This is a genomic window from Advenella alkanexedens (genome assembly GCF_019132845.1).
GTDB classification, from domain to species: domain Bacteria; phylum Pseudomonadota; class Gammaproteobacteria; order Burkholderiales; family Burkholderiaceae_B; genus Advenella; species Advenella alkanexedens.
The window spans coordinates 1-56878 of sequence record NZ_JAHSPR010000012.1 but is presented as its reverse complement, the minus strand read 5'-3'; the positions used below and the strand labels follow the sequence as shown (position 1 = coordinate 56878).

Below are 56878 nucleotides of genomic sequence, written 5' to 3'. Positions count from 1 at the left end.
GGCCATTGCCCTGGAAGGTGGGTTCGTCGTGTCTTTGGCACGTACAGGCAAAGAGCTGGTGATTCCCGAAGGCTCTAGTATTTTAAATGTGCTCTTGGATCAGGGCATTTCCATTGATTACTCCTGCCAGGAAGGAATTTGTGGTTGTTGTGAAGTCGCTGTATTGGAAGGTGACGTAGATCACCGGGATGCCATCTTGAGTGAAAGCGAACGGGCGCAGAACAAAACCATGATGGTATGTTGTTCTGGTTCCAGAAGCCAACGCTTGGTATTGGATCTTTAACAGGCGTCCGTTCAACTTCACCCTGCTGATAATCAACATGCAACTTGTATTCGCTGCCGTTAGTTCTATGTGCTATATAGCTGAGCCTCTGCTAGGACATAGAACTAGCTGGTAGCAGCCTGACTGAAAGCCTACGTAATCAATGCAATTGCAGGGAGCCTTAACCAAATGAGGGTTTAACGTGATGTGGCCATTAGGTGAACAGCTCCCCCATTGTGTTTGCATGGTTAGAATACGAATTGGTGGTCGTTCCTTTAACCACAGAGCTTGCTCTAGTAGCACATCCAGCCGTCTGGCAAACACTTTTCTGGCTCGTAATTTGTACCAGTCTGCCGGTGGACTTCTTACCTTGACGGCATCCCTTGCTCGCACTGAGATTTCTAGTTTGCCACGCAGTAGTTTAACGCCTTGAACTTTTTTCGGATGATCGAATAGTTTTTCAGCTTCTTCGATAGCCTGGCAGGGCCGGTTGACGGTGGACTGGTCTAACCCTTTTTCAATCGCTGCACGGGATATGCTGCCTGCGTGTACAACTGCAGCGAATAGTGCCAAATTATCGGAGTTCATGGAGGAATTTTAGCAGGTGCATATCCCAGCGCCCAGCGCTTACTGCTGCAGGCTTAAAGCCGAATTCTCCAAATGGGTTTTCAGGCTTTGTTCCAGACCCAGCTGGCGTGCCAGTTCGTCCAAATAGGCCCGCTCCATGAAGCTGTCGGCGCCGTTCACCAGCACGCTGGCCATATAGGCCTCGGCCGCCTGTTCGGGTGTTTGCACCAGTTTGGCAACGGCAGCCGGGTCGGCAGGGCCGTTAAGCTGGGCACGAATCCAGGCGTGCTCATCGGGGGATGCATCCAGGCGGTCAAACTCGGCTTCCAGCAAGCGTTGTTCCTCTGCATTGATATGGCCATCAGCCTTGGCAGCGGAAATCATTGCGATCAGAACCAGCTTGCTATGTTGTTCCAGTTCGGGAGCAGGTAGCTGGTTGAACGCCTGGGTTTGATGGGCGATTTGTGCAGGTGCTGGGGTGGCAGGCGGCTGGCTGGATGCTTGCGGTGCCTGGGTTTTGTTTTCTTTCCACTGGCCATAAGCATGGTAGGCGGCAGCCCCTAAAGCGGCCACGCCACCATAGGTGGCCACCTTGCCACCGATTTTTCTGAATTTCTTGTTGCCCATTAATAAGGCCAGTGCTCCGCCTGTAAGCGCACCACCGGCAAAACCCTTAAGGCCGGACGAGCCGTTTGAAGTAGAGGCAGGATTGGCCGGGGATGTGTTTTGGCCAGAAACCAGGCCCTGCGCAGATTGCATTAATTGCTGTAAAACGTTTTGTATGGACATCTATTACTCTTTATTGAAAATATGCATTCCCACGCGGAGCGTGGGAACGAGGAAATAGTCAGGGTTAGATGCTAACCAGCACAATTGGTTCATGAAATGTCACCGGCAATGTGAAAATGACCTCCATGCCGGTGTCCTAATGATTTGCCTTCTACTCTACCGTCACGCTCTTGGCCAGGTTCCGGGGTTTGTCCACATCGGTTCCCCGTGCACAGGCCGTATGATACGACAGCAATTGAAGCGGTATGGTATGCAAAATGGGTGACAGTTTGCCATAATGTTCCGGCATGCGAATCACATGCATGCCTTCACTGTTTGCAATTTTTGAATCATTATCGGCAAACACATACAGTTCACCACCCCGGGCGCGTACTTCCTGCATGTTGGACTTGAGTTTTTCAAGCAGTTCGTCTTTGGGGGCAATGGTTACCACTGGCATGTGCTCGGTAACCAGGGCCAGCGGGCCGTGTTTCAGTTCACCGGCCGGGTAAGCTTCGGCATGAATATAGCTGATTTCCTTTAATTTTAAAGCACCTTCAAGGGCGATGGGGTAGTGCATGCCCCGGCCCAGGAACAGGGCGTTTTCCTTGCTGGCGAAGCGGTCGGCCCAGGCCATGATTTGCGGTTCCAGTGCCAGCACGGCACTGATGGCGGTGGGCAGGTGACGCAGCTGCCTCAGGTAGTCGGCTTCCTGTTCTTCGCTAATGCGGCCTTTTACCTGGGCCAGGGCCAGGGTCAGCAGGAACAGGCCCACCAGCTGGGTGGTAAAGGCTTTGGTGGATGCCACGCCAATTTCAACGCCGGCGCGGGTAATGAAGCTTAGCTTGCATTCGCGTACCATGGCGCTGGTTTGCACGTTGCAGATGGTTAAGGTATTTTCCATGCCCAGGGAACGGGCGTGTTTCAGGGCGGCCAGCGTGTCGGCGGTTTCGCCTGATTGGGAAATGGTCACAACCAGGGTTTTGGGGTTGGGCACGCTGTCGCGGTAGCGGTATTCGCTGGCAATTTCCACATTGACCGGAATTTTGGCAATGGATTCGATCCAGTATTTTGCCGTCATGCCGGCGTAGGAACTGGTGCCACAGGCCAATATCAGGACATTGTCAATGTCATTGAAAATCCGGTAGGCTTCATTGCCGAACAGTTCGGGTGTGATGCTGTCAATATCCTGCAGGGTATCGCCCACAGCACGGGGCTGTTCAAAAATTTCTTTTTGCATATAGTGGCGGTAAGGACCCAGTTCAGCGGCGCCGGTATGGGCATGAACCGTGTGCACCTTGCGTTCAACGGGTTTGCCGCTGGCATCGACAATCCACACCTTGGACAGTTGCAGGTCGATGACATCACCGTCTTCCAGGTAAATGATCTGGTCGGTGGTGCCAGCCAGTGCCAGGGCATCCGAGGCCAGGAAATTCTCATTGTTGCCAATGCCCACGATAAGGGGTGAACCCTGGCGGGCGCCCACGATGCGATGCGGTTCATCACGGCAGAAAATGGCCAGTGCATAGGCACCGGTCAGGCGCTGCACGGCCTGCTGCAGCGTTTCAAAAAGATCGCCGTTATACAGGTGGTTGACCAGGTGGGCAATGACCTCGGTATCGGTCTGGCTTTCAAAAGTGTAGCCCAGGGCCTTCAGTTCTTCACGCAGTTCGTCGTGGTTTTCAATAATGCCGTTGTGCACCAGGGCAATGCGGGGCTCGCCTTTGTCCTGCCCTGAAAAATGCGGGTGAGCATTGTGGGTCGCAGGGGCGCCGTGGGTGGCCCAGCGGGTGTGGGCAATGCCGGTAAAACCGCTTAAATGGTCTTCCCTGATTTGCATTTCCAGCTCTGCAACACGTTGGGTGCTGCGGGTGCGCCGTAATTGGCCATCAATATGCAGGGCCACACCGCATGAGTCGTAGCCACGGTATTCCAGGCGTTTCAGGCCTTCAACAAGAACAGGGGTAATATCTCTTTGCGCAACAGCACCAACGATTCCACACATGTGAAAACTCCGTTAGGATAAGTAAAAATGCTATTCTGCACTGTATTGGAAGAAATTAAATTTCTAAATTGATGTATTAATAACTGAATATTTCATTTTTGGCATTCATATTAATATAATTTCATTTATTTAATAAACATGAAATTTAATTTCAAATAAGGAAGACCCATGTTTGAATTGGATGAATTGGATAAACGTATATTGCAACAGTTGCAACGAGACAGTTCTTTAACTAACCAGGAACTGGCGGAAAAAGTGCATGCCTCTGCCCCAACCTGTTTGCGACGGGTGCGCAACTTGCAGGAAAACGGGGTCATCCAGAAGCAGGTGGCCATTGTTGATCCGCAAAAAACAGGCAGTACCCTGACGGCCATTGTTGAAGTGATCCTGGACGTCCAAACGGCAGAAGCCAATACGGCTTTTGAGAAAGAGGTGAATGGGGAAAATGCTGTTTTACAATGTTACCGCGTTTCAACAGGGCCGGATTTTATCCTGGTCATTCAGGTGGCTGATATGCCGGCCTATCATGAGCTGGTGCATCGCTTATTCACGGCCAGGAAAAACGTACGTAATGTTCGCACGTTTTTTTCGGTCAATCGCAGCAAGTTTGAAACGTATATTAACGACCTTTAGCCAGCAGCTTTTCATAGGCATGCAGGTAGCGCTGGCCCATTTTTTCCACATTATGTTCGTCAATAACATAGGCGTAGGCTTTTGCAGCCATGCTGGTGGCATCTTCCGGGTGCTCCAGAATGGTATGCATGCCTTCGGCCAGGGCCTGGCTGTCACCCACTTCGCATAGAATGCCCCGGCCATCGGCCAGGACTTCTTTCAGGCCACCCGCATTGGTGGAGACAACCGGTACGTGCTGCAGGAAGGCATCAAATACACTGCCGCCCACACCTTCAAATTTGCTGCTCATGACAAAGACATCAAGGGCACTGTAATAGTCCTCCACTTGCTTGCGAAAACCGGTTAATACATAAACGTTTTCAAGAGATAATTCTTTGATGAGGGCTTTACAGGCTTCTGACTGGTCTCCGTCGGCACCAAAATGCAGGAAAACAAAGTCTTGTCTGAGACGGTGCAAATGGCCAATAGCCCGTATCAGGGTTAAGGGGTCCTTTTCCGAGGTGAGTGCGGCTGCGGTTGCCAGGATTTTTTTATCTTTAAGGTTGAATTCCTGTATGAGTGCCTCGGCCCTTTCTTGGTTGGCAGTGTAGGTGGATGGGATGGCGCTGGGAATCACGATGGAGTCTACGCCCAGTCGTTTGGGTTCTTCTGTAGATGCCTTACAAACCGATACGAACAGGTCAACCCGTTTCCATTTCAGGGCGGTGATACGTTCTTTATTGGGTGCAATATCAAAAGCGGTGCGACGGGTATAGACTGTTTTGGTATGGTGAAACAGCTTGCTAAGCACCAGCCAGGTAAGGGTATTGGCTGTTTGCGAATGAATAATATCGAAATTTTTTGCTTCTCGGATTAAAAAGGGCAATTGTTGCCAGGCTTTTTGTAGTGTGTAGACGGTAAAACCTTCGGCTATTGCCTGTTTGGATAGCGTATTGTTTGCACGGGTCAGCAGGGCTACCTCATGCCCGGCCTTGCGAAATTCCTGCATGCTGAATAGGGTCTGTCGCTCACCGCCACGCCAGCCTTTTTCAAAATTCATTTGTAATATTTTCATAAGAACTCCGGAGTAAAGCGGTGGGGTAAAGCCCCTGATGTGTTGAGCTGCATGAAGGCTACACAGGTTTGATAGTCAGGGTGAGAACAGGGATTTCAGGGAGATGACAGTAAAAGCGGATGACGTGGTTATGGCGTGTCTTCCTTTTGCTTTTCCCGGTTTTTCAGCCATAAAATGGCATGCTTGTTAAAGACGGACTGTACTGACAGTACGGCCAGCAGCAGGCCGGCCTTGCCATCCAGAAAACCGCGTTTGATAAAGTAAGTCCTGAAAAAACGGGCAATCGAATGCATCATGACCGAAGCCAGGCTGTTTTTCTTGCCTTTGCGAAAACGCTGTTCGGCCCAGGCTTCGGCATAGTTGGCTGACTTCACCAGGTATTCGTGTAGATTATTGTAGGTGTAATGCAGCATGTCGCCTTTGAGCGGTTTTACTTTTGTACCGGCCGGAATGATGACGTTTTCATGAACCAGGGCATCATCAAAGCGGGTCAGGGCAGTGGGGTAAAAACGTTCGACATAGCCAGGATACCAGCCACTGTGATGAATGAACTGCCCAAAGGCCCAGCTGAGCCGGGCTACTTCAAAAATGGTGTTTTCGGGTGGGTTGGCCAGGACTTCCCGGATGCTGGCGGCCAGTTCCGGTGTGAGCTGTTCATCGGCATCAATCCACAGTACCCAGTCGGCCGTTACGTACTGCTGGGCCAGCTGGCGTTGGCGTCCAAAGCCAGGCCATTCGGTATTTATATAAAATTTGTCAGTGTAACGGCGGGCAATGGCTTCGGTGTCATCGGTACTGCCTGAGTCAAGAATGATGATTTCATCGGCAATCTCCTTGACCGAGTCCAGACAGGCAGCCAGCATGCGTGCTTCGTTCTTGACAATCAAGGCAACCGCCAGGGTGGTTTTTTGAGTGGTCATAGTTGAATTCAAATAACAGCGGTGTCCATCTTTTTGAAATAACGGATCAGGTTGATGAGAACCGCGATGATGGTAACGATAGCCGATGTGGCCAGCGCATAAATGGCTCCTTCATTCTGGCTGATGGAAAAACATAAAGCCACGATTGCCGCACCAACGCCCTGGCCAAAGAGGCGGGTGGTTGCCTGGGTACCACCGGTGGCACTACTGCGGTGGATGGGTGTGGAGAGCAGTATGGCTTTGTTGTTGGGGGTTTGGAAAAAGCCAAAACCCATGCCAGTCAGGAACATGTACAGGCTGATAAGGGTCAGCGGGCTTGGATTGGGCAGTAACAGCAGGCCGCCAATACCTATAAACATGATGGCGGCTCCGATGCCAGATAACAATGACGCAGGGAAGCGGGCGGAAAGACGTGCCGCCAGAGGCGCAATAACAATGCTGCCAATGGGCCATGTGCTGAACAAAATACCTACTGTGCCCAGAGGTAGCCCCAAGATATTCTGAAAATAAAATGGCAGGGCCAGCATGGCAGAAGTGGCTGCCATGAACGTCAGGGCCGATACCATAATGGCATAGCGGAACGTATGAATGCGGAACAGATCAATGGGGACCAGTGGCGCGGTTTGGGGTGTCGATCGGCGAATAAGTAAAATGGCACAGAGCAGGGACAGCAGCAAGACAATGCCGGCTACTAAGGGTTCGTTTCCCGATTCATCAAGTGCCCAAAGAAACATGCCAAAAGTAAGCATGTTCAGGACAGCGCTGATATAGTCGAAAGGTGCGGTGACTTTAGGGATGAGCGGTAAAAAACGTGCTGCGTACAATGCCACGAGGCAAAATGGAATGGTAAAAATGAAAATCCACTTCCAGGGCGCGATGGTGATGATAAAGGCCCCGATTGAGGGACTTAACACGGCCATTAAACCAACCGTCATGGCATTCAGGCTGATACCGGCCGCCAGCTTATGGGGTGGGTAAATATTACGCACCATGCCGCCAAACAGGCACATGACAGAAGAAGACCCCAGCCCTTGTATGATTCGGCCAAGTACTAACAGGGCAAGAGAATCGGCCATTGAGCAAATAAAGGCACCGGCAATGAACACGGAGATGCCGATCCGGTACATCAAGGTAAAACCAATGCGCTCGGCGACGGCTGAAAAGGGTAATAGCGTGGCAATGATGGAAATGGTGTAGGCATTGACAATCCAGATGGAGGTGGATGGCAGAATACCCAAATCATCGGCGATGGTTGGCAGGGCGATATTGGCAATACCTGCGTCAAGTACGGTAATGCTGATCGCAAGCAATACGCCCAGCGCAGCCCAGTAACGGGCTGGCGCAGGCAGACCGCAAGGTTTTGGCGCCGGGGAGGGAGGGGCCGGTGTTACCGGCTCGTTGGCATTCATGCTTTTTTATCGGGACGTTTCCAGTTTTGCCGGCTTTCCTGTTTCTTGGTGGTTAATGTCAGGGTATTGGCGGGCGCCTCCTTGACCAGGGTGGTGCCCGCGGCCAGTGTTGCGCCTTGATGGACAGTTACCGGGGCCACCAATTGCGTGTCTGAACCAATGAAAGCGTCATCCTCAATGATGGTCTGGAATTTGTTGATTCCATCGTAGTTGCAGGTAATGGTACCTGCACCAATATTAACGCGCTGACCGATCTGGGCATCGCCCAGATAGCTGAGGTGATTGGCCTTGCTGTTGGCACCCAGGGTGGTTTTTTTCAGTTCAACAAAGTTGCCGACATGCGAGTGTGCACCCAGCCGGGTGCCGGGGCGCAGGCGGGCATAAGGACCGATGACGGCGTGTTCCGCGGCTTCGGCTTCCTGCAGGTGGCTGAATGCCTCAACCCGGGTACCCGCACCCAGTTTGACATCACGTAAAACGCAATGTGGGCCAATGTGTACACCGTCGGCCAGTTCAACATGACCCTCAAAGATGCATCCTGCGTCAATGAAAACATCCCGGCCGCATTTCAGGCTGCCGCGCAAATCGAAGCGGGCCGGATCGGCCAGGGTGACACCGGCTTCCAGCTGACGCCTTGCCTGTTCGGCCTGCCATGCACGTTCCAGCTGAGCCTGCTGGATACGGCTGTTGACGCCCAGTGTTTCCCAGGGGAAGTCGGGTTGGGCGGCGCTTACGGTAATGCCATCCTGTACGGCAAGGGCAATGATGTCGGTCAGATAGTATTCGCCCTGGGCATTATTGTTGCTAATGCGGCCCAGCCAGTTTTTGAGCAAACCGGTGGGAGCGGCAAGAATACCGGTATTGACCTCAGTGACCGCGCGCTCTGCCTCGTTGGCATCCTTGTGTTCAACAATACGGATAACATTGCCGGCATCGTTACGAATGATGCGACCATAGCCGCTGGGGTCGGACAGGGTTTCGGTCAACACCGCTACCCCTTGGCCACGGGCCTGCAGCAGGCGTTGCAGGGTTTGTGCCTGAACCAGAGGTACATCGCCATATAACACCAGCGTGGTGTCTTCCGGTGCCTGGCCACCCGTCAGGAAGGGTACGGCCTGCTGGACGGCGTGACCGGTGCCTTGCTGGGGTTGCTGAAGCGCAAACTCGATACCTGGCATATGGGCAAAGCCGGCTTTGACGGTTTCGGCGCCATGACCCACCACAACGGTAATGCGGGTGGGATTCAGCTGCCTGGCACTCTCTATGACATGCGCAAGCATGGGTTTGCCGGCCAGTGTATGTAAAACCTTGGGTAAGTCCGACTGCATGCGTTTGCCCATGCCGGCGGCAAGAATGACGATATTGAGTGACATAATATTTTGTAGTGATGCGTTGTAAATAATGATTACCGAATTATTGCTTACTTTAACCGGAAACCGTTGCCCTTAAGTGTGGTTTCCGGTAGGTCGGATCATTTTTTTGCGGGTGTTGTCGTTTTTCTGGTGGTGGTTTTTCTGGTGCTGGTCTTGGCAGGGGCGGCAGCGGGCCCGGTACCGGTTTCAGGCCTGTTGTCGGTGTTGTCTTCGGGACTTGGCTGCAAGGTGGCAGCGGTTGCCTGGGCCAGTTGGTTGAACTGGTTTTGCAGCATATTCCACCAGGCACTGGCGGCCGAGCTTAAGGCATCACTGCCGCTGGCAGTGCTTGCCGTCTGGTTGTCTGTTGCCTCATCAGTGGTTTTGGGTTTCAGGCCGAGCACTTCATCGAGTGTGGCCTGGCCTTTATGTTGTTCGGCAACGGCGCTGACAAATGAGTGCATGGTGGCAATGCTGGCACGCTGGATTTCCATGCCCTGAATGGTGCTGGAAAGCATTGAAAGGTTAAGCTTCAACCAGTTCTCAACGGTTTTCAATTCCTGGATGCGTTTGTCCAGTTCTTCGGGGTTAAGCGTGGTGCCGGCCATGGGAAACGTGGCGGGTGTGCCGGTTTGGGCAAAGGCCTGCCATGCCTTGCCCATCATTTCCATACTGCTGATAAGGGGATTGCCTGCCGTGATGCCATCCTGCCCAAAACCGGGAAGAACAAAAGGGTTGGTGTTTTGTGAACTCATGAGTGATCTCCTTTGTGAATTAAGGCAGCTGATGCAACAGTCGTTTGGCGGGCTGGTTGATCAGTCCGTCAAGAAGGACAATGGCGGCTTCAACTGTGATTACCCGGCGGGTAATCATGTCAAGAACTTCTTCCTGTTCAAATATCCTGATTTCAGACACTTCACCGTCACGGTTGGCGGGTTGGGTATGTGGCAGGATAATGCAGTCACTTACTATGATATCCTCAACCTGATAGCCCTCGGGCAAGCGACGGTGCATTTGCAAAATAGTACGCAAGGGTGTGCGGATTTGCAAATCGGGCTCTTCCAGTCCGGCCTCTTCATCACTTTCGCGCAAAAGCGCCTGTTCCAGGTCTTCAATTCCGTTGGCCAGGCCGCCGACCAGGGTGTCCCACATGCCGGGGTCGGTGGCTTTGGTGGATGCACGTTTTGCCAGGTAAATTTTCAGGTCGGGGGTCCAGGCATTCAAGTGTACGGCACGGGTTAACAGGCCAAGCGGACGCATGGCTGCCCGCTCGATGACACCAATGGCCTGTCCTTCGGCATATACATTAAGCAGTTCATCGCGCCAGGCTCGGGTGCAATTGGCCCGGTGAAGACAAGTGGCGATACTGGCCAGAAGGCGATCCAATTCAGTTCTGGAGATGTCCGGACTGGCAATATGAAATCCGCTGGCGCTCTGGTAAACCTGCGGGTGATTACGCAAGGCGGTTTGTGCCTCGGCCGTAATAAAACCGGCTGATTTTCCGGCAATAAGCAAAGGAAGGGAATGTCTATGAGGGAATTCCTGTATTTCTTGCTGTAGCCCTTGATAAAGTTCAGTTAATTGCTTCAAATTACTATGAGTTACGTATCAAACATGCAACGATTGTAGCCTTTATGCTGTATATGCAGTAACTTTAATCTGTGTTTGTATGGTTAAATGAATGCACTATGATGTAAATCAATACGTTGTAGAAAAAATTTGTGCCACTAAATAATAAATCTGTACCTGAATATTCAGTGTAGTAGATAGTAATAAAAAATGATATTTGGGTGCAACAGCAAGAGGTCAACATGAAAAAGTTGAGAGGGTTGCTAGGCATTACCGTATTCATTGGCAGCACAACGGTATTCGCCCAAACAGGAGACATGCCAGGGGGTCCCAAGGTTGCACAGATTAATCTGACGCCAGGGGTAACAGAAATTGCCGCTGATATTTATTGGCTGCACTGGATGATGCTGATTATTTGCACGATTATTTTTATCGGCGTATTCGGGGTCATGTTCTATTCCATCTGGGCCCATCGAAAATCAAAGGGTCATAAGGCGTCCGTTTTTCACGAGCATTTAGGCGTTGAAGTGGCCTGGACGGTCATTCCCTTCATTATTGTGATCGCCATGGCATTGCCCGCCACCAAAACGGTGGTTGCCATGAAAGACACATCCAGTGCCGACCTGACGGTCAAGGCAACGGGTTATCAGTGGAAATGGGGTTATGAGTATCTTGACGGTCCTGCCAAAGGGGTCAGTTTTCTATCGAATCTGTCTACGCCTGTTGCTGAAATTATGGGTGATGCCAAAAAATCAAATACTTACCTGATGGAAGTGGATCAGGAAATGGTCGTGCCAGTTGGCAAGAAGATACGTGTGGTCGTTACTGCTTCCGACGTCATTCATTCCTGGTATGTACCCGAACTGGGGGTCAAGCAGGATGCCATTCCGGGCTTTTTGCGCGATACCTGGTTCCGGGCTGATCAGATCGGAACGTTTCGTGGACAGTGTGCTGAATTGTGCGGTCAGAACCACGCCTTTATGCCGATTGTCGTGCGCGTTGTGTCCGAAGATGATTTCGCATCCTGGTCAAAAGAGCGCAAAGCGCTGGCATCAAAATAAAAGCCCCGGATTTATTCAGATACTTATTTAACCGGTCAACACTATAGGCCGGGACTATGCAGGTAAGGAGGACAATATGACTAGCGTAGCAGTCGGTCACGCCCAGGATCTCGTTCACGACGATCACGATGCCAAGCCCAAGGGTTGGCGACGGTGGCTTTTTGCCACCAACCATAAAGATATTGGCCTGATGTACCTGATCTTTTCGTTCATTTCCCTGATGGAAGGCGGCACCCTGGCGCTATTGATACGGATTGAGCTATTTGAGCCAGGCGTGCAGTTCTTTCAGCCGGACCTGTTTAACCAGTTCACCACCATGCATGGCCTGATCATGATTTTCGGGGCGATCATGCCCGCGTTGGTGGGTTTTGCCAACTACATGATTCCCTTGCAGATTGGTGCATCGGATATGGCTTTTGCCCGCATGAACAACTTCAGCTTCTGGCTGTTGCCGGTGGGGGGCATTTTGTTGACCGCCTCATTCTTTGTTCCCGGTGGTGCCACTGCCGCGGGTTGGACGATGTATGCGCCTTTGTCCCTGCAAATGGGGCCGGGTATGGATATGGCCATTTTCGCCATTCATATTCTGGGTGCCTCTTCCATTATGGGGGCGATCAATATTATTGTCACGGTGCTGAATATGCGTGCACCAGGCATGACCCTGATGAAAATGCCCTTGTTTTGCTGGACCTGGCTGATTACCGCTTATCTGCTGATTGCCGTGATGCCCGTGCTGGCGGCGGCAGTGACCATGCTGCTGACAGACCGTCATTTTGGAACCGGGTTTTTCAATGCGGCAGCCGGGGGCGATCCGGTGTTGTATCAACATGTGTTCTGGTTCTTCGGGCATCCTGAAGTTTACATCATGATTCTGCCGGCCTTTGGTATTGTGTCAGCCGTCATCCCCACTTTTTCGCGTAAAAAACTGTTTGGCTATGCTTCCATGGTGTATGCCACCTCGGCGATTGCTATTCTCTCATTTATTGTGTGGGCACACCATATGTTTGCAACAGGTATGCCGGTCACCGGACAGTTGTATTTCATGTATGCCACCATGCTGATTTCCATTCCAACCGGGGTGAAAGTGTTTAATTGGGTGGCCACCATGTGGCGCGGTTCATTAAGTTTTGAAACGCCCATGCTGTTTTCAATCGGTTTTATTTTCGTATTTACCATTGGCGGCTTTACCGGCCTGATTTTGGCGGTAGCCCCCATTGATATTGCCGTGCACGACACTTATTATGTGGTGGCACATTTCCATTATGTGCTGGTGGCCGGATCCCTGTTCGCACTGTTTTCAGGCACCTATTACTGGCTGCCTAAATGGACGGGATATATGTATGACGAAAAACTGGGCAGGATTCATTTCTGGTCAACCATCGTGTCTTTTAACCTGACCTTTTTCCCGATGCATTTTTTGGGTCTGGCCGGTATGCCGCGCCGTTACGTGGACTATGCAACGCAGTTTACCGACTTCCATCAGATTGCCACCATTGGGGCTTTCTGGTTCGGACTCTCGCAGTTGCTGTTCCTGTATATCGTGATTAAAGCGTTCCGTGGAGAAGGGCAGAAAGCAACCGCGCAGGTATGGGAAGGCGCCGAGGGGCTCGAATGGACCTTGCCATCTCCCTTGCCCTACCATACTTTCGAGACTCCACCGGAAATCAAGTAAACCGATTTTTTTATTGACAGGCATAAAGACAATGACACCCGAGCAACGTAGCAAGAACATAAGAACAGGTCTTATATTGGCAGTTGTGGTGCTGCTGCTGTTCTTCTGGACAATAGGCAAAGGCCTGAAGATCGTTTGAGCAAAGGGCACATGAATGAGTGACGATATTAAAGAGCTGGCACAGCGGAAATTGAATTTTTTCCAGACCCTGAAGGCCATCTTGTGGGCTTTTCTGGGTATTCGAAAAGGAGCCAGTTATCAGGAGGATATTTCAAGGCTCAATCCGGTGCATATCATTCTTGCAGGCATTATCGGGGTTCTTATATTTATTTTTATATTGGTGATGGTTGCTCGCTGGGCCATTTCAGGATTGGCCTGATTCCAAATAAAACGTATTTGTACCAAAGGAGAAAGCTATGGGTGCAAGTCACTCCGTTAATGGCAAAGAGGTACCGTATTATTATGTGCCTTCATCTTCGGCACATCCGGCCAGAACCAGTTTTGCCATTTTGATTATGCTGATTGGGGCGGTCGCCTGGATTAACCATGTTTCTTACGGGAACTGGGTTTTTCTGGCGGGGTTGCTGTTATTGTTTGTCATGCTGTTTTTCTGGTTTTCCGATGCCATCCGGGAGTCCGAGAGCGGGCTTAACAGCAAGCGCATTGATGATTCCTATCGTTGGGGGATGGGCTGGTTTATTTTTTCCGAGGTCATGTTCTTTGCGGCTTTTTTTGGTGCGCTTTGGTATGCCCGTGAAATAACCACACCCTGGCTGAGTAATCTGGATCACCAGTTAATGCTGTGGCCGGGTTTTTCAGGTCAATGGCCCAATTTCGGCCCGGCCGGAATTGTTCCGCCTTTTGAAATAATAGGGCCTTTCTGGCTGCCCACCATCAATACGATTTTACTGTTAACGTCGGGGCTGACGCTAACCCTTTCGCACCATGCCTTGCGGGCCAGCAAGCGGGGCAGCAGTATTTTCTGGTTGTTGCTTACCGTGATCCTGGGTTTTACTTTCCTGTATTTTCAGGCCGTTGAATATGGCCATGCTTACTCAGACCTGAACCTGCGTTTTGATTCCGGTATTTATGGCTCGCTGTTTTACATGTTAACCGGATTTCACGGTTTTCACGTATTGTTGGGTGCCACTATCCTGAGCATTATTTTGTTGCGCCTGGTCAGGGGACATTTTACGGCCGATCACCACTTTGGTTTTGAAGGGGCGGCCTGGTACTGGCACTTTGTTGATGTGGTCTGGCTGGGGCTTTATTTGTTTGTATATTGGTTTTGAGCAACCGGTAAGCCTGCAAAAAAGGCCGGTCTGATCCGGCCTTTTGACGTCAAGGTGAAGGGGTGTTGGCTATGGCCTGATGCCTGTGCTGTGGATCCAGCCCATGTAGTTGGCAAACAGCACAAAGGCCAGCAGGGCAATCGAAAGACCCACGCGCAGGGTCAGGGCGTTGACGGTTTTGTTGTTGGTACCTTTGTCCCGCATTAAATAGAAAAAAGCAAGTGCCAGACTGACGATAATGGACAGGAAAACCACCCCGATGAATACATGCATGATTGATGCTCCCGATGGGAAAAATCGAATGAAAGACAGTCAAGCCGTAAAGATAAAGCACTGGCTTGCCTTGGTGTTTTTGGCAATGCTGCTGGTGATTTTTATTTTACTGGGTCAATGGCAATTGCAGCGTGCCAGTGAACGACAGGCCCTTCAGGCCGAGATCGAACATGGGCAACAGCTTTCCACCCTGTTACTTCAAAATGATACACCTGAAAATGAATGGCGGGAATGGCGAACGGTTAGTGTGACCGGTGTGTGGCAACCACAGTTCAGTGTGTTGTTAAATCGCAATCATCAGGGCAGGCCGGGTTATTGGCTGGCAACACCCTTGTTGTTGGGACAGGCACCTCATCATAAAGCCGTTCTGGTTTTGCGGGGCTGGTTTGAGCGACGCATTGCACCGGCACCCCTTCCCGATTTTCCGTTAACGGCGGGCACCGTGACGATCCAGGGGCAGCTGTTGGATCATGTGCCAAGGTTGCTTGAGCTTTGGTCGTTATCGGGTGAGAAACAGGCACAATTGCCTGCCCGTCTGCCTTTGTCAGGGTCGGAGTTGCCCCAGGTTCAAAATCTTGAATTGAAAAACATGGCGCAGGCAAGCGGCCTGGTTTTTTTGCCGATGGTAATCCAGCAGATGGGGACAATAGAGGACGGACTGATCCGTGATTGGGCAACACCGCCTGTTGACCATCACAAAAATACGGCTTATGCCATGCAATGGTTTGGGTTTGCCCTGATAGCGCTGCTGGCCATGCTGTTTGTAGGATACAGGATGGGTAGACACTGGAAATCAAGGAGTCAGAATGAATAGTGGGGTATTGGAGATGAAAAAACGGTCCCTGGTGCCTTTGTACCTGATTCTGCTCAGTTGCATTATTCCGTTGGTGGCAGCCGCATTGCTTTATTATGTGCCGGCCTTAAGACCTGCCGGTGCCACCAATTATGGTTCATTCGTGACGCCACAACGGACGATGCCAGCGTCGGCCCAGTTGCCGTTAACGATGCTTGATGGCAAGCCGTTTGATCTGGGGTCACTGAAAGGGCGCTGGGTATTGGTTAGTGCTGATGGTGGTGCCTGTCCGGATTCTTGCGCCACCAAGTTGCATTACACCCGCAATGCCCATGCCAGCCAGGGCAAGAATGTGGAGCGTTTGATGCGCGTCTGGTTTGTGACCGATAACGAGCCCATACCGCAGAAGGTGCTCGATGCGTATAAAGGTACCTTGATGTTACGGGCCGATCCGGTGGCGTTGAGTGCTTTTTTATTGGGCCCGGATGTGCAGGCAGATGCGGTTGAGCTTGAGCGGGAAATGGATAAATACCTGTGGATCATTGATCCGCTTGGCAATTTGATCATGTATTACCCCGGCCAGGACACCGATCCCGTCCGGTTTCGTAACGATATTGCCAAACTACTGCATGTTTCCGTGATTGGGTAATACCATGGCAGCCCGGGTTCGTTCCATTTATCGCCAGCTTGTATTCCTGACCTGGTTTTTTACGCTGGATCTGATTATGTTTGGCGCTTTCGTGCGTCTTACCGATTCAGGTCTGGGTTGCCCTGACTGGCCAGGCTGTTATGGCAAACTCACGCCGTTTGGCGCATCGGGGCAAATTGCCGAGGCGCTGACGCAGCAGCCCTATGGGCCAGTGTCCATGTCAAAGGCGTGGATCGAAATGATTCACCGGTATTGGGGTAGCGTGCTGGGCATGCTGATCATTGCCATTGTAGTCATGGCATGGCGTTATCGAAAGCAGATTGGCCGCCCGGCGGGACTGGCCACTTTTTGTCTGGTGGCGGTCTGTCTGCAGGGTGCGTTTGGTGCCTGGACCGTGACGCATAAACTAATGCCGGTAATCGTGACTGCCCATTTGTTGGGCGGCATGCTGTTGCTGGCTCTTATGAGCTGGCTTGCCGCCCGTGAAAAAGCACATGCGCCGATTCCTGCCGGTATGGTTGTTTATCGGCCCTGGATGTGGTTTGGGCTGCTTATCTTGTTTGTGCAGATTGTGTTCGGGGGGTGGGTCAGTACCAATTATGCCGCCCTGGCATGTATGGATTTTCCCACCTGTCATGGGCAGTGGATTCCCGAGATGGATTTTGTTGGCGGCTATTCGGTTTTTCGTGGTCTGGGCGAATTATCCAGCGGGGAAATGATTTCACAGCAGGCATTGACAGCGATTCACTGGGTGCACCGCAATTTCGCCATCTTTGTCTTCGTGTTCTTGTTTGCCATTGCCTTGCGTCTGCGAAAAGAGCAGGGTTTACGCGCTCCCGCGCAGTGGCTGGTTTTGTTATTATTGATGCAGGTCTTAACCGGATTGAGCACGATATTTTTCCAGTGGCCATTACTCATTGCCGTTTTGCATAATGGTGGCGCCGCAGGTTTGGTGATTGCGGCGGTAACGATACTTGTGCGATTGAGTCGCGCAGGAACTGACTATAAGGTATTGCCATGACGATTGCCTTGACACCGCAAACAGGTTTTTTCCAACAATATTGGGTACTGACCAAACCCCGGGTAACCCAGTTGGCCGTTTTCTGTGCCGTCATCGGTATGTTTTTGGCCTCCAACGGGTTGCCACCGGCCAGTGTGGTGGTGGCGGGAACCTTCGGGATCTGGCTGCTGGCCGCGGCCGCTTTTGCCATTAATTGTCTGATCGAACAGGAAATTGATGCCCGCATGTTAAGAACCCGGCGCCGGGCAACGGCACAAGGTACCATTACTTCACTGCAGGTGGTGCTTATGTCGGGCATGGTGGGTGGTCTGGGCATGCTGGTGCTGTACTGGTTCGTCAATCCGTTGACCATGTGGCTGACATTTGCGACATTTATTGGCTATGCCTTGATCTATACTATTGTATTAAAACCGCGTACCCCCCAGAATATCGTTATTGGCGGCTTATCAGGTGCAATGCCGCCAGCGTTGGGCTGGGCAGCTGTGGCGGGCTCGGTTCCGGCAGAGGCGTGGTTGCTGGTGCTTATTATTTTTGCCTGGACCCCTCCGCATTTCTGGGCGCTGGCGCTGTATCGCAGCCATGATTACCAAAAATCAGGTTTGCCGATGTTACCCATCACGCATGGCAATGCGTTTACCCGCTTGCATATTCTTTTATATACTTTCATGCTTGTGGTGGTCACACTCATGCCTTTTATTATCCGCATGAGTGGTGTGTTTTATCTGGCATCGGCCCTGTTTTTGGGTGGCTGGTTCATCCGGTATGCATTAAGACTGTATAAGGTTTACAGTGATGAGCTGGCCCGAAAAACGTTCCGGTTTTCGATTCTCTATCTGGCGCTGTTGTTTGGCGCTTTGCTGGTGGATCACTGGATGATGATTCTGATGCGATTGTAGGTGTTAAGTAATGAAAAAATCATATAAGGCCAGGAAGCTGGCAGTCAGTCTGGGATTGGCGTTTTCCATGGCATTTGGCTTATCCGCCTGCAAGCAGGAGGTGTTCGAAGCGGCAACCACCCGGTCAATTTCATTTATTGGTTCGGATATTACCGGTACCGGTTTTGGTAAAAACGTCGGTGGTATTAATCAGGATGGCAAACCGGTTTCTTTCGAGGATTACAAGGATAAGGTGGTGGTGGTTTTCTTTGGGTTTACCCAATGCCCCGATGTCTGTCCTACCGCCATGGCGGAGCTGTCGCAGCTCATGACAAAATTCACCCCTGAAGAAGCGGCGCAGGTGCAGGTGGTGATGGTGAGTATAGACCCCGAACGTGATACACCGGAAATGCTCAAGGCTTATGTGTCCGCTTTTGATGAACGTTTCAATGCGATTACCGGCACGCCCGAGCAAATTGCCCGGTTGGCCAAATCCTTCAAGGCCTTTTACAAGAAAGTGGCCCATACCAATGGCACATACTCCATGGAGCACAGCTCCAGCTTATATGTGCTGGATAAAAAAGGTGAGTCCCGTATTCTTTTCAAGCCGGGCACACCTGTTGAAGATATGGAAAAGGATATAAAAAGCCTGTTTTGAATTGTTCATGATCGTGAATCCCAACATCCGGTTTAAGGCCGGATGTTTTTTTGTCGAGGGTGCAGGCAGGACCCGGAAGGTATCCGGAGTCAGTGGGAGAACACCCCTGAATAGACGTTGATGGGCAATAAAATATTTTTATAACGGATCTTAATGTTTTTATTTGCTATTTAATTGTTATTTATTAGGATTTATGTTGTTTGTTTGAAACAAAAATTTACGATTAATGATTAAAATGCAGGCATTTATTTGAATGATTGGTTTTCTGTCTTGGCTGGCTTGCTGGTGTTTGTTTAAATAGCATTCTGTAGTTGTCGGGCCGTTCATGGCAAGAGATTTTTATAAATGTACGAATTCATGGTCTGAATTTGTTTTAGGTAGAATTGGTTGGAGTAAGATGAATTTCCACAGAGTAATCGTGACAGCATTGGCAGGCCTTTCCCTGAGTGCCTGTGGGTCACTTAGCAATGTCATGCCCGACGGCACAACCGATAACCCGGTTTTTCCAGATATTCGTAGCATTACTTATGATAATGGAAGGGGAATCGCCCCCAACCCTGAAAACCTTAGTCTGGTGCGTTCAGGCGTAACTAAAGACCAGCTTTATTATTTGCTGGGGCGTCCTCATTTCTCGGAAGGTTTTGCGCCACGTGAATGGGATTTCCTGTTTTACCTGAATACGCCTGGAAAAGGCACAAATAATGTGTCTTCCTGCCAATACAAGATTTTGTTCGACAAGGACATGCTGGCACGCAGTTTTTATTGGAAACCGGTAGGTCCCGATGATGTCTGTTCGAATGAACCCCCTGAAAAAGTCGTTGAGCAGGCACGAAAAGTTACGCTTGAGGCTGACGGTCTGTTTGCATTTAATGGTTCTGGCATCAATGATTTACAGCAACGCGGTAAATTGCGTCTGGAAGCATTAAGCCAGGAAATTCGCAATCAACCAGGCGTCAAATCGGTGTTAATTATCGGTCATACCGATCGACTGGGTCCAGAGGCCTATAACCAAGTCTTGTCGGAAAAGCGTGCAAACAGCGTTGCCGGATATCTGGTGTCCAATGGCGTGCCATCTTCCCTCATTACCGTGCAAGGGCTTGGTGAGTCGCAACCATTGGTGCAATGTGAAGATGTTGGCAACCGTCAGGAACTTATCGCTTGTCTGGCGCCTAACCGCAGGGTTGAAGTGCTGGTGAATCTTGAGGCCAACCAGGACAATCTTGAGGGTAACCAGGGTTGAGTTCACACTCATAAAAAAAAGCACTTCATATGATGAAGTGCCTGAATCATCCGTTTCAAAGGGGGAGGGGAAAGAGGAGAAGCAGAAACGGATGCCAAGCCCCAAAGCCTGCATTGCACAGATATTCTCGGGGCCTATGGTGATTAGGCCTGTAGCACCTGTAATGGTTCAATTTAATCCCGGCTAAATTGTATCAATATGTATGTATTGAATATAAGCCAGGCGTATGAAAATTTAATGCCATGCTTTAAGGCAAGCATGGCATCAGGCAGTACAGCAATAGCGGGCAGGCAATTAATCGCTTAATGCCTTGCGCATTTTTTTCAGGGCTGCCGCCTCGATTTGCCGGATTCGCTCGGCCGATACTCCAAATTCCTCAGCCAGTTCATGCAAGGTGGCACCGCCCTCATCTTGCAGCCAGCGGGCTTCAATAATACGCCGGGCACGGGGATCAAGCAGTGAAAGTGCCTGGGTAATACCCGAGCTTTGCAGCGTGTCGTAGGCATGTTTTTCGATCACTGTGGTGGGCTCGTGGTCGCCCTCGTCTGACAGGTAAGAAATGGGGGCGAATTCGTCATCATCATCGGTTTGTGATTCAAACGACATATCGCGGCCTGAAAGACGGACCTCCATTTCGCTCACATCCTCTGGGCGGACATTCAGTTTGGCGGCAATGCCTTCAATGTGTTCCGGATCAAGAGTTTGGCCATCGGGACGCATGCTGCGCAAGTTGAAAAACAGCTTGCGTTGGGCTTTGGTGGTGGCAATTTTTACCATGCGCCAGTTACGGATGATGTACTCATGGATTTCCGCCTTGATCCAATGAACGGCAAAGGAAACCAGACGTACACCACGGGAAACATCAAAACGTTTGACCGCTTTCATCAGGCCGATATTGCCTTCCTGGATAAGGTCGGCATGAGGCAGGCCGTAGCCCAGATATTGACGGGAAATAGACACCACCAGACGAAGGTGCGACATGATCAGGTCACGGGCTGCATCAAGATTGCCTTCTTTTTGCAGTTGTTCAGCCAAACTCTTTTCCTGTTCCGCGGACAGAACAGGTAAACGGTTCACTGCACTAATGTATGCGTCGATGGTGCCCAATGCTCCGGGGTTGGAGATGGCCATGGCAACATTGGGGTTTGACAGTGCAAGCGTTTGATTTGACATAGATTTTGTTTGACTCCGTTGAAATAATATTTTCGTTGTATATATTAGCACTCAATTGAAAAGAGTGCTAATGAGATGCCGGAATCAGGAAAAAGTTCCTGATTCAATGCATTCAATGCATTTAAGACGACGGTTTTTCGGCTGAAAATCTGTCTTAAAGACGCTCGGCATGAAAACGGATATGGTCTTCCATGAACGTAGAAATGAAATAATAACCGTGATCGTATTGCGCGTGACGACGCAGGACCAACGACTGCTTGGCCTGTTCACATGCTGCTTCGAAGGCGTCAGGGTGCAACTGCTCTTGCAGGAAACTGTCTTTCAGGCCCTGATCTATCAGGATCCCCTTAGGAAAAGGATTGTGCAGGGTCTGCATCAGGCAGGAGGCGTCATACGCTTCCCACTGGGTCTTGTCATTGCCCAAATAGCGGGAGAAGGCTTTTTGTCCCCAAGGACATTTGACTGGTGCGGCTACCGGGGCAAAAGCGGAGACGGATTTGAACAGTTGGGGGTTTTTCAGGGCCAGCACCAGGGCACCGTGGCCGCCCATCGAGTGTCCGAAAATACCAATCCGGTCTTTGGCGGCACCCAATGATTCGGCAATTGCATAAAGTTCTTTGGTAATGTAGCTGTACATCCGGTAATTTTTACTCCAGCCGGGCTCGGTCGCGTCCAGATAAAAGCCGGCCCCGGTGCCAAAATCCCAGTGTTCGTCCTCTCCCTCTATACCGGCTCCTCTTGGGCTGGTGTCCGGGGCAATCAGCATGATGCCGTGTTCAGCCGCGTAACGCTGGGCACCACCTTTGATCATGAAGGTTTCTTCGGTGCAGGTCAGGCCGGCCAGGTAAAACAGGGCAGGCAAGGCGCCATTTTCGGCCTGGCGGGGGATAAATACGGAAAAGCGCATAGGCAGTCCGATTTCACTGGACTGGTGTTGGTAAAAGCGCTGTACCCCGTCAAAACAGGCATGTTCGCTGATAATTTCAAGATTCATGTCGTTGACCTCAGAAAATGGGTGGAAGAAAAACAAGTTCACTTAAACACAAAGATTGTACCTGTAGTAGCGCCGGTTTTTCGCTACAATTTGTCTTGTCTATTCTTTGATTGAGCTACCATGGCCCGACTTCCCCGCCTGTATGCCCCACGCATAGCACAATTGGTTCATGCAAGGCTTGTTCATTCTTTCAATACAGCCCCCGATGCGGGAAAACTCATGAATCAGGTTCAGGCCTGGCTGGCCGATCTGGTGAATGTGCATAAAGTGGCCTTGCATGGCTGGACGCTGGTTGATGACAGCATCCTCTTGCTTGCAACACCTGAAAACGAACAGGGTATTTCCCGTGTCATGCAGTCGTTAGGCAGAAACCTGGCGGCCTCGTTGCGATCCGGGCCTGTTTTTCAGGGCCGATACCGTTCTGCCCTGCTTGAGCCCGGGCAGTGGGTGCTGCCAGCCATGGTTTGGATGGAGTCCTTTACCAGTCGCGAGAAAGGCATGGATGCGCCCGAGTTGTGGCCTTGGTCCTCGGCGGGTATTCATACCGGTGCCAGTCTGGGCTCGGTGGCCTGGTTGACCGATCATGAGGATTATTGGCAGACTGGCAATACCCCATTTGACCGTCAGGCCCGATATCGGGAAATGTTCCACCACGGTTTGTCCATGAATGAAAGTGCCAGGATTGCCGCTGCCCTGGCGGGACAATGGGCGCTGGGTAGCGAGTCATTCCTGGCGTCGCTCTCAGGCAGTGCCAGTCGACGTGTCAGCCCTGGTAAGCGTGGTCGTCCAAGAAAAATCCAGCCCGAATCCGAAGAGACATAAAGGCCTGTTCATTGAACGCTTCTGCTCGTTTGTCATTCTTCTTTATTGTCCTGTTCAAGCTTAATGTTGGAAACGATATACTGTCCAGACATAAAGAATGAAAAATGAAAAGGATGGATATGGACTATTTACTGGCCCTTGACCAGGGAACTTCAAGTTCGCGCAGTATTCTGTTTGACCGGCATGGCAATATTGTCGCCATGGCGCAGCAGGAATTTCCCCAGTATTATCCGCAATCGGGCTGGGTGGAGCATGAGCCGCAGGAAATCTGGCAATCACAGTTGGCAACCCTGCAGGCGGTTATTCGTCAGTCAGGAGTCAGTCCGGGGCGGATAGCGGCAGCGGGTATTACCAATCAACGGGAAACCACCCTGGTCTGGCATCGTAAAACCGGGCAGGCATTATGTCGGGCCATTGTCTGGCAAGACCGGCGTGGTGAAGCCCTGTGCCGTACCTTAAGGGAAAAGGGGCTTGAGCCGTTTATCCAGGAACGCACGGGCCTGAAACTGGATGCTTATTTCTCGGCCACCAAATTGAGCTGGATTCTTGAAAACGTCCCCAATGCCCGTCAGCTGGCCGAACAGGGAGAATTGGCCTTTGGTACGGTGGACAGCTGGCTGTTATGGCAGTTAAGCAAAGGTCGGGTGCATGCCACCGATGTCAGCAATGCGTCGCGTACCCTGCTGTTCAATATCCGGGAAAATCGCTGGGATCCGGCTTTGCTGGATTTATTCGGTATTCCGGCCAATATGCTGCCCGAGGTGTTGCCATCCAGTGCCTCTTATGGTCAGATGGATGAAGCGATTGCCGGATATGTCATACCGATTGGTGGGGTGGCGGGTGACCAGCAAAGTGCCTTATTTGGCCAGGCTTGTTTCAGGGCCGGAATGGCCAAGAATACGTATGGTACCGGCTGTTTTGCCCTGTTGCACGCGGGTGAGCATTTCAGGGTGTCTGGCAATGGCCTGTTGACCACCCGGACGGCCCGGCATGGTGAGATCCAGGAATATGCCCTTGAAGGTAGCGTATTTGTGGGTGGGGCGGTGGTGCAATGGTTGCGTGATGGCCTGGGCATTATTAACCAAAGTGCCCAGGTGCAGTCGTTGGCCGAATCGGTGCCTGATAGCGGCGGGGTGTTTTTTGTGCCCGCTTTTACTGGTCTGGGTGCGCCGTATTGGGATGCCGATGCGCGCGGAAGCATTACCGGCCTGACCAGGGGTACGACAGCAGCACACATTGCCAGGGCAGCGGTTGAAAGTATTGCCTATCAAAGTGCTGCCTTGCTGGAAGCCATGAGTCTTGATGCCAGGGCAGGCAATGGTGTGCCCTTGCAGGAGTTGCGGGTGGACGGCGGTGCTTGCGTGAATGATGCCTTGATGCAGTTTCAGGCCGATTTGCTGGGGATTCCAGTGGTCCGTCCCCAAATTATTGAAACCACTGCCCTGGGTGCGGCTTATTTGGCCGGCTTGCAGATTGGGCTGTGGTCGGGTACCGATGAACTTTCTTCATTATGGCGTGAAGAGCGCCGTTTTGAGCCGAATATCGGGCGGGATGAAGCGGCCCGCTTAATGGAAAACTGGAACCGTGCGGTTCGCCAGACCGTGGCGATTTAATCGCTGCAGTCTGGCTGTGCTTTGCACGAGACACTTATTCCATGAACCGCATTTGCAACTGCTTGCCCTTGATGGTGCGTTCACGAAGTTTGGTAATCGTGTCATTGGCTACCTTGCGTTCAATGGCAACAAAAGAAACAAAATCATAAATATTGATTTTGCCCACCTGGCTGGCCTGCAGGCCAATGTCTTTGGTTAGGGCGCCCAGCAAGTCGCCAGGGCGGATCTTGTCTTTTTTGCCGGCCCGCAGGCAAATGGTTTTCATGGGCGGCTGTAAAGAACGGGCATTGTCTTTGACCTGGGGTAAATCCTGCCAGTCCAATGGTGCTTCAAGCGTTTTTTCAATGCGTTCCGCCCTGAACCTTTCTTGCGGGCTGCACAAGGTTAATGCCAACCCTTTGGCTTCACTCCTGCCTGTGCGCCCAATGCGGTGGATGTGGGTTTCCGCGTTGGGAGAGATATCCACGTTGATCACGGCATCGAGGGTCTGGATGTCCAGGCCGCGGGCGGCCACATCGGTGGCCACCAGTACCGAACAGCTCTGGTTGATAAACTGAACCAGTACATCTTCACGGTCGCGCTGTTCCAGATCGCCATGCAAGACAAGTGCCCGGATGCCACGCTGCTGCAGGTCTTCTGCCAGTGCCTCGCATTGCGCCTTGGTATTGCAAAATGCCAGGGTGGATACCGGGCGGAAATGATTAAGCAGGGTAGCGGTTGCCGCAAAACGCTGTTCGGGGTTGATTTCATAAAAAACCTGCTCAATCTGGCTCTGGCTGGGCAGGGATTCGACCTGGACCTTTTCAGGGTTGATCATGAAACCTTCGCAGTCTTGCAGGATAGGAGCCGGATAAGTGGCTGAAAACATCAGGGTTTGGCGTTTTAGCGGGCAGGCGCGGGTAATGGCGCAAATATCATCATAAAAACCCATGTCAATCATGCGGTCGGCTTCATCAAACACCAGTGTTTTAACCGTGCCCAGCTCCAGTTGCCCACGTTCCTGCAAGTCCAGGATGCGCCCGGGGGTACCCACCACAATATGTGCGCCATGCGAAAGCGATTCTATTTGGGGGCGCAAGGCTGCACCACCACACAGGGTCAGGATTTTGATATTGCCCAAGGCGCGTGCCAGTTTCCGCAGTTCCCGGGAAACCTGGTCGGCCAGTTCCCGGGTGGGACACAGGACCAGACCCTGGATGCCAAAAAAGACCGGGTTGATTTTTTGCATGATGCCCAGGCCGAAAGCCAGGGTTTTGCCGCTGCCGGTTTGTGCCTGGGCCAGAACATCCCGACCGGCCAGGATCAGGGGCAGGCTTTCCGCCTGTATGGGTGTCATGGTGGCGTAACCCAATTCCGACAGATTATGTTGTTGTTCGGCAGAAAGGGGTAAGGAAGAAAAGGAAGTGGCGGTCATGGCTGGGTGTTGTATTCAAGTAGGAAAATAAAACAGAATTGTAAACGCAATTGGTGTCGGGCTTTTATTGTTATGTGAAAAATGGAAATTTTAATACTGGCTCAAAATAAGGGTATTTCCAATAAAAACAAATATTTAATTGGTCTGTCCCTTATTTTTTAAGCAAAAATAATAATGATAAAAAAATAGGGTTCGACCCCTTTTATTTTTGTTGCGCAGTAAGAATTTTGTCTTTATTCTTGAAAGCTGAAAAGAACCTTGTTTAGCTCGAACCCATTGCGGAGCATGTATGTCTACCCTGATTAATAAAGATATTGTGACAGAGGCGTTTATTGATGCCTCGGCCATTGGTATACCACCACACCGGCAGCCCCGATCCCAGGGCCTGTACGACCGGGACAATGAACATGATGCCTGTGGTGTCGGGTTTGTGGCTAATATTAAGGGACAAAAAAGCCATGCCATTGTACAGCAGGGCCTGAAAATTCTTGAAAATCTGGACCACCGTGGTGCGGTGGGTGCCGATAAGTTAATGGGTGATGGCGCCGGTATCCTGATCCAGATTCCGGATGCCCTGTATCGGGATGAAATGGCACGCCAGGGCGTCACGCTGCCACCTGAGGGCGAGTATGGGGTGGCCATGGTTTTCCTGCCAAAAGAAACCGCTTCCCGGCTGGCTTGTGAAAAAGAACTGGAACGGGCGGTCCGCGATGAAGGGCAGGTTCTGCTGGGCTGGCGCGATGTGCCGGTAGACAGTGATATGCCCATGTCACCGGCGGTACGCGCTTGCGAGCCGGTTATCCGTCAGCTGTTCATTGGTCGTGGCCCGGATGTGATGGTGCCCGATGCCCTGGAAAGAAAGTTGTATGTGATTCGTAAAACCGCGAGTCATGCCATTCAGGCCATGAATCTGGCTCATAGTACCGAATATTTTGTGCCATCCGCATCGGTTCGCACGGTAGTTTATAAAGGTTTGTTACTGGCCGATCAGGTGGGGACCTATTACCGTGACCTGGCCGATACGCGGACTGTTTCCGCCCTGGCCATGGTGCACCAGCGGTTTTCCACCAATACCTTTCCAGCCTGGCCATTGGCCCATCCTTATCGCATGATTGCGCATAACGGAGAGATCAATACGGTCAAGGGTAACTTCAACTGGCTGCGTGCCCGTGAAGGTATGATGGAATCCGCGGTGCTGGGCAGCGACCTGCAAAAACTCTATCCGATTGTTTACGAAGGACAGTCTGATACGGCCACCTTTGACAATTGCCTGGAATTGCTGGTGACATCGGGTTACTCGCTGGCCCATGCCATGATGATGATGATTCCCGAAGCCTGGGAACAGCATACCGACATGGATGTCAACCGTCGTGCTTTCTATGAGTATAATGCCGCCAAAATGGAACCCTGGGACGGTCCTGCTGCCGTGGCATTTACCGATGGTCGCCAGATCGGTGCCACCCTGGACCGCAATGGCCTTCGTCCGGCCCGTTACCTGATTACCGATGACAATATGATCATTCTGGCTTCAGAAGCCGGTACCCTGACCATCCCAGAGCATCGGATTGTGAAAAAATGGCGTTTGCAACCCGGAAAAATGTTGCTGATTGACCTGGAGCAGGGCCGCATTATTGATGATGAGGAAATCAAGTCTCAATTGGCCAATAACCGTCCCTACAGACAGTGGATCGAGCGTTTGCGCGTACGCCTGGACGATTTGCCCGCCACAGACACGGTACATGCTGCCGACTACATGAGCCACGCTTCTTTGCTGGATCGCCAGCAGGCGTTTGGCTGGACCCAGGAGGATATCAAGTTCATTCTTGAACCCATGGGTAAAAATGGCGAAGAGGCGATTGGCTCAATGGGTAACGACGCGCCTTTGGCCGTGCTGTCCAACCGCTCGAAGTCTTTCTATAATTATTTCCGTCAGCTGTTTGCGCAGGTCACCAATCCGCCGATTGATCCAATCCGCGAGCAAATGGTGATGTCGCTGGTTTCCTTTATTGGACCCAAGCCCAATCTGCTGGATATCAACAACGTTAATCCACCCCAGCGGATAGAGGTTTCCCAACCCGTGCTGGACAGCGTGGGCATGTCACGTCTGCGTGAAATCGAGCGTTATACCGATAATAAATTCCGCTGTCACGAGCTGGATATCACTTACCCTGCCAGCTGGGGTACGGAAGGGATTGAAGCCTGTATTGCCGCTTTATGTGCCAGTGCCGTGGATGCGGTCAGAAGCGGCTTCAATATCCTGATTATTTCAGATCGCAAGGTGGATAGTGAACATGTGGCCATTCCGGCCCTGCTGGCCACCTCAGCCATTCACCAGCACCTTATCCGTTCCGGCCTTCGGACCAATACCGGTCTGGTGGTGGAAACCGGCTCAGCGCGTGAGGTACATCATTTTGCCCTGTTGGGCGGGTATGGAGCCGAGGCGGTTTACCCTTATCTGGCCATGGAGACCCTGGCCGCAACAGGCGGTGAAAAAGCCGTTAAAAATTATATCAAGGCGGTTGGTAAAGGCCTGAACAAGGTCATGTCCAAAATGGGTATTTCAACCTATATGTCTTATACCGGGGCACAGATTTTTGAGGCGGTGGGCCTGAAAAGCGATCTTGTGCGCAAGTACTTTACCGGTACACCCTGCAATATAGAAGGTTTGGGTATTTTTGAAGTGGCCGAAGAGGCCTTTAGACTGCATCGGCAGGCGTTTGGCAATGATCCGGTATTGGCCAATGAGCTGGATGCCGGAGGGGATTACGCGTTCCGTATTCGTGGTGAAGAGCATATGTGGACGCCCGATTCGATCGCCAAGTTGCAGCATGCCACTCGTGCCAATAATTACCGCACTTACAAGGAATATGCCCAGCTGATCAACGACCAGTCACGCCGTCACATGACGTTTCGTGGATTGTTTGAGTTCAAAGTGGATCCTGCCAGGGCCATTGCGCTGGAAGAGGTCGAGCCAGCCAAGGAGATCGTCAAACGTTTTGCCACCGGTGCCATGTCATTGGGCTCTATCTCTACCGAGGCGCATGCCGTACTGGCGGTGGCCATGAACCGGATTGGCGGCAAGTCCAATACCGGCGAGGGTGGCGAGGATGAGTTGCGTTACCGTGCGGAAATGCAAAGCGGTAAAAGCAATATCAAAACAGGTGATACCCTGGCTTCGGTGCTTGGTGCTGACCGCATCGTTGCTGAAGTTCCATTGCTTAAAGGGGATTCGCTGCGTTCAAAAATCAAACAGGTGGCATCCGGTCGCTTTGGTGTCAGTGCCGAGTATTTAAGCAGTGCCGATCAGATTCAGATCAAAATGGCCCAGGGTGCCAAGCCTGGTGAGGGCGGGCAGTTGCCAGGACATAAGGTATCTGAATACATCGCCAAATTGCGTTACTCCGTACCGGGTGTGGGGCTTATTTCGCCACCACCACACCATGATATTTATTCCATCGAGGATCTGGCTCAGCTGATCCATGATCTGAAAAATGTGAACCCAAGCGCTTCCATTTCCACCAAGCTGGTTTCCGAGGTGGGGGTTGGCACGATTGCGGCCGGTGTGGCCAAAGCCAAGTCTGACCATATTGTGATTGCCGGCCATGATGGCGGCACCGGTGCCTCGCCCATTTCCTCGATCAAGCATGCCGGTACGCCGTGGGAGCTGGGTCTGTCTGAAACCCAGCAAACCCTGGTGCTGAATAAATTGCGCAGCCGTGTGCGGGTGCAGGCTGATGGCCAGATGAAAACCGGCCGCGATGTGGTGATTGGAGCCCTGTTGGGCGCCGATGAGTTCGGTTTTGCCACTGCACCTTTGGTGGTGGAAGGCTGCATCATGATGCGCAAATGTCATTTGAATACCTGTCCGGTTGGCGTGGCCACCCAGGATCCCGTATTGCGCCAGAAATTCAAGGGCAAACCCGAGCACGTGGTGAATTATTTCTTCTTCGTGGCCGAGGAGGTCAGGGAAATCATGGCGCAGCTGGGTATCCGCAAGTTTGACGATTTGGTCGGACGTGCAGATTTGCTGGACATGCGAGCTGGCGTGACACACTGGAAAGCCAAAGGACTGGATTTCTCCCGTGTGTTTTACCAGCCTGACACCGAAACGGGCAAATATCATACCGAAGCACAGGATCATGGTCTTGAGGGCGCCCTGGACAAGCAATTGATAGAGCGCAGCAAGAGTGCGATTGAACGGGGTGAGAAAGTTTCTTTCATTATTCCGGTACGTAACCGCAACCGTACGGTGGGTGCCATGCTGTCAGGTGTGGTGGCCAGAAAATATGGTCATGAAGGCTTGCCGGATGACACTATTCACATTCAGTTTAACGGCGTTGCCGGTCAAAGTTTTGGCGCCTTTCTGGCGCATGGCATCAGTTTTGATCTGGTCGGGGAAGCCAATGATTATGTGGGCAAGGGCTTGTCCGGCGGGCGGATTTCCATCCGTTCACCGAATGACTTCAGAGGTTATGGTCCCGAGCATATTATCGTGGGCAATACCGTGCTGTATGGTGCGTTGGGTGGTGAGGCCTATTTCAATGGCGTTGCCGGTGAGCGTTTTGCCGTACGCAACTCGGGGGCAGCGGCAGTGGTTGAGGGTACCGGCGATCATGGCTGTGAATATATGACAGGTGGTACTGTGGTGGTGCTCGGAGAGACCGGACGCAATTTTGCCGCGGGTATGTCTGGGGGTGTGGCCTATGTATGGGACCCTGAGGGCAAGTTCAAGCGGCGTTGTAACCTGAGCATGGTAGAGCTGGAAGCGGTTGTGTCTCATGCAGAGCAGGAAAAAGAAGCCCGGATCGAGTGCTGGCATACCGCCAAGCGTGGTGACAACCGGCAAACCGATGAAGCCATTTTACGTTATCTGGTTGAAGAGCATTTTCGTCTGACAGGCAGTTTCCGTGCCCGTGATCTGCTCAGCAATTGGGAGGTATCACGTGCCCAGTTCGTCAAGGTGATGCCGGTTGAATATCGTCGGGCACTGTCGGAAATGTGGCAATCAGAACAAGCCTGCCAGAAAGTGGCTTAAGGGTAATTAGGAAAAATCATGGGAAAAACAACAGGTTTTCTGGAATTTGAAAGAATCAGCGAGTCGTATGAGCCTGCCAGTACGCGTATCAAGCATTACCGGGAGTTCGTGCTGGCACTGGATGACAAGCAGGCGCAGCAACAGGGGGCACGCTGCATGGATTGCGGTATCCCTTTCTGTACCAATGGCTGTCCGGTTAATAATATTATTCCTGACTGGAATGATCTGGTTTACCGGCAGGAATGGAAACAGGCCTTGGGCACGCTGCACTCCACCAATAATTTTCCGGAATTTACCGGACGTATTTGCCCGGCTCCCTGTGAGGCGGCCTGTACCCTGAATATCAATAATGATGCAGTAGGTATCAAGTCTATCGAGCATGCCATTATTGACAAGGGATGGGAAAAGGGTTGGGTTGTGCCCCAGCCTCCGGCCAAAAAAACCGGTAAACGCGTGGCGGTGGTGGGCTCAGGGCCGGCGGGTTTGGCTGCTGCCCAGCAATTGAGCCGGGCCGGTCACAGCGTGACGGTTTTTGAAAAGAGTAACCGGATTGGCGGTTTGCTGCGTTATGGCATTCCCGATTTCAAACTGGATAAAGGCCTGATTGACCGGCGCATGACCCAGATGGAGGCCGAGGGGGTGGAATTTCGCGCCTCTACCTACATCGGAGTACCGGGCGATACCGTGGAAGATGGGCTGACAATCATTAGTCCCGCCGAGCTGCAAAAAGCGTTTGATGCGATCATCATGGCCGGCGGCGCTGAAGTGCCCCGTGACTTGCCGGTACCCGGCAGGGAACTGAATGGGGTGCATTTCGCCATGGATTTTCTGCGCCAGCAAAACAAGGTCAATGCCGGTGATCGCTTAAGCGGCCAAATTGTGGCCAAGGGCAAGCATGTCGTGGTGATTGGTGGTGGTGACACCGGCTCGGACTGTGTGGGCACCAGTAACCGCCAGGGGGCGGCATCGGTGACCCAGATTGAATTGATGTCCAAATTGCCGGATGAGGAAAATCGGGAACTGACCTGGCCGTATTGGCCAGCCAAACTGCGTACTTCCTCTTCCCATGAAGAGGGTTGTCAGCGGGATTGGGCGATTGTGACCAAAGCGTTTCAGGGTGAAAAAGGCAAGGTTGAAAAACTGGTGGGTGCTCGGGTGGAGTGGTTGCGTGATGAAGCGACCGGCCAGATGAAAATGGCTGAAATCGAAGGCTCCGGATTTGAACTGAAGGCCGATCTGGTGTTGCTGGCCATGGGCTTTGTGGCGCCAGTGCCTGCCGTGCTGGATGCCTTTGGCTTGGATAGGGACGCGCGTGGCAATATCCGTGCCAATACCGAAGACTATCGTACCAATGTTGACAAGGTTTTTGCAGCGGGCGATATGCGTCGTGGCCAGTCCCTGGTGGTGTGGGCGATTCGCGAAGGGCGACAATGTGCCCGTGCGGTAGACCAGTATCTAATGGGAGAGACTGTTTTGCCACGATAGTCAATGATTGTTATTGGCAAATTTTTTGAACATACCATACAGACCCCGGAACAGAAATAATGTTTCGGGGTTTTTTTTGGTGTAAGTTGATGTGGCGTAAACTTTGATCAGCTACAATGGTTCTTTTTTAAATTTTTAAGGGTTATTCCGTTGAACGATCATCTTTCCAATTCAGATGTCATTCTTCGATTTTCCGATGTGTCACTGGGCTACGGAGAGCGGATGATACTTGATCACCTTGATTTGCAGGTGAAAAAGGGGCAGGTTGTCGCGCTGATAGGTGGCTCCGGCTCAGGCAAGACAACCTTGTTACGGGCTGCGATTGGTCAGCTCATTGCCCAAAAAGGGGTAGTGACCGCCTTTGGCCAGAATCTGGCGCAGGTCGGTCCGAATGTCCTGCGTAATATCCGTCAACGTATGGGGGTTCTGTTCCAGCAGGGGGCCTTGTTTACCGATTTGAATGTATTCGATAATGTGGCCTTTCCTTTGCGTGAACTGACTAAAGACAGCGAAGCGGTCATTCTTGAAAAAGTACTGGACAAACTGGATGCGGTGGGCCTGAGAGCGGCAGCGCATTTGGCCGTTTCGGAAATCTCCGGGGGGATGGCGCGGCGTGTCGCCCTGGCTCGTGCTATCGTGCTTGAGCCTGAATTGGTCCTCTATGACGAGCCTTTTGCCGGACTGGATCCGATCTCGCTGGGCATGACGGCCCAGTTGATCCGTAATCTCAGTGACCGTCTTGGCTGCGCTTCGGTGCTTATTACCCATGATATCGACGAGTCTTTTCAAATCGTTGATCAGGTATATATGGTGGGGCATGGTAAATTGCTGGCGTCTGGTACACCAGAGGATTTGCGTGCCTCTGAGGATGGCTATGTGAAACAGTTTCTGCATGGTTCGCCTGAAGGCCCGGTGGTTTTTGAGTATCCGGATACGCCAGCGTTTTCCAGCTGGTTGTCAAAACGCAAAGAGGGCTTATGATTTTCAAAAGTATCAGTGCCCTGGGGGCATTTATCATTAATGTCATCAGTGGCCTGGGGGTATTCAGTAAATTTACCTGGGAACTCTTCCGTAAATCAGGTATTGTGCTGCGTCGTCCGCGACTGGTGATTGATCAGGTGCATTTTATTGGTAATCACTCCTTGCTGATTATCGCCGTTTCAGGACTGTTTGTGGGCTTTGTCCTGGGCTTGCAGGGGTATAACACCCTGTCCATGTATGGGTCCGAAGAAGCCCTGGGCTTGTTGGTGGCTCTTAGCCTGGTTCGTGAGCTGGGCCCGGTGGTCACTGCCTTGTTGTTTGCCGGTCGGGCAGGTACTTCCATTACAGCTGAAATTGGTCTGATGAAGGCCGGGGAACAGCTGGCGGCCATTGATGTCATGGGCATCAGTCCCTTGCGCCGGATTCTTGCTCCGCGATTGTGGGGGGGTGTCATTGCCATGCCGATACTGGGGGCCATTTTTTCTGCCGTGGGTATTATTGGTGGCTGGGTGGTGGGTGTCCTCATGATCAATGTCGATGCCGGCTCGTTCTGGTCGCAAATGCAAAATGGGGTGGATGTTTTTTCCGATGTCGGTAACGGCCTGATTAAAAGTATTGTGTTTGGTTTTGCCGTGATGCTGATTGCCCTGTTTGAAGGGTGGTATGCCAGGCCGACGCCTGAAGGGGTTTCCAGGGCGACAACCCGAACGGTGGTCAGAAGTTCCCTGGCGGTTTTGGGGCTTGATTTCCTGTTAACCGCAGTAATGTTTTAATCAATGAGTGAAATATGTACCGGGCAAGGCGGGTTTGCTTGCCAAGCCCGGTACCAGGATGGATGACAATGAGTAAGAAAACCGATTTTCTGGTGGGTTTGTTTGTGTTACTGGGTGCCGTTGCGCTGATGTTCATGGCATTAAGGGCGGGCAATTTAAGTTCTTTCAGTTTTGAGCCTACTTATACTGTTAGTGCCAAATTTGATAACGTGGGTGCCCTTAAAACCCGGGCAGCTGTTAAAAGCAATGGGGTGGTGGTGGGCCGCGTAAAAAACATTCAATTCGACAACCGCGAATTTAAGGCTGTGGTAGAGTTAAGCCTTGAAGAGCGTTATAAGTTCCCCCTGGACTCCTCTGCCTCTATCATGACTGCGGGATTGCTGGGAGAGCAATATATCGGTCTGACACCGGGAGCGGATGAAAGCGACCTGGTCAATGGCAGTGAAATCATGTTCACACAAGGTGCGGTTGTACTTGAAGAATTAATCAGTAAATTTTTGTTCTCAAGTGCTGAGAGGGAAGGTTCCTCAGCGAATGGACAGTAATATCAGGCAGCCGTTCATTGCCGGAATGTTTGTGTTAAATTTTTAAATGCCAAGACGCTCAGAAGAGAAAATCATGATTAACAAAAAAACTGTCAGAAAAACATTAGGTCTGGCCAGTGTCGGGCTACTGGTAAGCGGGTGTGCCTCGGTGCCGCACCCCACTCCTGAAGACCCTTTGGAAAGCTATAACCGCAGCATGTTTGAGTTCAATGAGACGGTTGATAAGGTCTTGCTCAAACCGGTGGCAACCGGTTACAAGGCGGTTACGCCCAGCCCGGTTCGTACCTGTGTACGGAATATTTTTGGAAACCTGGGTGATGTCTGGTCGGCCATCAATAGCATGTTGCAGGGCAGGGCACTCGATTCAATCAATACCTTTGGACGTGTTTTGTTCAACTCCACCATGGGTATTGGCGGTTGTATTGATGTGGCCACCATGAATGGCGCGCATAAAATCCCCAATGACTTTGGCACTACGTTAGGTGTCTGGGGTGTTGGCAATGGTCCTTATGTTGTATTGCCTTTCTTTGGTCCGAGTACCGTGCGCGACAGTATAGGTCTTGTGGGTGATGTTGCCGGGGGAACTGCAGTCTATGCATCGCCTGCTGCGATTGATGATGTATCCGTGCGTAATGCCATTATGGCTCTCAAAGTCATTGATACGCGTACCAACCTGCTTGATGCCGATGCCTTGGCCGAGGATGTCGCCCTGGATAAATACACGTTTGTACGTGATGCCTACCAGCAAAACCGTAAGGCGCTGCTTGAAAGCAAGCTGCGCCCCGAAGTGCAGGATGTCGCCGCGGACGATATGCCCGTTCCCGTTTATGATGATCCCGAGCAGGCGGGTCATGATGCATCTGTACCTCAGTATGAGGATCCTGGCGAATAATTGCTTGTGTGCGTTAACGCTTCAACCCCTGAGAAACCATTTATTGAGAAATAGGTTTTTCAGTGGGTTTCAGTTTCCCCTCATCTGTTAACGCTTTCTGACAAATCCTTCATTTACTTAATGTATTGGTCGTCGGTTTGTGTTTTCATAGCATTGAACTTTTTTTAGTTATTAATTATTTTATTTTTGTGAATATTCAGGAGAAATCATGAAGCTCCAATCCGTGTTTCTGTTGGCCAGGCGTTTTGCCGCCATGGCTTTCGTATCGGCCGGCTTGCTTGGCACGGCCCAGGCTGCTCAAAGTCCAACGCAATTTGTAGAGCAAATTGCCAACCAAACCCTTGAGGCGGTCAAACAAAACACTGCTGCGCGCAGTGGCAATATCACTGCCATCAATGAGATTGTCAATAACAAATTGATGCCTTATCTTGATTTCCAGAAAACGACACGACTGGCTACCGGTCAACCCTGGCGTCAGGCAACCCCCGAACAGAAGACGGCGCTGACCAATGCGTTTAAAAGCACCTTGATTCGTACTTATAGCGGTGCTTTCAAGCAAGTCTCGGCAAGTACAAAAATTGAAATGCAGCCATTTCGTGGCAATCCGAATGCCAATGATGTCGTGGTTCGCTCAACCATTATTTCGGATTCCGGTCCGGTGGCGGTTGACTATCGACTGGAAAAATCGGGTGATAGCTGGAAAGTATACGATTTCAGTGTTGAAGGGATTTGGTTGATCCAGAATTATCGCAACCAGTTTGCTTCACAGATTGCGCAAAATGGTATTGATGGCCTGATAAACGCGTTAAATCAACGAAAGTAACATGTAAAAGGCTATAATCAGGGGTCTGTTTCGTGTCGGGAACAGGCCTTTTTTTATATGAATATGTCAGCTGTCAAAATAGAAAATATTTCCAAAATTTATGCGCCTACCCTTTCCTTAAGGCAAAGGTTGTTTTCTGGTTCGCCTGCCCGCCAGGGGTTTCAGGCACTCAATGATATCAGTCTCAATATTGAGCCGGGCGAGTTTTTTGGTTTGCTGGGTCCCAATGGGGCCGGTAAAACATCGCTTATTTCCATTTTGGCCGGCTTGTCACGTCCCAGCAATGGCAGGGCCAGTATCTGTGGTTACGATGTGGTTGCCGATTATAAAAACGCGCGTCGCTCTTTGGGAGTGGTTCCCCAGGAACTGGTCTATGACCCGTTTTTTACCGTCCGGGAAACCTTGCGTAATCAATCAGGTTATTACGGTTTGCGAAATAACGATGACTGGATCGACGAGATTCTCCTGAATCTTGGTCTGTCCGACAAGGCCGATACCAATATGCGAGCCTTGTCAGGTGGCATGAAACGCCGGGTGCTGGTTGCTCAGGCCCTGGTGCACCGTCCGCCTGTCATCATTCTTGATGAGCCCACGGCCGGGGTTGACGTGGATTTGCGGCGCAGCCTCTGGGATTTCATTTCCAGATTGAATAAAGAAGGCCATACCATCTTGTTAACGACCCATTACCTTGAAGAAGCACAAACGCTGTGTGGCCGTATCGCCTTTCTCAGAAAAGGCAAAGTGATCGCCCTTGATACCACCCAGGCCTTGATGGCCCAATTTGGCAGCGATGATCTTGAAGAAACTTTTGTGCAAATCATGCATACCGGAAGTGAACAGGCAGCGTAATGAATCCTTTACAACAAAATATTAAGTTTGGCTCTGGTTTTCCCACCTTGCTGCGCAAGGAACTATTGCGTTTCTGGAAAGTATCCCTTCAGACCGTGGCGGCACCGGTGATGACTGCCTTGCTGTATTTGCTGGTTTTTGCCCAGGTCCTGGAAGGGCGTGTGCAGGTATATGGCACTCTGTCTTATGTGGCATTTTTAATGCCGGGGCTCATGATGATGAGTATGATGCAAAACGCTTTTGCCAATCCTTCCTCCTCACTTATCCAAAGCCGTATTACGGGTAACCTTGTATTCGTGCTGCTGCCTCCGTTGTCTTATCTGGAAATTTTCGGTGCCTATATGCTTGCGGGTATTGTGCGGGGGTTGTGCGTGGGTGTGGGCATTTGGGTCGTGGCTTTACTGTTCATGCCATTGACGCCAGTCCAGCCTTTATGGATGTTGCTTTTTGCCGTCATGGCCTGTGGTGTTTTTTCCAGTCTGGGCCTGGTTGCGGGGCTTTGGTCCGAGAAATTTGACCAGTTGGCCCTGTTCCAGAATTTCCTGATCATGCCCGCCACTTTCCTGTCGGGCGTGTTTTATTCCATTCATTCCCTGCCGTCATTCTGGCAGGCTGTGTCGCACTGGAATCCTGTCTTTTACATGATAGACGGCTTTCGCTATGGTTTTTTCGGTATTTCCGATGTTTCGGTCTGGCACAGCTTTTCTGTCGTATTTTGTTTTTTCATCCTGACCTCGTTGCTGGCATTAAAATTGTTGGCAAGTGGCTATAAACTTAGGACATAAAATGTTACCCACTCCTGAACAGATTCGTGAATACATCACTTCCAACCTGGCCTGTGAACATATAGAAGTAGTGGGCGACGGTTCCCATTTCGAGGCCCTCATCGTGAGTGCTGCCTTTGAAGGAAAACGCCTGATTGCCCGGCATCAGCTGGTTTACGCGGCATTGGGCGATAAAATGAAGGCTGAAATTCATGCCTTGTCAATGAAAACGCTAACCCCTGAAGAGTATAAAGTGAATGGATAAATTGCGCATTATCGGTGGTAACCGTCTTTCCGGAGAGGTGACCATATCAGGCGCCAAGAACGCTGCCTTGCCTATTTTATGCGCAACTTTGCTAACGGCCGAGCCGGTTGTTCTGCGCAATGTGCCGGCGCTGAATGATATCCATACCACGCTGAAGGTATTGGGGCAGCTTGGCGTGAACATCCAGTGGCTGGATGACGGTGTGGTTCAGTTGCAGGCCAATCGGATTGTCAGTTATGAGGCGCCTTATGAGCTGGTGAAAACCATGCGTGCGTCCATTTTGGTGTTGGGGCCATTATTGGCGCGTTTTGGCCAGGCCAAGGTCAGCTTGCCGGGTGGCTGTGCCATCGGGCAACGGCCGGTCGATCAACACATCAAGGGCTTGGCCACCCTTGGGGCCGACATCCGTGTTGAGCACGGCTTTGTCCTGGCCAAGGCACCAAGGTTGCAGGGTGCTTCCATTCATACCGATATGGTCACCGTTGGCGGTACCGAACAGTTCCTCATGTCTGCGGCGTTGGCCAAAGGCACCACCATTCTTGAAAACGCGGCACGTGAACCCGAAGTCGTTGATCTGGCTGAACTGCTGATTGCCATGGGCGCCAAAATCAGTGGGCACGGTACTGACAGAATCGTCATTGAGGGTGTGGAGCAGTTGCATGGTGCCGATTACCGGGTGGTTCCCGACCGTATCGAAGCCGGTACTTTCCTGTGCGCGGTGGGTGTCACGGGGGGGGATATCCTGTTGCGTAATGCGGCCCCTTCAACCATGGGTGCCATCCTGGATAAACTTGAGGAATCAGGTCTTGAGCTGGAAACCGGACCCGACTGGATTCGTGCCTCAATGAGTGGCAAGCCTCGGGCAGTAGGGGTCAAGACCTTCGAACACCCCGGCTTTCCCACCGATATGCAGGCCCAGATCATGGCGCTTGATACCATCGCGAGCGGAACGGCTGTCATTGTAGAAAATATTTTTGAAAACCGCTTCATGCATGTGCCTGAGTTGATTCGTATGGGGGCCGATATTGAGCTGGATGGCCATACGGCCGTGGTTAATGGCGTCACGCAATTGTTTGGTGCCAAGGTCATGGCAACCGATTTGCGTGCATCGGCCAGTCTGGTCATTGCCGCTTTGGCGGCCAGTGGTGAAACCATCATCGACCGGATTTACCATCTTGATCGTGGCTATGAGCAAATGGAAGTAAAATTGAAAAGGCTGGGAGCACAAATTGAACGACTGCGTGGGTAATATGTCTAACGAAGATAATGAAATGTTGACGATGGCGCTTTCCAAGGGGCGCATTTTTGAAGAAACCATGCCTTTGCTTGAGGCTGCCGGGATTTCAGTCAGTGAAAGTCCCGAGTCTTCACGCAAGTTGATTCTGCCAACCAGTGATCCCCGCTTGCGTTTGCTGATTGTAAGGGCCTCCGATGTCCCTACGTACGTGCAGTACGGTGCGGCCGATTTCGGTATTGCCGGTCGCGATGTGCTGTATGAATATGCCAAGGAACAGCCAGGTGGGCTGTATCAGCCCATCGACCTGAATATTGCCAAATGCCGTCTGGCAGTGGCGGTGCGCGAAGGCTTTGATTATGAGGAAGCCGTGAAAAAGGGTGCGCGCCTGCGTGTGGCAACCAAATATGTCAATGTGGCACGTGAACATTTCGCCAAGAAAGGGGTGTATGTTGATATCATTAAACTGTATGGTTCAATGGAATTGGCGCCCTTGGTAGGATTGGCGGATGCCATTGTCGATGTGGTTTCCACAGGGGGTACGTTACGTGCCAATAACCTGGTGCCGGTTGAAGATGTCATGCCCGTTTCTTCACGCCTTATCGTAAACCAGGCGGCACTGAAAACCCGGGCATCACGTCTGACCCCCATACTGGATGCCTTCCAAAAGGCGGCTGTGTAAAGCGGTAGGTACGGCCTTTGACCAAAAGGCTCTTGTTGGGTCTGTGCGGCAGACTGTTTTTTACTATTTTTGCAAAGAGTGATATGTCTTTAATAAACCGGTTAGATGCCAATGATGCAGATTTTGGCCAGCAGTTGAAAACCCTGCTTGCTTTTGATGCTTCGCAGGATGAGCAGATCGAGCAGTCTGTGGCGAAAATCCTGAACGATGTACGTCAGCGCGGTGATGAGGCGGTTCTTGAATACACGCAGCGCTTTGATCAGGTACAGGCAAGCCATATCCATGAACTGGAAATTCCGCTTGCGGATTGCCAGGCAGCGCTGGACGCCCTGCCAACGGAACAACGCAAGGCGCTGGAAAGTGCGGCGGACAGGGTTCGCGCCTATCATGAAAAACAAAAAACCGCCTCCTGGACTTACACAGAGGCCGATGGTACTTTGTTGGGCCAGAAAGTAACGCCCATGGATCGTGTCGGTTTATATGTGCCGGGTGGCAAGGCGGCCTATCCTTCTTCGGTATTAATGAATGCCTTGCCGGCCAAAGTGGCGGGTGTGCCTGAAGTTGTCATGGTAACGCCTACTCCGGGGGGCAGCCGTAACGCCATTGTGCTGGCTGCGGCGGCAGTTGCCGGGGTTGACCGGGTGATCGCCATTGGTGGCGCGCAGGCGGTTGGAGCTCTGGCTTATGGCACACAGTCAATTGCCGGTGTCGATAAAATCGTGGGGCCAGGCAACGCCTATGTGGCTTCTGCCAAACGCCGGGTGTTTGGAACGGTAGGCATTGATATGGTTGCCGGTCCCAGCGAAATCCTGATCATTTGCGATGGCACCACCCCTGCCGACTGGATTGCCATGGACCTGTTCTCCCAGGCCGAGCATGACGAGCTGGCGCAGGCCATTTTGTTATGCCCTGATGCCGCTTACCTGGAGCAGGTGTACGCGTCTATCGGGCACCAATTGCCGAACATGCCCAGGGCCGATATTATCCGTACCAGTCTGGCCAACCGGGGTGCATTAATTAAAGTGCGTGACCTTGATCAGGCGTGTGAAATTGCCAATGAGATCGCACCTGAGCACCTTGAGATTTCCACTGAAAATGCCGCGGCATGGGCCGAGAAAATCCGTCATGCCGGTGCGATTTTCATGGGGCGTTACAGCTCGGAGTCGCTGGGCGATTATTGCGCCGGCCCCAATCACGTGTTGCCCACTTCCCGTACCGCCCGCTTTTCCTCCCCCCTGGGTGTCTATGATTTCCAGAAGCGTTCCAGCCTGATTCAGGTATCACGCGAGGGGGCACAAACCTTGGGTAAAATCGCCGCCACCCTGGCTTTCGGGGAAGGCTTGCAGGCACACGCCGAAAGCGCCCGCTACCGTTTAGATTAAATATTTGATGAGATGAATATGCGTACAGCAGAAATAGTTCGTAATACCAATGAAACCAAGATCAAGGTTGCCATCAACCTTGATGGTACCGGCAAGCAGTCACTGAATACCGGTGTGCCGTTTCTTGATCACATGCTTGATCAGATCGTGCGTCATGGCTTGATTGATATCGATATTACCTGCGATGGCGACCTGCACATTGACGATCACCATACCGTAGAAGATGTGGGTATTTCCCTGGGACAGGCTTTTGCCAAGGCAGTGGGTGACAAAAAAGGCATTTTGCGTTACGGCCATGCTTATGTGCCACTTGATGAGGCCCTGTCGCGGGTGGTGATTGATTTCTCAGGTCGTCCCGGTCTGGAGTACAACATTCCTTTCACCCGCTCACATATTGGTCGTTTTGATGTTGACCTGACCCGTGAGTTTTTCCAGGGTTTTGTCAATCATGCACTGGTTACCTTGCATATCGACAATCTGCGTGGCTTTAATGCCCATCACCAGGCTGAGACCGTCTTCAAGGCCTTTGGCCGTGCACTTCGCATGGCGCTTACCGAAGATCCACGCAATGCGGGCGTTGTCCCATCCACCAAAGGCGTTCTGTAAAGGCTTCATACTTAAAATGAAATCCCCCTCTATTGCAATTGTGGATTATGGCATGGGCAACCTGCATTCGGTTGCCCGCGCATTAACGCATGCGGCTCCGCATGCCAATGTTTATCTGGCTTCTGATGTCGCAGGCATCAAATCGGCCGATCGAATCGTGTTTCCCGGTCAGGGCGCGATGCCCGATTGCATGCGCAATCTGGTGCAGTCCGGACTTAGCGAGGCCGTACTGGAGGCAGCGGCCAGCAAACCTTTGATGGGCATTTGCGTAGGCGAGCAAATGTTGTTTGAGCGAAGTGAAGAGGGTAACGCGACTTGCCTGGGTATTTTTCCGGGTATCGTAAAACGGTTCCACGGCCAGCGTTACGCCAGCACAGCACCTGAAAATACACCACTTGCCGCCCTGACGCACGAAAATGAACTGCTCAAGGTGCCTCATATGGGCTGGAGTCGGGTAAAGCAAACCCGTGCACATCCGGTTTGGCAAGGTATTCCCGATGAGGCTTATTTTTATTTCGTGCACAGTTATTTCGTTGTGCCTGATGATGACAGTCTGACAGTAGGTACCACGCTATATGGGCAAGAGTTTACCTGTGCGGTGGCCAGGGATAATATTTTTGCCGTTCAGTTTCACCCTGAAAAAAGTGCCGGACACGGCTTGCGGCTGTATCGTAATTTTGTGGAGTGGGACATTTAGTTGCGGGACTAAATGCTGAAAATGCGTTATAAATACGACTGCGGGACTTACATAACAAAGATACTGTCAACAAAGAGTTATTACGGGGAATGACGAGTCCACTATTACGGTTTTTGCTCATTCTGTTTTATTTTTCTAATCATCTTATTTATTAATATAACACTATGCTGCTCATACCAGCCATTGATTTAAAAGACGGACAGTGTGTCCGCTTGCGTCAGGGTGACCTGAAAGACGCGACAATTTTCTCCCAGGATCCTCAGGCAATGGCACGCAAATGGCTCGACCAAGGTGCACGTCGGTTGCATCTGGTGGATCTTAATGGTGCAATTGCCGGTAAGCCTAAAAACGAGGCAGCCATTCAGGCCATTCTGAAAGAGGTCGGAGACGAAATTCCTGTCCAGATCGGTGGCGGTATTCGGGATCTGGATACGATCGAACGCTATCTCGATCTGGGTATTGAATATGTCATTATTGGTACGGCAGCAGTTAAAAATCCAGGTTTCCTGCAGGATGCCTGCAGTGCTTTTTCGGGTCATGTGATTGTTGGCCTTGATGCCAAGGATGGCAAAGTCGCTACCGATGGCTGGAGCAAGCTGACCAAACACGATGTGATTGATCTCGGCCGCAAATTTGAAGATTACGGCGTCGAGTCTATTATTTATACCGATATCGGTCGCGATGGCATGTTAACCGGTGTGAATATTGAAGCGACCGTACGCTTGTCGCAGGCCGTGAAAATTCCGGTTATTGCTTCAGGTGGTGTGACCAACCTTAAAGATATCGAAGCGCTTTGTGCAGTAGAAGATGAAGGAATTGAGGGCGTCATTCTGGGTCGCAGTATTTATGAAGGTACCCTTAATTTCCAGGAGGCCCAGATACTGGCTGACGAGTTGAACGGGGAAGAGATTTGAACACTGCAGCCAATGCCGACTCCACCTTAACCAAACGCATTATCCCCTGCCTTGATGTAACGGCAGGCCGGGTGGTTAAGGGCATCAATTTCGTCGAATTGCGTGATGCCGGAGATCCGGTTGAAATCGCCCGTCGTTATAACGAGCAGGGTGCCGATGAGTTGACATTCCTTGATATTACGGCAACCAGTGACGGCAGGGATCTCATTTTGCCAATTATCGAGCAGGTGGCCTCCCAGGTATTTATTCCCTTGACGGTTGGCGGTGGCGTTCGTGCCGTTGCCGATATCCAGCGTTTGCTCAATGCCGGTGCCGACAAGGTATCCATGAACAGTGCCGCCGTGGCCAACCCGGAGCTGGTGCGGGAAAGCGCCGATTATTACGGTTCGCAATGCATCGTGGTGGCGATTGATGCCCGCAAGGTTTCCGCCGAAGGCGAGCCCGATCGTTGGGAGGTCTTTACCCATGGGGGTCGCAAAGCGACTGGCATTGATGCCATTGAATGGGCGATCCGGATGGCCCGTTACGGGGCTGGCGAGCTTTTGTTGACCAGCATGGATCGTGACGGCACCAAATCAGGGTTTGATCTTGAATTGACCCGTGCTGTTTCAGATGCCGTTTCCGTGCCTGTTATTGCCTCTGGTGGCGTGGGTAATTTGCAGCATCTTTGTGATGGTGTCACCAAAGGCAGGGCCAGCGCCGTGCTGGCGGCCAGTATTTTCCACTACGGTGAATACACCATTGCACAAGCCAAGGAATTTATGGCGCAACAGGGCATTAATGTTCGGGAAATCGCATGAGCTGGCTTGATGAGGTGAAGTTTGACGAGGCAGGTCTCATTCCTGCCATTGCACAGGACTGGAAAACCGGCCGTATCCTCATGGTTGCCTGGATGAATCGGGAAGCCTTGCAGGAAACCGTGGCGACCCGAAAAGGGGTTTATTGGTCACGCTCGCGCCAGAAATTATGGCGCAAGGGCGAAGAATCGGGCAATACCCAGCAGGTTCATGAGATCCGTCTTGACTGCGATGCTGATGTGGTGTTGCTTAAAATTGAACAACATGGGGGCGTGGCCTGTCATACTGGCAGGGAGAGCTGTTTTTTCCGTCTGCTGAATGGCAAAGACGATCATGCTCAATGGGAAATTACTGACGGGGTCTTGCAAGATCCGGAGCATATGTACAAATGAGCACAGAGTCCAACATTGAATTGTCAGCGGTACTGGGTCGTCTGGCTGATGTATTGCAAACCCGCTTGCCGGCCAATGGCGGTGATCCTGCCACATCGTATGCGGCCAAATTGTTTGCCAAAGGCCCCGATGGTTTCCTGAAAAAAATTGGTGAAGAAGCCACCGAGCTGGTGATGGCCTCAAAAGATGGCCAAAATGACCGGATTATTGCGGAAACTGCCGATCTCTGGTTTCATTGTCTGCTGGCGCTGACTTATTACGGTTTGCGCCCTGAAGACGTATTCGCCGAGTTGGCGCGCAGGGAAGGGTTGTCAGGCCTGGTTGAAAAAGCCAATCGGAAACCATCCTGAATTTAAGAGACTTGTGGCACAATTCAAGATGAACATTATTTATTGGCAGTTCCTGATATATTAGGAATTGATTTGGAATTGTCACTTTAGGAGTTGTTTTATGGGCAGTTTAAGTATTTGGCACTGGCTAATCGTTTTGGTGATTGTTGCACTGGTTTTCGGTACCAAGAAAATCCGCAATATTGGTGAAGATCTGGGGGGAGCCGTAAAAGGTTTCAAGAAGGGTATGAACGATGCCACTTCGGAAGGCACTGAAACAACTGAAAAAAAACAGGCTGGCACGGAAACCATCGATGTGCAGGCAAAAGAAAAATCGGATTCCTGAGCTCCAGCAGATCCGACTTGTTCCGGCATGATTGCCGATAAAAAGGTTCTGTTTTTTTAAAGCGTATTTATGTTTGGTTTAAGTTTCGGTGAGCTGTTTGTCATTGGCATGGTTGCCCTGATTGTCATTGGCCCTGAGCGTCTGCCTAAAGTGGCCCGTACGGTCGGTCATCTTGTGGGCCGTGCGCAGCGCTATGTCAATGACGTTAAAAGTGATATTCAGCGTGAAGTCGACATCCAGGAAATCAGCAAGATTAAAAATGAGATGCAGTCCTCGCTTCAGGATATGAAAAGCTCATTCGAGGATACTGCAAAATCCTTGCGCAATCCGGTTGAGCAGCTTGAGCAGGAGTTGACCAGTGCCGGAGATCAGGTCAGGCAGACCCTGTCACCTGAAAAAAAAGACGCTCCCGCGGAAAACCAATTCGTCAATGACGGCCATAAACCCGATAATAAAAACGGTTCAGGAACCCAGGTCTAATGCAGAACTCATCACCCAATGAAAATAATGGCGAGAAGGAAGAAAGTTTTTTCTCGCATCTGATCGAATTGCGTTCGCGTCTGATTCGCGCCGTGGTGGCCGTATTGGGGATTTTTGCCATCTTGTGTATTTACCCCAGCACCGGTGCCATTTACGATTTCATTGCGCAACCCATGATTCAGACCCTGCCCGAGGGTAATAAAATGATTGCCACGGGGGTCATTACACCTTTTCTCGTGCCCCTGAAAGTGACTTTGTTGTTTTCTTTTGTATTGGCGTTGCCTTACGTGTTGTATCAGGCATGGGCCTTCATTGCACCGGGCCTGTATCAGCATGAGAAACGTCTGGCGGTACCGCTGGTGATTTCCAGTACCTTGCTTTTTATTGTCGGTATGGCGTTTTGTTATTTCATCGTATTCCATACCGTTTTTCATTTCATCTCGATGGTCTCGCCCCAGTCCATCAATTTCGCTCCCGATATAGAGGCCTACCTTAGCTTTGTCATGACCATGTTCATTGCATTTGGCATCACCTTTGAGGTGCCTATCGTGGTCTTGGTATTGGTCAGCACCGGCATGATGACGCTTGAAAAGCTGAAGGCAGCCAGGGGTTATGTGATTGTGGGCGCATTTGTGATTGCTGCGATTGTTACGCCTCCTGACGTACTCAGCCAATTGTTGTTGGCCATTCCCTTATGTTTGTTATATGAACTGGGTTTGCTGGCGGCGCGTTTTATCAAGCCCGGCAATGCGCTTACCGAGGACGCTGACCGTTAAACGGTATGTTTCCGGTTCTGGCCCGTTGCGGATTGGCACAGGCAGAAACCGGAAATTGCCTTGCGCCAGAGGTCGGTTTATTTCTTTGAGGTTGTTCCGGGGCGTTGCCCCAGTGTTACCGTTACATCCTGTTCCTTGCCTGAGCGCAGGATTTTGAATTTCACCAGGGTTTTGGGTGGATAGCCGGCAATTTCATTCAGCATCTGGTCGGTATCAATGATTTCCTTGTCATTCATGCCCAGCAGGATATCTCCGACCAGAAGCCCAGCCTGACCTGCCGGACCATTGGGAACCAGCGATGCAATAATAATTCCTTTGGTGCTGTCCAGATTGAAGGCTTTGGCAAGATCGCTGGTGATGTCCTGGGGCTCAATACCCAGCCATCCACGTGAAACCGTGCCGGTTTCAATGATTTCCTGCATGATTTTAAGGGCGGTATGGGCGGGTGTGGCAAATCCGATCCCCAATGATCCACCTGCCTCGGACTCCGAGTAAATGGCGGTATTAATGCCAATCAGATCACCGTTAACGTTAATAAGTGCACCACCTGAATTGCCCGGGTTGATAGCGGCATCGGTCTGGATGAAGTTTTCATAGGTATTGATGCCCAGACCGGTGCGGCCCAGTGCCGAGATAATGCCCATGGTCGTGGTTTGCCCTACACCAAACGGGTTGCCGATGGCCAGCACGACATCGCCTACGTTAAGCTGTTTGTTATCGGGGTGAATGGCAACCAGATCGGGTAAATCAATTTTCAGTACGGCCAGGTCGGTATCGGGGTCGGCACCAATCAGACGTGCATTGGATCGACGTCCATCGGTCAGGGCCACTTCAATCGAGTCTGCCGCCTCAACGACATGGTAGTTGGTCAGGATATAACCTTCTGCCGAAGCAATAACACCCGATCCCAGACTGGTGGTGTTATTGAGCATTTGCATGTTTTCCTTCTGCTCCTGGATAAACGGGCGCAGGGCCGGCACATCGGGCAGGTTCTTGAAAGGTGATTCGATGTTCTTGCTGGTGTAAATATTCACGACCGAAGGGGCGGCAACCTTAACCGCACCGGCATACGATGTGATAATGGTAATGAGTTGTTCCGGTTCTTTTGTTTTTTCGGCTTTGGTTACGGTTTCTTTGGGTGGCTCCGCCGGTTCTATTTTGGCCGTTGCCGTGGGCACGGAAGCGGGTATGGCCGGCTGTTTCCTGAAATCAAGCCAGTCAGGTCGCAATGTAGTGACCGTAAACAGAATCGCGAGAAAAACAGTTACGGTTTGAGAGAAAATTAACCAATAGCGATGCATAAAGGAAAATGAAGTGAGTGAAATTTTTACACAAGACTTGGTAAAGTGGCTTGATGAAAACCTGAAACCACATTTATATCAAGATTATGCACCAAATGGACTGCAGGTGCAGGGAAGGTCTGTAATAAAAAAAGTAATTACAGGTGTAACCGCATCACAGGCCTTGCTTGAAAAAGCGATTGAATATCAGGCGGATGCGGTTATTGTGCATCATGGATGGTTCTGGAAAAATGAGGATGTGCGTATTTTGGGGGCCAAATACCAGCGAATTGCTCTTGCCATCAAGCACGATTTGAACGTTATTGGCTACCATTTGCCTCTGGATGCCCATCCTGAGTGGGGCAATAACAGACAGTTGGCCAATGTGCTCGATTTGCAGCCTTTTTATGAGGACGATCAGCCCCAGACCTGTGGCAGGAGTGGGCTGGTTTGGCAGGGCTCGGTTGTGACAGGAGAAACAACTTTGGCTGATTTGGGTGTCTTAATTTCACAACGCTTGGAAAGGGAACCGTTGTTAATTGGAGACACAGATAAGGTGATCAGAAAAGTGGCATGGTGCACGGGGGGGGGCCAGGGCATGTTCCAGGATGCCATTGATGCCGGTGTGGATGTTTTCATTACCGGAGAGGCTTCGGAGCCTGTTTACCACATGGCCCGGGAAAGTGGTGTGGCCTTTATTGCTGCCGGGCATCATGCAACCGAACGTTATGGCATTCAGGCACTGGGAAATGCGCTGGTGGACAGGTTTGGCATTGCTGCAACGTTTGTGGATATTCCCAATCCAGTCTAGGGCGATTCAGTAAAATACAGCCCCTGCCGGTAAGGGCAGGGGCAATGAACCCGGTTTTGTATTGATTTTTGAATCAGTTTTTGTTTTTGAGCAGATCACGAATCTCTTTTAACAGGGCAACATCAGCCGGATCGGGAGCAATAGCGGCCTGCTCTTCTTTTTCTTTCTCCATGGTGGCACGGGCTTTGGCGATGACTTTAACTAGACAAAAAACAACAAAGGCCAGCAGAATGAAGTTGATGAGAATGGTCAGGAAATTACCGTAAGCCAGTACATTGGCCCCCGCATTCGTCATGTCGACATAGGTTTCAGGCCCGGAATAGTTGTCTGGTTTTGATAAGACAATGAATTTATTGGAAAAATCAACAGATCCTCCCAGGATGAAGTTGATGAACGGCATCATGACGTCTCTGACCAGAGAGTCGATGATTTTACCGAAGGCTGCACCGATAATGACACCAACAGCCAGATCAATCATGTTGCCTTTTACGGCAAATTGTTTAAATTCGTTGATGAAACTTTTGGCTTTACTCATAAGAAATCCTTTTTTCCTCGGTCCATAAGCGGACACAGTATATAATAAGCGCTTGCTAAGCTTTGTACACATAAATTCAAGTAATTTTTTTTAGTACCTTAGTAGTACCAATAAGGATAGATAATGAGTCAGGATTCAATACAGCATGACAATGAAGGAACGGCATCGCCGGCAGTCCTTCCACCCGATCCATCACGTCGTTTCTGGTTGGGTACTGCCTGTGCGGTTGGTGGGGTGGCCGGTGTTGCAACAGCAGTGCCGTTTGTTGCATCCATGTCACCATCAGAACGCGCCAAGGCGGCAGGTGCCCCCGTTACCGTTAACCTGAACATGATTGCGCCAGGCACCATGCTTACTGTCGAATGGCAGGGTAAGCCGGTCTGGATTTTGCATCGTACGCAGGAAATGATAGATGGCCTGAAAAACAATGACCCCTTCTTGGCGGATCCGTTTTCGAACCGTCCAGGTTTTACGCCCGAATTTGCCAAAAACATAGATCGTTCACGTAAGCCGGAATGGTTCGTTTGCGTTGGTATTTGTACACACCTGGGTTGCTCACCGTCTCCACGGTTTGCGGTCGGTGGTGGTGAAGGAATGCCTTCTGATTGGGATGGCGGCTTTCTATGTCCGTGCCATGGTTCTATGTTTGATTTGGCCGGCCGGGTATTCAAGAACCAGCCTGCGCCCGATAATCTGGAAGTGCCCCCGTATTATTTTATTGATGATAATAATATTATGGTTGGCTTGGATAAAGCAGCGGGTTAGTAGCCGAGGCTACTGTAATTAGTATCTTGCCAAGTTAGAAAAGGAGCCTCTACATGGCTAGCGAAAAAGTTGTCGAAACGACAGGGTTATTGGGGTGGGTAGACAAGCGTTTCCCGCTGACCTCCCTATGGAAGGCGCATTTATCAGAATATTATGCGCCCAAGAATTTCAATTTCTGGTATTTTTTCGGTTCACTTGCATTACTCGTGTTGGTAATTCAAATTGTGACCGGTATTTTCATGGTCATGCACTACAAACCTGATGCCGACCTGGCGTTTGCATCAGTAGAGTACATCATGCGTGAGGTGCCTTATGGCTGGATTATCCGCTATATGCACTCAACCGGTGCGTCCATGTTCTTTGTTGTGGTCTATTTGCACATGTTGCGTGGCATGCTTTACGGTTCATACCGCAAGCCACGTGAACTGGTGTGGATTTTCGGGGTTGCCATTTTCCTGTGCCTGATGGCAGAGGCTTTCTTTGGTTACCTGTTGCCCTGGGGTCAAATGTCTTTCTGGGGTGCCCAGGTTATTGTTAACCTGTTTGCTGCCATTCCTTTCGTTGGTCCTGAATTGTCTGTCTGGATTCGTGGTGATTTCGTGGTCTCCGATGCCACGCTGAACCGCTTCTTTGCGTTCCACGTGATTGCCATTCCCCTTGTGCTTATCGGCCTGATCGTGGCTCACGTTATTGCCTTGCACGAAGTGGGTTCAAACAACCCCGACGGTATCGAGATCAAAGATAAAAAAGATGCAAACGGACGTCCTCTTGATGGTATTCCGTTCCATCCTTACTACTCTGTCCATGACATCATGGGTGTGGCAGGGTTCCTGTTCATTTTTGCCGCAATCATGTTCTTTGCGCCAACCATGGGCGGTTATTTCCTTGAGGCCAATAACTTCCTGCCGGCTGACCCGTTCCAGACGCCTGCGCATATCGCGCCAGTCTGGTATTTCACCCCGTTCTATTCAATGCTGCGTGCCACGACCGATGAGTTCACCTGGGTCATGGTTGCATTGGCGCTGATTTTTGCGGTTGGTCTGCTGCTGAGCAAAAATGTCAAAGGGGTTTGGAAAATCATTTGGCCTGTTGTCCTGGTGGGTGTTGCTGTTGCACTTCGTGTGTTTGATGCCAAATTCTGGGGTGTGGTGGTAATGGGTGGTACAGTGGTTATCCTGGGTTTCCTGCCATGGCTGGATCAATCCAAGGTTAAATCCATCCGCTATCGTCCGACATGGCACAAGCTGTTGTATGTGATTTTCATGATCGACTTCGTGGTTTTGGGTTACATCGGTACACAACCACCAACACCTGTACTGAATATTATTTCACAGGTAGGTACGCTGATTTATCTGGCATTCTTCTTTTTTATGCCAATCTGGAGCCGTTTGGGTACATTCAAGCAGGTACCTGATCGTGTGACTTTCCATCCTCATGCGTAAATCAGGAATGAACATGATTAAGAAACTATTAGGTGCGTTAGTATTGATGTTTGCCGTATCAGGTCCCGCCATGTCTGCTGCGGCGGGGTATCCTTGGGATCGCGCCCCCGAAAGGATTACTGATCTGGCTGCTTTGCAGAATGGTGCAAAACTGTTCGTCAACTACTGCCTGAACTGTCATAGCGCGAATGCCATGCGTTATAACAAGCTGGTGGATCTTGGCCTGACTGAAAAAGAGATTGAAGAAAATCTCCTGTTCACGGGCGATAAAGTGGGCGACAAGATGACCATTGCCATGAATCCCAAGGATGCGAAACTCTGGCTGGGTGTTACGCCACCTGACCTGTCCGTCATGGCACGTGCCAAGGCGGCCAACCTGGGTCAGCCTGGTACCGACTACATTTATACTTACCTTCGTACGTTTTACCGTGATGTGACCCGTCCCTTGGGCTGGAACAACCTGGTATTCCCCAACGCCGGTATGCCCAATGTGTTCTGGCAAGAGTCCGGTCCCAGCGAGCTGACCACAGTGACGATCCATCCCGTTGAAAAAGACGGCCAGGTTCAGTGGTTCAAGACAACCACACTGATTGATGCAGAAGGTTTCAGTTCTGTTGTCAGTGATGAGCTCTTGCCTGATTACCAGGGTCATGGTTCCGTTGAGCAAACACTCAAATATCTGGATCCTGCCAAACAGGCCGAGTTTGATAACAATATGGCTGACCTGGCTGCTTTCCTTGGCTGGATGGCCGAGCCTGACCAACAGTTCCGCAAGCAATTGGGTACCTGGGTTCTGTTGTTCCTGGCCCTGTTCTTTGTGATTGCATGGCGTTTGAACAAAGCATACTGGAAGCATGTAAAATAAGCGATTAGGAGGCAGACAGACAAAATTTACCTGTAAATAGAGTACAATCAGTCAGTCTGCCAAAATCCTTTTCATAGGGTCAGTGCTTTTTTGTAGGCACTGGCCTTTCTTTATTTTCTTCAGTGGGAGTCCGCACAATATGATGGTGCTTTACTCTGGAACAACATGTCCATTTTCACAACGCTGCCGCTTTGTCCTGTACGAAAAAGGCATGGATTTTGAGGTTCGTGATATAGATTTGTTTAATAAACCAGAAGACATTTCTGTCATGAACCCTTATGGCAAAGTGCCTATTCTCGTTGAACGTGATCTGATTCTTTATGAGTCAAACATCATCAATGAGTATATTGATGAGCGTTTTCCGCATCCTCAGCTGATGCCCGCCGATCCTGTCATGCGTGCACGTACCCGGTTATTCCTGCACAACTTCGAGAAAGAATTGTTTGTGTCAGTGGGTGTGCTGGAAGACCGCAGCCTGCAGGCAGACGAAAAACGCCTTGATCTTGCACGTCGTACCATCAGGGATCGTCTGTCCCAGTTGGCACCCTTGCTGATCAAGAACCGCTTCATGCTGGGCGAAGAGTTTTCCATGCTTGATGTGACCATGGCTCCTTTATTGTGGCGTCTTGATCACTATGGTATTGAATTGCCCAAAAGTGCTGCACCGCTGATGAAATATGCCGAACGCATTTTCTCCCGTCCTGCCTATATCGAAGCCTTGACACCTTCAGAAAAAGTAATGCGACGTTAATATCATGACTTCTGTTTCTACAAAACCTTATCTGCTTCGTGCCTTGTATGAGTGGTGTACCGATTCGGGATATACACCACATTTGGTGGTCAAGGTGGACCAATATTGTCAGGTGCCGCAGGAATACGTACGTGATGGCTATATCACCCTGAATATCGGTGCATTGGCCACTGGCAAGTTATCCATGGAAAATGACTGGATCAGTTTCAATGCACGCTTTAACGGGGTTTCACGCAGTATTGCCGTACCGGTCAGTGCGGTTTCGGCCATTTATGCCCGCGAAACCCAGGAAGGGATGCAGTTTGAAACAGAAGAGTATGTGCCGGATCAGGAGATTGAGTCAGAGGACATCTCAGATGATTCCAATGATGATGATCCCCCGTCTGGTGGCGCAGGAAAAGCGCCGTGGCTGAAAGTGGTTAAATAATCCGCTGGTATTTTGTGCTTTTTTGCAACAAAAAACATTTTTTTCTGGACAGAAATGCAATAAAGCGGATATAATTTTTTTTCTTTAGCCGGCTTAGCTCAGTTGGTAGAGCAGCTGATTTGTAATCAGAAGGTCGAGGGTTCGACTCCTTTAGCCGGCACCAAATTCAAAGTCCTACGTTTTTTCAAACGTAGGACTTTATTATTTTCAGATTCTATTGATCTGAATAATATCTTTCCGTTCCCGGATGAGCCAAATGGCTGCGAGGGCTTATTGGCTTTTGCCTGTTGAATCTTTAAAAACGGGCAGATGGATATTTACAATCAAGCCTGGCTGATTATCGGCAAAGCCCAGTTTTCCGTCGTGTAAGGCAAGAATCGCGCGCACACTGGCCATGCCCAATCCATAACCACTGCTGTCCGGGTTCAATTGATGGAAATGCTGGCCAATATTGACGTATTCATCGGCAGGAATGCCGGGACCATCGTCGGATACCTGCAGCTGGATATGTTTTTCCGAGACGGTGACTGTGACGCTAATAAGGTGTTTGGCGTGTTTGATGGCATTTTCAATGAGCTGTGAAAGCATGCTGGCCAACAGGTCTGCATCACCCCATACCCATGCCTGACCGTTTGAATGAAATGTTAGCCGCAGGTTCTTTTCTTCGGCGTAGGCATCGTACATATCAACGACATTGGCTGTAATTTCTGCCAGATCGCATTGCCAGAATCGTTGACGGTGGATGCCTGATTCGATTTCTGAAAGATGAAGCAGTTTTTCAAACAGTTTGTTCAGGCTTTCTATTTCATGGATGGAACGCTTAATCACCGCCCTTAAGTCTGCTTCATTGCTTTGCGGGTTCTGTACGGTGCGTAATTGATTCAGAATTCGGGTAAGGGGAGTGCGAAGATTATGGGCGATGGTATCTGAAACATGTCTGATACCCGTCATGAGTGACTCAATCTTGTCCAGCATGGAGTTGATTTCACTGCTCAGGAAATAAAACTCGTCTTTGGTGGAAGAAAGGGGGATTCGGGAAGAAAGATTACCTTGACTGATTTTAAAGGCGGTTTTTCTGATTGAGCCAACCCGGTAATCCAGCTCTTTGCGAAACATATGGACGCCAATCATCACCAGTAGAAAAGCAATGAAGACCGTCGCCAGGCAGGCTTGTCCAATTTTCCGGATGGTATCGTTCATCGAATCAAGGTCAATACCCGTTAAAAGTATGCTCTGGTCGGGCAGTGTGGTTTCAAGCAGTCGGGCTGTCGTGGGTTGACCATAAAGTATCAGGGGGACCTCGGTTTTGTTGGTTTCGGTCAGCGTGGGTCGATGTTCCAGGTTTCCAGCCAGCTTTTTCCCCTTTTCATCCAGCAAAAGATAAATCTCATGCCTGCCATCAATCTGATCCGAAATAGTCATGTTGATGGCTTGGACCAAACCTTCCCGTCCTCCAATGTAAAACTCACCCTCCAGGCGGGACATGGAGGCCGTGGCCTGTTGGGAGGCTTGGGAGTGAAGAGTGCCAATAACCTGAAGAAAGATAAAGGCCAGCAAGAGCAGAATTGAGAAAAAAGCCAGAAGTCCATAGTTAAGCATCAGACGAAAAGACGTCGAATCCCATGTCTGGCGGAATTTCAATCGGATGTATGCAGTCATTGGAGGGAGACAACCTTAATTATCGGGGGCTTCTGTAGACAGAATATAACCTTCCCCGCGCACGGTATGAATCAGGGAGGGGGTGAATCCTGTGTCAACTTTCCGTCGCAGTCGGCTGATCTGTACATCGATCACATTGGATTGAGGGTCAAACCGATAATCCCAAACTGCCTCAAGCAGCATGGTGCGGGTAACGACATTGCCTTCATTCAGCATCAGGTGGTGCAGGAGGCGGAATTCACGTGGTTGCAGATTGATGGGCGTACCTGAGCGGTCTACTTTGCGTGTGACCAGATCCAGTTTCAGGTCAGCGACCTGCATTTGTTGTACGGTCTGGTTGTTCCGGGTGGTTCTGCGGATCAGCGCTTCCATGCGGGCAATCAGTTCTGCAAAGGAAAATGGCTTGGTCATGTAGTCATCGCAGCCCGATTTGAGTCCCTTGACCTTTTCATCGACGGCTGACAAGGCGCTCAAGATAATGACCGGAGTTTTATTGCCTGTTGACCTGAGAGTGGAAAGGATGGATAAACCGTCTATGTTGCCAGGCAACATGCGGTCAAGAATAATAATGTCCCAATGCTCGCTGAGTGCTTTTTTCAGGCCATCGGGACCATTGTTGCAAATGACTGTTTTATGCTTCAGTTCAGTAAGGCCTTTGGCGATGTAACGGGCGTTTTCGTAGTCATCTTCCACGATCAGACAGTGCCACATTCGCATTTCTCCATCAGTGCTTGTGGTAATAATCACTCATTATGCAATAAATTCAGTTGCTTAAGCCAATTTTTGCTAGGGTATGTACCAATACTTTATGTCAATACAGCATCATTAAGGGCACTATTTTGAAAGATGACCAAATGGTAATGTTTTGTTCATTTATTTATGGAACCTATCCCTTACAATCTCGCATGCGCTTACCTGTGTTGTTTATATATGCGATTAATAAGCTTGAATGTAAGTAGTTAAGGAGAGAAAGAGGATGATTTCATGTTAATTAAAAACAATCAGGACTTCTGGTCCGGCTTGATGTTCATTGCCTTGGGAATTGGCTTTGCCCTGTTCGCCACGAGCTATGACATGGGCACGCCTGCCCGTATGGGGCCTGGCTATTTTCCATTCTGGCTGGGTGTCGTCCTGGCCTTGCTGGGCGGTGTGGTCACCATTGGTTCACTGCGTGGTGAAGAAGCCGATGACCATCATATTGGCAAAT

Annotated in this window: 59 protein-coding genes, 1 tRNA gene and 1 pseudogene (1 of these 61 cut by a window edge); 44 read left to right on the top strand and 17 right to left on the bottom strand. The window is 50.8% G+C overall.

The features are described 5' to 3' along the window. Window positions 1–283, top strand: partial view of a PDR/VanB family oxidoreductase gene (locus KU392_RS13185; protein WP_217735523.1) — the final stretch only. 674 nt of this gene lie to the left of the window's left edge; the window shows 283 of its 957 coding nt (coding positions 675–957); its start codon lies beyond the left edge, outside the window; the stop codon is at window positions 281–283. A gap of 72 nt (window positions 284–355) precedes the next feature. Here the strand turns inward: KU392_RS13185 and KU392_RS13180 are convergent, their stop codons facing one another. The 3 genes from KU392_RS13180 to glmS form a co-directional block, all read right to left on the bottom strand. Then, entirely contained in the window at window positions 356–850 is a 495-nt protein-coding gene (locus KU392_RS13180) for a YgjP-like metallopeptidase domain-containing protein (protein ID WP_217735522.1), read from the bottom strand. 39 nt (window positions 851–889) lie between these two features. Then, window positions 890–1618, bottom strand: coding sequence for a tellurite resistance TerB family protein (locus KU392_RS13175; protein ID WP_217735521.1), 729 nt, complete (start codon window positions 1616–1618; stop codon window positions 890–892). 151 nt (window positions 1619–1769) lie between these two features. Beyond that, a complete protein-coding gene (gene glmS / locus KU392_RS13170; RefSeq protein WP_217735520.1) occupies window positions 1770–3602 on the bottom strand; it encodes a glutamine--fructose-6-phosphate transaminase (isomerizing) in 1833 nt (610 codons plus the stop codon). 168 nt (window positions 3603–3770) lie between these two features. Between glmS and KU392_RS13165 the strand changes: the two genes are divergently transcribed. Next, complete coding sequence (locus KU392_RS13165; protein WP_217735519.1) at window positions 3771–4235, top strand: Lrp/AsnC family transcriptional regulator; 465 nt, start codon at window positions 3771–3773, stop codon at window positions 4233–4235. Here the strand turns inward: KU392_RS13165 and KU392_RS13160 are convergent. The 6 genes from KU392_RS13160 to KU392_RS13135 form a co-directional block, all read right to left on the bottom strand. Then, entirely contained in the window at window positions 4222–5289 is a 1068-nt protein-coding gene (locus KU392_RS13160; RefSeq protein WP_169293133.1) for a glycosyltransferase, read from the bottom strand. The genes KU392_RS13165 and KU392_RS13160 overlap by 14 nt on opposite strands. A gap of 128 nt (window positions 5290–5417) precedes the next feature. After that, entirely contained in the window at window positions 5418–6209 is a 792-nt protein-coding gene (locus KU392_RS13155; protein WP_217735518.1) for a glycosyltransferase family 2 protein, read from the bottom strand. Between the two features lie 8 nt (window positions 6210–6217). After that, the gene (locus tag KU392_RS13150) at window positions 6218–7618 is read right to left on the bottom strand and encodes an MFS transporter (RefSeq protein ID WP_169293135.1); all 1401 of its coding nucleotides are present in this window, start codon (window positions 7616–7618) and stop codon (window positions 6218–6220) included. Beyond that, window positions 7615–8991, bottom strand: coding sequence for a bifunctional UDP-N-acetylglucosamine diphosphorylase/glucosamine-1-phosphate N-acetyltransferase GlmU (glmU, locus tag KU392_RS13145; RefSeq protein ID WP_169293136.1), 1377 nt, complete (start codon window positions 8989–8991; stop codon window positions 7615–7617). Before glmU ends, KU392_RS13150 begins: the two co-directional genes overlap by 4 nt. A 98-nt stretch (window positions 8992–9089) precedes the next feature. After that, entirely contained in the window at window positions 9090–9725 is a 636-nt protein-coding gene (locus KU392_RS13140) for a PhaM family polyhydroxyalkanoate granule multifunctional regulatory protein (RefSeq protein WP_217735517.1), read from the bottom strand. Between the two features lie 19 nt (window positions 9726–9744). Then, window positions 9745–10560, bottom strand: coding sequence for an NUDIX hydrolase (locus KU392_RS13135; RefSeq protein ID WP_217735516.1), 816 nt, complete (start codon window positions 10558–10560; stop codon window positions 9745–9747). A 221-nt stretch (window positions 10561–10781) separates the two neighbouring features. Here KU392_RS13135 and coxB point away from each other — a divergent pair. From coxB to KU392_RS13115, 4 genes and pseudogenes are all read left to right on the top strand, one after another. Continuing rightward, window positions 10782–11585: pseudogene (gene coxB / locus KU392_RS13130) on the top strand (cytochrome c oxidase subunit II); the annotation flags it as partial. A 91-nt stretch (window positions 11586–11676) separates the two neighbouring features. Beyond that, window positions 11677–13272 (top strand): cytochrome c oxidase subunit I, encoded by a 1596-nt coding sequence (ctaD, locus tag KU392_RS13125; protein ID WP_169293140.1) that lies wholly within the window; start codon window positions 11677–11679, stop codon window positions 13270–13272. A gap of 154 nt (window positions 13273–13426) precedes the next feature. After that, window positions 13427–13651, top strand: coding sequence for a DUF2970 domain-containing protein (locus KU392_RS13120; protein WP_217735515.1), 225 nt, complete (start codon window positions 13427–13429; stop codon window positions 13649–13651). Between the two features lie 37 nt (window positions 13652–13688). Beyond that, complete coding sequence (locus KU392_RS13115; protein ID WP_169293142.1) at window positions 13689–14564, top strand: cytochrome c oxidase subunit 3; 876 nt, start codon at window positions 13689–13691, stop codon at window positions 14562–14564. A gap of 69 nt (window positions 14565–14633) precedes the next feature. Here KU392_RS13115 and KU392_RS13110 read toward each other — a convergent pair whose 3' ends face one another. Next, on the bottom strand, window positions 14634–14837 hold the full coding sequence (locus tag KU392_RS13110) for a twin transmembrane helix small protein (protein ID WP_169293143.1): 204 nt from the start codon (window positions 14835–14837) through the stop codon (window positions 14634–14636). A 28-nt stretch (window positions 14838–14865) separates the two neighbouring features. Between KU392_RS13110 and KU392_RS13105 the strand changes: the two genes are divergently transcribed. The 6 genes from KU392_RS13105 to KU392_RS13080 all read left to right on the top strand — a co-directional run bounded on the left by KU392_RS13105 (window position 14866) and on the right by KU392_RS13080 (window position 20073). Beyond that, window positions 14866–15651, top strand: a complete 786-nt coding sequence (locus KU392_RS13105) for an SURF1 family protein (RefSeq protein ID WP_281421623.1) — start codon at window positions 14866–14868, stop codon at window positions 15649–15651. A gap of 13 nt (window positions 15652–15664) precedes the next feature. Next, a complete protein-coding gene (locus tag KU392_RS13100; protein ID WP_246587479.1) occupies window positions 15665–16279 on the top strand; it encodes an SCO family protein in 615 nt (204 codons plus the stop codon). Window positions 16280–16283: 4 nt separating this feature from the next. Further along, on the top strand, window positions 16284–17300 hold the full coding sequence (locus KU392_RS13095) for a COX15/CtaA family protein (protein WP_169293145.1): 1017 nt from the start codon (window positions 16284–16286) through the stop codon (window positions 17298–17300). Next, window positions 17297–18196 carry a heme o synthase gene (gene cyoE, locus KU392_RS13090; RefSeq protein WP_169293146.1) on the top strand — a complete coding sequence of 300 codons (900 nt, stop codon included), beginning with the start codon at window positions 17297–17299 and terminating at the stop codon, window positions 18194–18196. Before KU392_RS13095 ends, cyoE begins: the two co-directional genes overlap by 4 nt. A gap of 10 nt (window positions 18197–18206) precedes the next feature. Next, window positions 18207–18833: an SCO family protein gene (locus KU392_RS13085; RefSeq protein ID WP_246587478.1), complete on the top strand. Its 627-nt coding sequence runs from the start codon at window positions 18207–18209 to the stop codon at window positions 18831–18833. A gap of 418 nt (window positions 18834–19251) precedes the next feature. Continuing rightward, entirely contained in the window at window positions 19252–20073 is an 822-nt protein-coding gene (locus tag KU392_RS13080) for an OmpA family protein (RefSeq protein ID WP_343212456.1), read from the top strand. A gap of 294 nt (window positions 20074–20367) precedes the next feature. Here KU392_RS13080 and rpoH read toward each other — a convergent pair whose 3' ends face one another. Then, window positions 20368–21246, bottom strand: coding sequence for an RNA polymerase sigma factor RpoH (gene rpoH, locus KU392_RS13075; protein WP_217735514.1), 879 nt, complete (start codon window positions 21244–21246; stop codon window positions 20368–20370). 154 nt (window positions 21247–21400) lie between these two features. Then, on the bottom strand, window positions 21401–22240 hold the full coding sequence (fghA, locus tag KU392_RS13070; RefSeq protein WP_217735513.1) for an S-formylglutathione hydrolase: 840 nt from the start codon (window positions 22238–22240) through the stop codon (window positions 21401–21403). 120 nt (window positions 22241–22360) lie between these two features. Between fghA and KU392_RS13065 the strand changes: the two genes are divergently transcribed. Both KU392_RS13065 and glpK read left to right on the top strand, forming a co-directional pair. Further along, window positions 22361–23062, top strand: coding sequence for a hypothetical protein (locus KU392_RS13065; protein WP_217735512.1), 702 nt, complete (start codon window positions 22361–22363; stop codon window positions 23060–23062). A gap of 119 nt (window positions 23063–23181) precedes the next feature. Then, the gene (gene glpK / locus KU392_RS13060; RefSeq protein ID WP_217735535.1) at window positions 23182–24675 is read left to right on the top strand and encodes a glycerol kinase GlpK; all 1494 of its coding nucleotides are present in this window, start codon (window positions 23182–23184) and stop codon (window positions 24673–24675) included. Between the two features lie 34 nt (window positions 24676–24709). Here the strand turns inward: glpK and dbpA are convergent, their stop codons facing one another. After that, window positions 24710–26089 (bottom strand): ATP-dependent RNA helicase DbpA, encoded by a 1380-nt coding sequence (gene dbpA / locus KU392_RS13055; RefSeq protein WP_169293151.1) that lies wholly within the window; start codon window positions 26087–26089, stop codon window positions 24710–24712. 289 nt (window positions 26090–26378) lie between these two features. Here dbpA and KU392_RS13050 point away from each other — a divergent pair, with 289 nt between their 5' ends. From KU392_RS13050 to tatC, 22 genes are all read left to right on the top strand, one after another. Then, window positions 26379–31124: a glutamate synthase-related protein gene (locus KU392_RS13050; RefSeq protein ID WP_169293152.1), complete on the top strand. Its 4746-nt coding sequence runs from the start codon at window positions 26379–26381 to the stop codon at window positions 31122–31124. A gap of 18 nt (window positions 31125–31142) precedes the next feature. Beyond that, complete coding sequence (locus KU392_RS13045; protein WP_217735511.1) at window positions 31143–32609, top strand: glutamate synthase subunit beta; 1467 nt, start codon at window positions 31143–31145, stop codon at window positions 32607–32609. Between the two features lie 144 nt (window positions 32610–32753). Beyond that, window positions 32754–33590 carry an ABC transporter ATP-binding protein gene (locus KU392_RS13040; protein WP_169293196.1) on the top strand — a complete coding sequence of 279 codons (837 nt, stop codon included), beginning with the start codon at window positions 32754–32756 and terminating at the stop codon, window positions 33588–33590. Beyond that, window positions 33587–34363, top strand: a complete 777-nt coding sequence (gene mlaE / locus KU392_RS13035; protein ID WP_217735510.1) for a lipid asymmetry maintenance ABC transporter permease subunit MlaE — start codon at window positions 33587–33589, stop codon at window positions 34361–34363. Before KU392_RS13040 ends, mlaE begins: the two co-directional genes overlap by 4 nt. 68 nt (window positions 34364–34431) lie before the next feature. Continuing rightward, complete coding sequence (mlaD, locus tag KU392_RS13030; protein WP_169293155.1) at window positions 34432–34908, top strand: outer membrane lipid asymmetry maintenance protein MlaD; 477 nt, start codon at window positions 34432–34434, stop codon at window positions 34906–34908. A 73-nt stretch (window positions 34909–34981) separates the two neighbouring features. Beyond that, window positions 34982–35800 (top strand): MlaA family lipoprotein, encoded by an 819-nt coding sequence (locus tag KU392_RS13025; RefSeq protein ID WP_169293156.1) that lies wholly within the window; start codon window positions 34982–34984, stop codon window positions 35798–35800. A gap of 208 nt (window positions 35801–36008) precedes the next feature. Continuing rightward, window positions 36009–36623 (top strand): MlaC/ttg2D family ABC transporter substrate-binding protein, encoded by a 615-nt coding sequence (locus KU392_RS13020; protein WP_169293157.1) that lies wholly within the window; start codon window positions 36009–36011, stop codon window positions 36621–36623. Window positions 36624–36686: 63 nt separating this feature from the next. Then, window positions 36687–37472: an ABC transporter ATP-binding protein gene (locus KU392_RS13015; protein WP_217735534.1), complete on the top strand. Its 786-nt coding sequence runs from the start codon at window positions 36687–36689 to the stop codon at window positions 37470–37472. Next, complete coding sequence (locus tag KU392_RS13010) at window positions 37472–38257, top strand: ABC transporter permease (RefSeq protein WP_169293158.1); 786 nt, start codon at window positions 37472–37474, stop codon at window positions 38255–38257. The genes KU392_RS13015 and KU392_RS13010 overlap by 1 nt, the downstream gene beginning before the upstream one ends. Window position 38258: 1 nt before the next feature. Further along, a complete protein-coding gene (locus KU392_RS13005; RefSeq protein ID WP_169293159.1) occupies window positions 38259–38501 on the top strand; it encodes a BolA family protein in 243 nt (80 codons plus the stop codon). Beyond that, window positions 38494–39750 carry a UDP-N-acetylglucosamine 1-carboxyvinyltransferase gene (murA, locus tag KU392_RS13000; RefSeq protein WP_169293160.1) on the top strand — a complete coding sequence of 419 codons (1257 nt, stop codon included), beginning with the start codon at window positions 38494–38496 and terminating at the stop codon, window positions 39748–39750. Before KU392_RS13005 ends, murA begins: the two co-directional genes overlap by 8 nt. A gap of 1 nt (window position 39751) precedes the next feature. Continuing rightward, complete coding sequence (gene hisG / locus KU392_RS12995; RefSeq protein ID WP_217735509.1) at window positions 39752–40417, top strand: ATP phosphoribosyltransferase; 666 nt, start codon at window positions 39752–39754, stop codon at window positions 40415–40417. An 83-nt stretch (window positions 40418–40500) separates the two neighbouring features. Continuing rightward, the gene (gene hisD, locus KU392_RS12990; protein ID WP_169293162.1) at window positions 40501–41799 is read left to right on the top strand and encodes a histidinol dehydrogenase; all 1299 of its coding nucleotides are present in this window, start codon (window positions 40501–40503) and stop codon (window positions 41797–41799) included. An 18-nt stretch (window positions 41800–41817) separates the two neighbouring features. Further along, complete coding sequence (gene hisB / locus KU392_RS12985; protein ID WP_169293163.1) at window positions 41818–42405, top strand: imidazoleglycerol-phosphate dehydratase HisB; 588 nt, start codon at window positions 41818–41820, stop codon at window positions 42403–42405. A gap of 16 nt (window positions 42406–42421) precedes the next feature. Beyond that, window positions 42422–43102: an imidazole glycerol phosphate synthase subunit HisH gene (gene hisH / locus KU392_RS12980; RefSeq protein WP_217735508.1), complete on the top strand. Its 681-nt coding sequence runs from the start codon at window positions 42422–42424 to the stop codon at window positions 43100–43102. A gap of 164 nt (window positions 43103–43266) precedes the next feature. Continuing rightward, window positions 43267–44016, top strand: a complete 750-nt coding sequence (gene hisA, locus KU392_RS12975; protein ID WP_169293165.1) for a 1-(5-phosphoribosyl)-5-[(5-phosphoribosylamino)methylideneamino]imidazole-4-carboxamide isomerase — start codon at window positions 43267–43269, stop codon at window positions 44014–44016. After that, entirely contained in the window at window positions 44013–44816 is an 804-nt protein-coding gene (hisF, locus tag KU392_RS12970; RefSeq protein WP_169293166.1) for an imidazole glycerol phosphate synthase subunit HisF, read from the top strand. Before hisA ends, hisF begins: the two co-directional genes overlap by 4 nt. Beyond that, a complete protein-coding gene (gene hisI, locus KU392_RS12965) occupies window positions 44813–45205 on the top strand; it encodes a phosphoribosyl-AMP cyclohydrolase (RefSeq protein ID WP_217735507.1) in 393 nt (130 codons plus the stop codon). The genes hisF and hisI overlap by 4 nt, the downstream gene beginning before the upstream one ends. After that, on the top strand, window positions 45202–45555 hold the full coding sequence (locus KU392_RS12960) for a phosphoribosyl-ATP diphosphatase (protein WP_169293168.1): 354 nt from the start codon (window positions 45202–45204) through the stop codon (window positions 45553–45555). The genes hisI and KU392_RS12960 overlap by 4 nt, the downstream gene beginning before the upstream one ends. A 100-nt stretch (window positions 45556–45655) precedes the next feature. Beyond that, complete coding sequence (tatA, locus tag KU392_RS12955; RefSeq protein ID WP_169293169.1) at window positions 45656–45880, top strand: Sec-independent protein translocase subunit TatA; 225 nt, start codon at window positions 45656–45658, stop codon at window positions 45878–45880. Between the two features lie 69 nt (window positions 45881–45949). Beyond that, window positions 45950–46360: a Sec-independent protein translocase protein TatB gene (tatB, locus tag KU392_RS12950; protein WP_169293170.1), complete on the top strand. Its 411-nt coding sequence runs from the start codon at window positions 45950–45952 to the stop codon at window positions 46358–46360. After that, entirely contained in the window at window positions 46360–47136 is a 777-nt protein-coding gene (tatC, locus tag KU392_RS12945; protein WP_169293171.1) for a twin-arginine translocase subunit TatC, read from the top strand. The genes tatB and tatC overlap by 1 nt, the downstream gene beginning before the upstream one ends. Window positions 47137–47213: 77 nt before the next feature. Here the strand turns inward: tatC and KU392_RS12940 are convergent, their stop codons facing one another. Further along, window positions 47214–48437, bottom strand: coding sequence for a S1C family serine protease (locus KU392_RS12940; RefSeq protein WP_169293172.1), 1224 nt, complete (start codon window positions 48435–48437; stop codon window positions 47214–47216). A 13-nt stretch (window positions 48438–48450) separates the two neighbouring features. Here KU392_RS12940 and KU392_RS12935 point away from each other — a divergent pair, with 13 nt between their 5' ends. Then, the gene (locus tag KU392_RS12935) at window positions 48451–49227 is read left to right on the top strand and encodes a Nif3-like dinuclear metal center hexameric protein (protein ID WP_169293173.1); all 777 of its coding nucleotides are present in this window, start codon (window positions 48451–48453) and stop codon (window positions 49225–49227) included. Between the two features lie 73 nt (window positions 49228–49300). Here KU392_RS12935 and mscL read toward each other — a convergent pair whose 3' ends face one another. After that, entirely contained in the window at window positions 49301–49762 is a 462-nt protein-coding gene (gene mscL / locus KU392_RS12930) for a large conductance mechanosensitive channel protein MscL (protein WP_169293174.1), read from the bottom strand. A 123-nt stretch (window positions 49763–49885) separates the two neighbouring features. Between mscL and petA the strand changes: the two genes are divergently transcribed. The 6 genes from petA (at window position 49886) to KU392_RS12900 (ending at window position 54175) form a co-directional block, all read left to right on the top strand. Then, window positions 49886–50527: a ubiquinol-cytochrome c reductase iron-sulfur subunit gene (gene petA / locus KU392_RS12925; RefSeq protein WP_169293175.1), complete on the top strand. Its 642-nt coding sequence runs from the start codon at window positions 49886–49888 to the stop codon at window positions 50525–50527. 53 nt (window positions 50528–50580) lie between these two features. Next, window positions 50581–51969, top strand: a complete 1389-nt coding sequence (locus tag KU392_RS12920) for a cytochrome b (protein WP_169293176.1) — start codon at window positions 50581–50583, stop codon at window positions 51967–51969. A gap of 13 nt (window positions 51970–51982) precedes the next feature. Continuing rightward, window positions 51983–52834, top strand: a complete 852-nt coding sequence (locus KU392_RS12915; protein ID WP_217735506.1) for a cytochrome c1 — start codon at window positions 51983–51985, stop codon at window positions 52832–52834. Between the two features lie 139 nt (window positions 52835–52973). Beyond that, window positions 52974–53585: a glutathione S-transferase N-terminal domain-containing protein gene (locus tag KU392_RS12910; protein ID WP_169293178.1), complete on the top strand. Its 612-nt coding sequence runs from the start codon at window positions 52974–52976 to the stop codon at window positions 53583–53585. 4 nt (window positions 53586–53589) lie between these two features. Continuing rightward, complete coding sequence (locus tag KU392_RS12905) at window positions 53590–54012, top strand: ClpXP protease specificity-enhancing factor (RefSeq protein ID WP_169293179.1); 423 nt, start codon at window positions 53590–53592, stop codon at window positions 54010–54012. A gap of 87 nt (window positions 54013–54099) precedes the next feature. Next, window positions 54100–54175 (top strand) — tRNA-Thr (locus KU392_RS12900). A gap of 107 nt (window positions 54176–54282) precedes the next feature. Here the strand turns inward: KU392_RS12900 and KU392_RS12895 are convergent. Together KU392_RS12895 and KU392_RS12890 are read right to left on the bottom strand one after the other, a co-directional pair. Continuing rightward, window positions 54283–55671 (bottom strand): HAMP domain-containing sensor histidine kinase, encoded by a 1389-nt coding sequence (locus KU392_RS12895; RefSeq protein ID WP_217735505.1) that lies wholly within the window; start codon window positions 55669–55671, stop codon window positions 54283–54285. Window positions 55672–55686: 15 nt separating this feature from the next. Beyond that, entirely contained in the window at window positions 55687–56382 is a 696-nt protein-coding gene (locus tag KU392_RS12890; protein WP_217735504.1) for a winged helix-turn-helix domain-containing protein, read from the bottom strand. Between the two features lie 273 nt (window positions 56383–56655). Here KU392_RS12890 and KU392_RS12885 point away from each other — a divergent pair. Then, window positions 56656–56878 (top strand): tripartite tricarboxylate transporter TctB family protein (locus KU392_RS12885; RefSeq protein ID WP_217735503.1); only part of this gene is annotated, 223 nt, incomplete at its 3' end.

Coding starts and splice junctions, on each gene's coding strand:
- mscL (WP_169293174.1), bottom strand. CDS start 49,762: ATGAGTAAAGCCAAAAGTTTCATCAACGAATTTAAACAATTTGCCGTA.
- ctaD (WP_169293140.1), top strand. CDS start 11,677: ATGACTAGCGTAGCAGTCGGTCACGCCCAGGATCTCGTTCACGACGAT.
- KU392_RS13155 (WP_217735518.1), bottom strand. CDS start 6,209: ATGACCACTCAAAAAACCACCCTGGCGGTTGCCTTGATTGTCAAGAAC.
- tatA (WP_169293169.1), top strand. CDS start 45,656: ATGGGCAGTTTAAGTATTTGGCACTGGCTAATCGTTTTGGTGATTGTT.
- KU392_RS12915 (WP_217735506.1), top strand. CDS start 51,983: ATGATTAAGAAACTATTAGGTGCGTTAGTATTGATGTTTGCCGTATCA.
- hisH (WP_217735508.1), top strand. CDS start 42,422: ATGAAATCCCCCTCTATTGCAATTGTGGATTATGGCATGGGCAACCTG.
- rpoH (WP_217735514.1), bottom strand. CDS start 21,246: ATGTCAAATCAAACGCTTGCACTGTCAAACCCCAATGTTGCCATGGCC.
- fghA (WP_217735513.1), bottom strand. CDS start 22,240: ATGAATCTTGAAATTATCAGCGAACATGCCTGTTTTGACGGGGTACAG.
- KU392_RS12890 (WP_217735504.1), bottom strand. CDS start 56,382: ATGTGGCACTGTCTGATCGTGGAAGATGACTACGAAAACGCCCGTTAC.
- KU392_RS12910 (WP_169293178.1), top strand. CDS start 52,974: ATGATGGTGCTTTACTCTGGAACAACATGTCCATTTTCACAACGCTGC.
- KU392_RS12920 (WP_169293176.1), top strand. CDS start 50,581: ATGGCTAGCGAAAAAGTTGTCGAAACGACAGGGTTATTGGGGTGGGTA.
- KU392_RS13165 (WP_217735519.1), top strand. CDS start 3,771: ATGTTTGAATTGGATGAATTGGATAAACGTATATTGCAACAGTTGCAA.
- KU392_RS13095 (WP_169293145.1), top strand. CDS start 16,284: ATGGCAGCCCGGGTTCGTTCCATTTATCGCCAGCTTGTATTCCTGACC.
- glmS (WP_217735520.1), bottom strand. CDS start 3,602: ATGTGTGGAATCGTTGGTGCTGTTGCGCAAAGAGATATTACCCCTGTT.
- KU392_RS13085 (WP_246587478.1), top strand. CDS start 18,207: ATGAAAAAATCATATAAGGCCAGGAAGCTGGCAGTCAGTCTGGGATTG.
- KU392_RS13105 (WP_281421623.1), top strand. CDS start 14,866: ATGAAAGACAGTCAAGCCGTAAAGATAAAGCACTGGCTTGCCTTGGTG.
- KU392_RS13050 (WP_169293152.1), top strand. CDS start 26,379: ATGTCTACCCTGATTAATAAAGATATTGTGACAGAGGCGTTTATTGAT.
- hisI (WP_217735507.1), top strand. CDS start 44,813: ATGAGCTGGCTTGATGAGGTGAAGTTTGACGAGGCAGGTCTCATTCCT.
- tatB (WP_169293170.1), top strand. CDS start 45,950: ATGTTTGGTTTAAGTTTCGGTGAGCTGTTTGTCATTGGCATGGTTGCC.
- KU392_RS13025 (WP_169293156.1), top strand. CDS start 34,982: ATGATTAACAAAAAAACTGTCAGAAAAACATTAGGTCTGGCCAGTGTC.
- tatC (WP_169293171.1), top strand. CDS start 46,360: ATGCAGAACTCATCACCCAATGAAAATAATGGCGAGAAGGAAGAAAGT.
- hisD (WP_169293162.1), top strand. CDS start 40,501: ATGTCTTTAATAAACCGGTTAGATGCCAATGATGCAGATTTTGGCCAG.
- cyoE (WP_169293146.1), top strand. CDS start 17,297: ATGACGATTGCCTTGACACCGCAAACAGGTTTTTTCCAACAATATTGG.
- glmU (WP_169293136.1), bottom strand. CDS start 8,991: ATGTCACTCAATATCGTCATTCTTGCCGCCGGCATGGGCAAACGCATG.
- KU392_RS13175 (WP_217735521.1), bottom strand. CDS start 1,618: ATGTCCATACAAAACGTTTTACAGCAATTAATGCAATCTGCGCAGGGC.
- KU392_RS13020 (WP_169293157.1), top strand. CDS start 36,009: ATGAAGCTCCAATCCGTGTTTCTGTTGGCCAGGCGTTTTGCCGCCATG.
- glpK (WP_217735535.1), top strand. CDS start 23,182: ATGGACTATTTACTGGCCCTTGACCAGGGAACTTCAAGTTCGCGCAGT.
- KU392_RS13180 (WP_217735522.1), bottom strand. CDS start 850: ATGAACTCCGATAATTTGGCACTATTCGCTGCAGTTGTACACGCAGGC.
- KU392_RS12940 (WP_169293172.1), bottom strand. CDS start 48,437: ATGCATCGCTATTGGTTAATTTTCTCTCAAACCGTAACTGTTTTTCTC.
- mlaD (WP_169293155.1), top strand. CDS start 34,432: ATGAGTAAGAAAACCGATTTTCTGGTGGGTTTGTTTGTGTTACTGGGT.
- KU392_RS13110 (WP_169293143.1), bottom strand. CDS start 14,837: ATGCATGTATTCATCGGGGTGGTTTTCCTGTCCATTATCGTCAGTCTG.
- KU392_RS13015 (WP_217735534.1), top strand. CDS start 36,687: ATGTCAGCTGTCAAAATAGAAAATATTTCCAAAATTTATGCGCCTACC.
- KU392_RS13160 (WP_169293133.1), bottom strand. CDS start 5,289: ATGAAAATATTACAAATGAATTTTGAAAAAGGCTGGCGTGGCGGTGAG.
- hisB (WP_169293163.1), top strand. CDS start 41,818: ATGCGTACAGCAGAAATAGTTCGTAATACCAATGAAACCAAGATCAAG.
- KU392_RS13065 (WP_217735512.1), top strand. CDS start 22,361: ATGGCCCGACTTCCCCGCCTGTATGCCCCACGCATAGCACAATTGGTT.
- KU392_RS13140 (WP_217735517.1), bottom strand. CDS start 9,725: ATGAGTTCACAAAACACCAACCCTTTTGTTCTTCCCGGTTTTGGGCAG.
- murA (WP_169293160.1), top strand. CDS start 38,494: ATGGATAAATTGCGCATTATCGGTGGTAACCGTCTTTCCGGAGAGGTG.
- mlaE (WP_217735510.1), top strand. CDS start 33,587: ATGATTTTCAAAAGTATCAGTGCCCTGGGGGCATTTATCATTAATGTC.
- KU392_RS13010 (WP_169293158.1), top strand. CDS start 37,472: ATGAATCCTTTACAACAAAATATTAAGTTTGGCTCTGGTTTTCCCACC.
- dbpA (WP_169293151.1), bottom strand. CDS start 26,089: ATGACCGCCACTTCCTTTTCTTCCTTACCCCTTTCTGCCGAACAACAA.
- KU392_RS13150 (WP_169293135.1), bottom strand. CDS start 7,618: ATGAATGCCAACGAGCCGGTAACACCGGCCCCTCCCTCCCCGGCGCCA.
- hisA (WP_169293165.1), top strand. CDS start 43,267: ATGCTGCTCATACCAGCCATTGATTTAAAAGACGGACAGTGTGTCCGC.
- petA (WP_169293175.1), top strand. CDS start 49,886: ATGAGTCAGGATTCAATACAGCATGACAATGAAGGAACGGCATCGCCG.
- KU392_RS12960 (WP_169293168.1), top strand. CDS start 45,202: ATGAGCACAGAGTCCAACATTGAATTGTCAGCGGTACTGGGTCGTCTG.
- KU392_RS13120 (WP_217735515.1), top strand. CDS start 13,427: ATGAGTGACGATATTAAAGAGCTGGCACAGCGGAAATTGAATTTTTTC.
- KU392_RS13045 (WP_217735511.1), top strand. CDS start 31,143: ATGGGAAAAACAACAGGTTTTCTGGAATTTGAAAGAATCAGCGAGTCG.
- KU392_RS12895 (WP_217735505.1), bottom strand. CDS start 55,671: ATGACTGCATACATCCGATTGAAATTCCGCCAGACATGGGATTCGACG.
- KU392_RS13005 (WP_169293159.1), top strand. CDS start 38,259: ATGTTACCCACTCCTGAACAGATTCGTGAATACATCACTTCCAACCTG.
- KU392_RS13115 (WP_169293142.1), top strand. CDS start 13,689: ATGGGTGCAAGTCACTCCGTTAATGGCAAAGAGGTACCGTATTATTAT.
- KU392_RS12905 (WP_169293179.1), top strand. CDS start 53,590: ATGACTTCTGTTTCTACAAAACCTTATCTGCTTCGTGCCTTGTATGAG.
- KU392_RS13100 (WP_246587479.1), top strand. CDS start 15,665: ATGAAAAAACGGTCCCTGGTGCCTTTGTACCTGATTCTGCTCAGTTGC.
- hisG (WP_217735509.1), top strand. CDS start 39,752: ATGTCTAACGAAGATAATGAAATGTTGACGATGGCGCTTTCCAAGGGG.